Genomic DNA, 57,671 nt, shown 5'->3' with positions numbered 1-57,671 from the left:
AAGCTCCGCTGCCCACGCTCCAGCTGTAACAATCACTTTCTCCCCCTTTAATTCCTGGTTATTCACTAAAGCACCTGTTATCTTCCTGTCTTCATAAAGTAAGCTCGCACTTCCTGAGTAAAGCTTTGCACCATTATTCTTAGCCGCATTCAGCAGCGCATTGCAGAGTGCTCTTCCGTCTACCCGGGCTGCACCCTCTACAAAGAGCGCTTCATAGTCATCAGAGAGTTCAGGAAAAAATTTTTTTACTTCCCGTATGTGCATAGACTTAATTTCCCCAATCTCTGGAGCGTCTTCCCTTTTTTGCATTGCGCGTTTTTCAGTTTTAATAAGCTTTTCCTGGTCCTTATATAAACTAATCGCTCCTACCTTCTGATAACCCGTTGTCACTTCTCCATCCTCTTCTAGCATAGGTATCAAGGTTTCATAGTATTTCGCTCCATTTTTAACAAGGTCGTACCACGCTCTATTCCTCCTTTGAGAAAGCCATGGACAAACGATTCCTGCAGCAGCATCTGTTGCCTGTCCTTTATCTTTTCTGTCAATGATTAAAACATTTTGTCCTTTTTTAGTTAAGTGATAAGCAGCAGAAGCTCCCAAAATTCCTCCGCCTATAATAATGATTCGACTCATAATTTAACACCAATCCCTCTATTTACTCATGAGTTTATTCTATCTAATAACTGTACGCACCTCAAATATGTGATCGTTTGTTCGGGAAGGTAGATTAAATTGTAGATTTCTGTTACCATTAAGTAGAAGTATTAAGGAGGGATGCGTTATGACAACTCAAGTTCATAACTACGTCTATGGAATAGAAGCTGCTGCCTCCATCCTAGGGTTACCTGAAAATTTAGTTCAAGATCAAATGAATAATCATGAAATTTTTTCAAATCGAGTTGACTCACAGGTTGCGTTTAATCGCTCAGAACTTTTTAATAAAAGGTATCAGTCCATTAATGAACAAATTAGAAATTTAACGATTAAGTATAAGTCCATTCCTGTTTTTGATGACAAGCTGACTCTTGCCAATGGAATTCAGCGGACGGATATTGCAGAAATTCTTGCAGAACTGGAGCGTTCAGTTCTCACTCGCGAATTACAAGGAAATCAGGAAGTCAGAATACGTCATAAAAACAAAGACATAAATATCACTTGTAACATCAGGTATTACAATGATAATTTAAAAGTTATTTTTTTCAGATAAGACACTTCAGCCGTTCACTCCATTTGAGTGAACGGCTTTTTAGTTTACAGCCATATTTTGTGTCCTGCTCACATAGATTACTATTACCTGTCTGTGAAAGGATGATGCACTAATGGACCTGCCTGTAACAATTAAAACGAAATCACTCATCATTCCTGCATTAAATATAAATATTATGTATCCAGAAGTAACTGAACTATATAATCCAGCAATTCAAATGTATATAAACGTTAAAATTGTAGAAACGCTAAATCGAATGCTGCTTGATTTAGGTTATCACGACCCAAACTTGAAAGAAATGCAAGGATATTATGAAATTAAAACGAATGAACGCAGAATTCTCAGTTTATCATTAATTGTTTATTCCTATACCGGCGGTGCACATGGGTTGACACTCATTAAGTCGCTGACTTTTAATGCAGATACAGGAAAAATGTACATGCTGTATGAATTGTTTAAGCCGGACGCTCCATTTGTTGGAAGATTATCTGCGATCATCAGTCAGAAAATTGGAGAGTGGAAAATACCGCTAATTGGCGACTTCACATCCATTCGAAGGGATCAGGATTTTTATCTAGCGGATCATAGTCTGGTGATTTATTTCCAGCAATACGAAATTTCTCCTTATGTTGCCGGTTTTCCATATTTCCCGATTCCAATATGGGATATTCAAGACTTGATCGCAGAAACTGGTCCACTGAATACGCTTCTTCCATTCACTTAAATCAATAAGAGCTTCCGCTGCGATATATGTCTGTTACTACTTACTTAATTCATATTTCATCTACATTAAAAACGAACCTGGGACAAATGTCTGTCCCAGGCTCGTTGACCGGCTCACTTCGTTTCAGGCGGACGTTTTCCGCTTTATGTCGCAACCTATTTCACTTATGGTTTCAATACTACCTTTACACATTCATCTTCGTGATCGTTAAAGATTTTATACGCTTCACTTGCTTGATCAAGACTCATTTTATGAGACACAATCTCTGTTGGATCGAATTCTCCAGCCTTAATCATGTCAAATAATTTAGGCATATAATGTATGACAGGAGCTTGACCCATCTTGAGTTCAACATTTCGTTCGAAAATATTACCTAATGGGAAACCATTATACTTTGAACCATACACACCTGTTAATTGGATGGTACCGAATTTACGGACAGCATCGATGCCGATATCAATGGCACTTAATGTTCCACCCTGTAGTTTAAGCTTTTGTCCAATTTCTTCAGGAAGAGATTTTTTACCGTCCATTCCGACACAGTCTATTACTGCATCCACTCCACCATTGGTAATTTCTTTAATATGAAGACCCATTTCATTGAACTCTTCGAAATTAAAGATTTCTACGTTATTCATTTTCTTTGCACGTTCCAATCGGTATGGTAAATTATCCACTGCGATTACACGTTTTGCGCCTTTCATCCAGGCGAATTTCTGAGCCATTAAGCCAATCGGGCCGCAACCAAGGACAGCTACTGTATCCCCTTTCTTTACGCCCGCATTTTCAATACTCCAGTAAGCAGTCGGTAGTACGTCAGACATAAACAGCAATGCTTCATCTTCCAACTCCACCGAATCCGGAATAACAAGCGGCATAAAGTTGCCAAACGGAACACGCAGATATTCAGCCTGCCCGCCAGGATGGTTACCATAACGTTCAGTAAATCCAAAATAGCCTCCTGTATCGATTTCAGGATTTGGATTTGAATTGTCACATTGACTTTCTAAATCATGCTGACAATAGAAACACTGTCCGCAGGAAATATTAAATGGAATAACTACACGATCACCTTTTTTTACTTTCGTAACTTCCGGTCCCACTTCTTCTACAATTCCCATTGGTTCGTGACCTACTACGTAGTCCTTATGTGTAGGCAATGCGCCTTGATAAATATGTAGATCTGATCCACATATGGCCGTAGAGGTAATTCTGACAATGATATCATCATTTTTTTGAAGTTTTGCATCCGGGACTTCCTTCACCTGCATATCTTTTATACCCTGAAAAGTAACACCCTTCATAATAAAACCTCCATTTGAATGTTATTGTACTATTTACTATCTACCCGGATAAAAAGTTAATACTCTGATCATAAAGTCCTTTTTTACATTATTAGATACTATTGCCATTCTATTCTTATTTTACTAAACCTTACTGAGATAAAGCAGTTCTCGTTTTAGTGTTTCATTAAAGGGCTTTTATCATGTATTAGATTCCAGCAAAAAAAAAACACACCCCTGTGGAGTGTGTTTTTCTGATTTAATGATCTGAGAGGGATTCGAACCCCCGACCCCGTCCCTGTCAAGGACGTATTCTCCCGCTGAACTATCAGATCACGTACAAGTATACTCATTCATGAAAAGAGAAAATTCGAAAATGTTTTAAAGCTTTTTTTAAGACATGTCCAATTTTATGATACATTTCTCTATTCGTCAATATAATTTTAAATATTATATTGAATATGCTACTCAGCGACTCGTTTTTAATTTTTACGGTGGTCAAATAATATAGGAGGATAAGTAAAAAGTAAGAACTTGGAAGGAGTGTGATATCGCACTCTTTCCAAGTCCTATAGTGATTTTTACAGTATAAGCGTTAAGCTTGAACGGTCTGCACTTTTTTAGGATCATTCCGTTTCCAAATAAACTGCAGAACAAGTAAGGCAACGAAGAGAACTGCTCCTAAAATGTCTGAAAGACCTTCAGGATAAACCAGCATTAAACCTGCTGCTGCAGCCAAAATACGTTCGATTGAATGTACAGGACGATACCAGTAACCAATCACAGCTGCACCTATAGCTGTCATTCCTGCTAGTGCGGTTATGACCGATATAGTAATCTCCATTGGATTAGTATCAATGAGTAAAAGCTGTGGTGAAAGAACAAACATATATGGAATAATAAATGCACCTATTGCTAATTTTGCTGCATTTACTCCGGTTCGTATCGGTTCTCCTCCTGATACGCCTGCCGCTGCAAAGGCAGCCAGCGCAACAGGCGGCGTGATGTCCGCTACTATCCCAAAATAAAAGACAAATAAGTGAGCCGCTAACGGCGGAACATCAAGCAAAATCAATGCAGGCGCCGCAATTGTTGCTGTAATGACATAGTTGGCGGTTGTTGGTGAACCCATCCCAAGAATAATCGCTGCAATCATCGTAAAGAAAAGCGTAAGCAGCAAAATTCCGCCCGATAAATCTACAAGTCCGTTAGCCAATTTCAAACCAAGGCCTGTTCTTGTTACGACTCCAACAATGAGGCCCGCACAAGCTGTTGCCACTGCAACAGATAAGGCTGTCCTTGCACCATCTGCAAGTCCTTCGATGAACTTTCTGATATTAATTCTTGTGTCTTTTCTAATCAAACTGACCAGAATTGTGATCAAGATTGAATATAATGCAGCTCTAATAATAGAGTTTCCGTCCAATAATAAAAACACAACTGCGAAGATCGGTGTAAGCAAATAAATCTTTTTCAATACGACAGATTTCTTCGGGATGTCTTTATCCGGAAGTCCGGTGAGCCCAAGTCTTTTTGCTTCAAAATGTGTAATAATCCAGATTCCAGAAAAATAAAGCAAAGCAGGGATCGTTGCCGCTTTCGCAATTTCCCAGTAAGTAACGCCCCCAATGAATTCAACCATAAGAAAAGCGGCTGCTCCCATAATCGGAGGCATGAGCTGTCCACCTGTTGAGGCAGCTGCTTCTACTCCACCTGCAAATTCTTTGCGATAGCCAAGACGTTTCATCATAGGGATCGTGAATGATCCTGAAGTAACAACGTTCGCTACTGAGCTTCCGCTTATTGTCCCCTGCAAGGCGCTAGAAAATATGGCTACTTTGGCAGGTCCTCCGATTCGTTTGCCGGCAAAGGCCACCGCCAGATCATTAAAATACTGACCTATTCCTGTCTTTACCAAGAAAGCTCCGAACAGCAGGAATAAAAAGATGAAGGTTGCTGAAACGTATAATGGCGTACCAAATATTCCTTCAGAAGAAATAAACATTGTATTGACTAGGTTTTCCAAGTCCAGTCCCCTGTGACGCAAAAATCCAGGCATGGACCTTCCGAAATAGGCATAAGCCAGGAATAATGATGCAATTATTGTAATCGGCAGTCCCACTGCTCTCCTTGTTGCCTCTAATACCAAAAGAATGGCGATTAATCCCGTCCAGAAATCCATGGGCGTGATACTTCCGATCGTATTTACGATTCGGTCTTCATTCAATGGATAGTAGCTTCCCACCCATACTGACAACAGGGCTAGGACTGCATCGTACCATGGCAGATTATTTTTTTTCTTACCCGCCTTTTTTATTGCTGGAAAAAGAAGAAAAACTAAGGTAAGGGCAAAACCAAGATGGATTGACAATAATGTCTGTCTTGGAATTGATTGCGTAATCGCTGCATAAATCTGAAATACAGAAAACGCTACCAGACCGATAAACACAACCCAGTTCATAATTCCTTTATACTGCCTGGTTCTTGCTTCAGGATCATATTTAGCTAAAAGTTCTTTTTGTTCTTCTTCTGTTAACTGCTTATTTTGCTCTGTTTTTTGTTCTTTATTTTTATCCATTCATTTTCACTCCTCTCAGCAACTGGAACATTGTTAGGTCTTTGACTTCTAAATTGATCAAAGAACCTGGTGCAATAAAGTCGTGCATCTTATATGTGCTTCCCTCTGTCTTTATTTTGTGGCTGATTACCACCTGGCTTGTCCTTAAATTAATGGACGGAAATACACGGTTCATATTTTTAATGAAATATTTACCATCTTTTTCTACAAAAATCTCACCATCAAACATCGCATTTGAAGGCATTCCAATTGCCATATCTTCATATTGAAGTTCCGTCTGCTGAATTTGATGATCAGGTAATACGGTGTATGTATCAATAACGGTGGATTGATGGATCGAATGGGTATATTCGAGTTGAAAGGTCTGGTCCTCCTTTATAGGAAGGTAGGCTAAAATCTCGCGGGAACGAAGATCCTGAAAGGTCAGTGCTTTTTTAACGGGTATAAAGATGGCGATTAATAAAAACAGTATAAGTGCTAAACAGAAGATAAGCCATAATATTTTTTGTTTTACGGTTTTTTTTTCCGCAGCCATAGAAAATCATCTCCATAACAATTAACAAACAGGTCCAAAAAGGACCTGTTTGCCAATGTATCCTGCTGTTATTCTGCTTCTACACCCTGTTCATCAAAGTAGCGCTGTGCGCCGGGATGAACTTCTATGCCAATACCGTCAAGAGCGGTATCCACAGTAATAAATTCACCTTTTGGATGAGTGATTTGGTCCGTGTTTTCAAAAATACCTTTCGTGATATCGTACACCAGATCATCAGATAGATCTGCTGAGATAGCAAGCATTGCCTGAACAGCGACTGTAGGTACAGCTGAAGTCAGACTATACGTACCTTCAGGCACTTCATCTTCAGAATAAAAAGAATAAGCTTCCATCAATTCCTGGGCTTTTTCCTGCTCGATTGGAACAATCACCACATCTACTTGTGCAGCCAGTCCTTCTACTGCACCAGTCGGTGTTCCTCCTGTAATAAATGCTGCATCAATAGAGCCATCTTGAATCCCGGTAGTTGAGTCATCAAAAGAAAGGTTTTGAATATCCATATCTTCAAAGCTCATCTCATGGATTTCAAGAATTTGTTCTGCATTCAATCGTGTTCCAGAACCTGACTCACCAACTGACACAGTCTTGCCTGCCAGATCTTCAACAGATTCAATTCCTGAATCTGCAGTCGTTACGATTTGAATCGTTTCTGGATATAGAGTTGCTAACCCTCTGATTTTCTCAATAGGAGCGTCAAACATCTGTGTACCTTCTACGGCATAAGAGGCAATATCAGTTTGTACGAAAGCAATTTCTACTTCGTTATTGTTGATCATTGCCATATTCTCAGCTGACGCGTTAGATGTTACTGCATCCGTATCAATTCCAGTTTCATCTTTAATCATGTTTGCAAAAGTGCCGCCAAGCGGGTAATATGTACCGCCTGTTCCGCCTGTAGCCAGACCGAGGATGTCCGGTTCGCTTTCACCCTCTCCTCCGCCTTCTTCACTGTCTTCTCCTCCACATGCAGCTAAAATCATCGATACTGCAAGCAACATTACCATAAATAAATAATACTTACTCTTTTTCAATATAGTGCCCCCCTTATAAAGTTACATTAATACGTATACTATTTTATCACGAAATGTTACTTTTTTGTCAAACTGATTAAAAGGGGGATTGAAAAACACTTAGTAAAACACTATAAAATCAATCATTAGAGCAAATAATTAAGTCATGTAACAATCTTAATAATCCTGGAATGCTGTTCATGTCTCAGCCCATTATTGTATGGATAGTGTATGATGTATTACTATTCATCTTCAATTACCCTTCGAACTTCCGGTGAAAGGTTTTCTTCCAAGTCTCTTAAGCGGTGGGCAAGTCTTGAAGATGCATTTGCTGCTATGCTAGCAATCATATCATCAAGAAACGTGTGCACGCCGCCTGTGACTTTCGTATCAAGCTTTGCAATAATGCCGATTTTGTTTTTATCTAAATGCCCAAATGTAGTAACTGCAATACTCCCATACCCCAAAGATGCCCCAAGAGCAATCGTTTCATCTACGCCAAAAAGTCCTTCATCCGCTTCAACGATGGATTGAAGAGGCTCTGACAACTTTTTCTGTTCAGCGAGCTTATCTAGTTCCACTCCAACGAGCAGCGCATGCTGTATTTCCCTTTTCAACAATACTTTTTCCACGCTGTCCTCGCACTCCTCAATCGTCAGTTTACTGTTATATGGACCTTGCATCTGCATCACAATTTCGGCTATATCAGAAATCTTAACACCACGCTCCGTCAAGCAATCCTTAGCTGCTTTTGTAACTACATAAGAATGAACTCTTTCTAATGACATTGGTTTTCCTCCTAGTAAAATGCTTCATATATATAAATGGGAATGATATGATACAATTTATGTGCAAACGCTTTAAACTTTACTGATTGTGAAACGGAGGAACAGACATGGCAGGTACAGGATCCATAAAGGAACACACTTTATACAGTGAAGCTCTAAAAGAAGAGATGACACTGCTTATTTATTTCCCATCAAACTATTCTCCGCTCTATAAGTATACGGTATTAATCGCCCAGGATGGCAAGGATTATTTTCAGCTTGGAAGACTGCCCAGACTCGCTGATCAGCTCCTGGAGCAGGAAGAAATAGAAAATCTAATTATTGTAGGCGTTCCTTATAAAGATGTAGAAGACCGTTCACGAAAATACCATCCAAACGGTGAGCAGCATGAGGCTTACATTCGTTTCTTAGCCCGAGAGCTTGTGCCTTACATAGACAGAGAATTTCCAACCTATCAAATGGGAATGGGGAGAGCGTTAATTGGCGATTCACTTGCAGGTACTGTGTCATTTAAAGCTGCATTGCAATATCCCCATACTTTTGGCCGCGTCATTATGCAGTCGCCTTTAGTGAATGATCAGGTGATTCAGGCAGCTCATTCATTTAAGGATGTACATTTAATTAATGTATATCATATTATAGGCACGGAGGAAACAACTGTGAAAACAACTCGGGGGTCAGAAGAAGATTTTTTAACTCCGAACAGAGAGCTTCATAACGTAATGGTACAACAAGGCTTCTCGGTTTTCTATGATGAATTTAATGGCGGTCATACTTGGAAATTCTGGCAGCCCGACTTAAGCAGAGTTATGAAGATGATGTTTAAAAAGACGTCTTATTAATATTTAGGCTTCTTTTAAAAGTTTTGATATAATCAAGGTGTAAACAATATTCATCAGAAGAGATCAGAGGAGGCATGAGTGATGACAAAATTTGGTATCGCGATTTTTCCATCAAAAAAACTGCAAGATTTGGCGAATTCTTATCGCAAAAGGTATGACCCGCATTATTCATTAATTCCGCCCCATATAACCGTAAAAAATGCATTCGAGGCTACCGATGAAGAAATCGCAGCTATATCCTCTAAACTAAAACAGGTTGGAGAAAAAACAAAACCCTTTACTTTGCGGGCGTATAAGATTAGTTCTTTTCAACCCGTAAATAATGTAATTTATATGAAAGTGGACACTACACCTGAGCTTCTTGCACTACACGAAGCCCTTCATACAGAGGATCTGGGGGGTGCACCGGAGCTTTCTTTTGTGCCTCATATTACAGTTGCACAAAAGCTGTCTGATGATGAACACTCGGATGTATATGGCTCGCTGCGCATGGCGGGAATTAATTTCGAAGAAACCGTCGACCGCTTCCATCTTCTATATCAATTAGAAAATGGCTCTTGGACAGTATATGAGACGTTTCGTCTCGGGAGTGAAAAATAATATGCTTCAAATTGTCCATGTTTCTACTGATAAAGAAAAAGAGGATGCGTTATTTGTTAGAAAACAGGTCTTCGTAGATGAACAACAGGTTCCAATTGAAGATGAAATTGATCACTATGATCCTGAAAGTGATCATTTTGTCTTATATGAACAAAATAGTCCAGTAGGTGCTGGCAGATTTAGATTGGTCGAAGAATCAGGTAAAATTGAGAGAATATGCGTTCTATCTTCTCATCGCGGAACTGGTGCAGGAGCAGCGATTATGCAGGGAATCGAAGCATTTGCTGAGAATAAAGGAATCCAAACATTGAGGCTGAATGCTCAAAGTCATGCACTGTCATTTTATGAAAAGCTTGGTTACCATATTACTTCTGATGAATTTTTAGATGCAGGAATTCCTCATAAATCCATGGTAAAAAAAATAAAACAAACCTGACGAAATTGCGTCAGGTTTGTTTTATTTTAAACAGACTCATTAAAAAGTCTACCCTTGCCTGTATATTTTGGAATTAAGTGCAAAGTAACAAAGGAACTGTCTGATGTATTTGATTTGTTTACATTATCTTCGTTTACAGCCCGGAAGCTATATTGATCTTTTTCTTTTGTCGGCTGTCCTTCTAGTTCTTCGCTCGATGTCCGGTAGGGACTAATTTTTTGTACAGGGGTTAAATAAAATGGATCGTACCCTTTTATTGCATCACGTTCAGCGTATTGCTGGTACTGGTAGTTATTTACAGGTGCAATATATCCCATTAATATCCTTCCCCTCTGTGTTTAATCAGTTCCTTATCCTTACCCAAATTAAAAAAATGTTAAACACATTGGTGGAAGTCAACTAGTTTAAACCCTTATTTTCCGTCTTTTTTATTCATCATATCTGAGATTGTGTTGAAATCAATTGATTTCCCTTTGGCCGTAATGGTCTCTACAATCCTGTCTTCAAGGTCTTTTGTAATGGGTTTGTTGGCTACTGCTGATACCTGTTTGATTAGATTACGCACCGTTTTTTCATCTTTAAAATCTGCGCTTTGAAATGATTGGGCCAATGAAAAGACGTTATCCATACTGACACCTGTTTTTTGTTCGATACGTTTAAAAAATGCATCGTTCAATGTATTCCCCTCCTCTGTCATCTTTAACATTATATGTACAAGAATCCTAAATGGTTCTTTCATTAAGAAGATTTGAATCCTCAGCTGACTGGAGTATTTGCTTTATAAGTTGGCGCAAGCACAAAAAAAGAGCCGAAAGAAATCAGTTATGACTGATTTTCTAACAAGCTCTTTTATGAGTTAATTTTTAATGATAATTAGTTAAATTTATCATTTAGCAGAAACTTGCACCAACAATAATTAACAGGATAAAGAGGACTACAATTAAAACGAATGTAGAGTAGCCGCCACCTTGACCGTAACCACAACCTCCGTAGCCACCGCCATAACCGCCGTAACCAAACATGAACTTCACCTCCCCCTTTCCTTCTTTCATATACTATGAAAAAAAATCATTCGAGGAGTGGGCACACGGTCATCCTTTCGGTTTAAATAACAATGCTCCGATAAATCCAAATATAATTGCAGCGGAAATACCTGCTGAGGTAACTTGAAACATCCCCGTCAAGACCCCAACAATTCCATGCTTCTCTGCTTCCTGCATCGCACCATGCATCAGCGCATTTCCAAACGATGTGATCGGAATGGTTGCGCCTGCCCCGGCAAAATCGATTAATGGCTCATATAAACCAAAAGCATCCATTACAGCACCGCTTACAACCAGCGTACTTAATGTATGAGCTGGTGTAAGCTTTCCGACATCCATAAGCAGCTGTCCGATGACGCAGATCGAACCGCCAACAACAAAAGCCCAAAAAAAGAACGGCCACATGACAATTTTCTCTCCTTTAGTTAACTTGATAATTACTGGGACTGCTTAACTCCACTGCATGAGCGATACACGGAATGGACTCTCCCTGTTGAAACGTCAGTGGTGACAGAAGAGCTCCTGTTGCTACTGCAAGCATCTTTTTTATAGAGCCTTTTTGAAGTTCATTTAAAAAATGACTGTAAAAAAGCATGGCTGAGCAGGCTGGTCCGCTTGCACCCGCCTGTATACCAGGGTTTTCCACATAAAAAAGTTTTCCGCAATCTAAAAATTGTCCTTCCTTAAACGTCCACCCTTTTTCTTTTAATAAGTCCTCAGTGATGGAATGGCCAATCCATGCCAAGTCTCCAGTCACGATGAGATCAAAGTCATCAGGCGTTTGATTGGTCTGGGTCAGGTGGCGGTGAATCACATCAGCTGCAGCCGGGGCCATCGCTGCACCCATATTATAAGGGTCTTTCATTCCTTCATCTGCCACTTTTCCGATTGTCGCTTTTTCAATGAAGGCATAGGGTGAAGATTGGGCTGTATATTTTTCTATCAGAGCAACACCTGCACCTGTAACTGTCCATTGAGCTGTTGGCGGTTTTTGACCCCCATATTCTGTCGGGTAGCGAAATTGCTTTTCAACAGCTGCATTATGGCTCGATGCACCTGTAATGATTTTGCCGCTGTATCCTCCATCTACAAGTACAGCCGAAAGGGCCAGCCCCTCCATTGACGTAGCACAGGCACTAAATAATCCGAGGTACGGTACGGATAAAGTTCTTGCGGCAAGACTGGTTGGTGTAAGCTGATTAATTAAATCTCCCATCAAGAGAGCATCGATTTCATGGGGCTCAATTGCCGCTTTTTTCATAAGAATTTCAATTGCTTCTTCAATTAAAAGGCGGTTTGCTTTTTCAAAACTTTCCTGTTCCATCCATAAACTATCCATACATTGATCAAACTCAGAGGAGTAGGGGCTCTTCTTCTCAAACGGCCCCCCCACTACCCCGGAAAACATAATGGCGGGTTTGTTTTTAAAAAACCAGGTTTTAGTATCCATCAATTTACCACCCCAAAATAACTCAGAAGCGTTTTTATAGTGGCAAGTACAAAGGCTGCAAATACTCCGAAAATAATTACAGACCCGGCAAGCTTAAACATATTGCCACCGACACCTAAAACAAACCCCTCTGTTTTATGTTCAATTGCAGCACTAATTACCGCATTCCCAAATCCTGTTACCGGAACTGCACTTCCTGCACCTGCAAACTGGCCGAGACGATCGTAAACCCCGAAACCTGTTAAAAACATTGCGAAAAAGATCATCGTCGCAACAGAAGGATTGCCGGCTGTTTGTTCAGTAAAGGAGAAGAATGTAATATAGAAGACTGTGACCGCTTGTCCAATTATACAAATGCACCCTCCAACTAGAAACGCCTTTATGCAATTTATGAGTACAGGCCGCTTGCGATCATGTGCGTTAACGAGACTTTGATAGGATTTTTCACTAGCTGTTTGTTTTGCCATAGATACCCCGCCTTTTACGTCAAATCATTTTTCAACGTAATAATTTTATCTAATTTTTTTTGAGCTTCTTCTATAGAAAGAGAACCATCTTCCCATGATTGAAAAAGATTATACGATTCCAGAAATATTTTATAATCACTTGAAACGTCTACTTCCTGATCTGGAAATTCTTCTTCTGTCCACTTTTTAATTTTTTTCTCAATCTTTTTCATATGAAACCGGTTCATATGATGAACTTTATAACTGACCAGAATTTTATCTTCTCCTGCAATGATAATGGTGTCGTACAGTTCTTCTGACTTTTGAAGCTTTTCATTGATAATGTGCACTTTTTCTTCGTGGGTGTCATGAATTATTAATTCACTTGGTCCTACTTTTTCGAACATTGCACAGCCGCCCAAAAGCATCATTAGCGGAAATGTGTAGATCCATTTTTTCATTATGCGATCCCTCATTTAGTTTCAGATGTACATCTTCAGCTATTAGTTTGTATCAGTTTTTATTTTTCATGCCTTTTTTTCTAAAACAGGCGAATGACTAAACCATACAGTTCAGGTTTGAATACCTTATATAGAATCCAATGTAAAGGAGGAGAAATAATGAGCTGTTGTGGAAAGAAAGATAATGTGAGTGGGTTTGAAGGCTGCGTATGCGAGGTGGTACGCGCAATAAAAGATATCCAGGACAATGTTGTAGAAGAATGTCAACCTTGTCTAACAAGCTGCTTCCTTGAGCCGCTTGGCGATTTAACAAGTCCATCACGCAGAAGACCTGCAGATACACGGGTTTTCGTTCTTAAAACGAAAGATGGTACTCCGTTCCACGCTTTTTACCGTGATGAAGACAGATACGATCATGATTGTATCTCAATTTACTTCCGTATTGAAAGCATTTTTGACAATTGCTGTGCAACACTTCGTGTCCTTGAGCCGAAAGACAAAGACGGTCATGAAGTTGATTTGCTTTCAGATTGCGGATCTAAAATTAATCTTAAGAAGCTTTGCAAAGTTTACAACTTTGAATCAACGGATAGCTGTATTACAGTAGATCTTAACTGCTTCTGTGCTGTTCAATGTATTAAAGATGTATTTCTTGGACTTTGCGACTAAGGATGAAGTGACCCCCCTGATCAACTAGCTTATGACTATAGGGAATGAACAAAGCTTCCACGCAGTTTTACAACCATTCTTCTACATGAAGAGTCATGGTAATTCTGCTCAAATCTTTTGCGTCCTTAGATCTTTCTCCCAAAGAAATAACACAGCCGCTCTGCGTAAAAAGCAGAGCGGCTTTTTTTATAGTATTTAACGGTAGAAAAGAAAAAAACCGGCAGACTTTTCCTAACTCGAAAGGATGAATTTACTTAAAAAGGAAAATTTTCTATAGCCTAGTTAATGTAGATATTTTTCAGTTCATCTTTTTTTCGTGTAATGAGTTCGCCATCCTTCGCTGCAATCGTGACTTTTTCTTCTGCGCATTCATTTAAAACGCCTTTGACACGTGTCTTGTCTTCGAATTCAAATAAACAAATGAACGGTGCTCTTTTCCCAATAAACGGCTTCAGGTAATCTAATCTTTCCGATACGTTCATTTCCTTAAACGGTTTTAATGGTTTAAAACGTTCAGCTACTGTGGGTCTGGATAGCACTTCGTCTGCTTTTTCTAATTCTGTATGCTTGCTAACTGGCGCTTTTTCACTTTTTTCATCATCATATACATATCCCAGCGGTTTTGCTTTTATTTTCTTTTTTGCTGTCAATTCTTTATTGTCCTCTTTTTTGTCATCTTTATCCCTGGTTCTGGTGGTTTGATACACCTGCTGCATCACCGGTTTGGAGCTTTTGAACGATGGTTGATCAATGTATAGTAAGGGGTTGTGTGCTTTTCTTTCTTCTTTATTACTCATAATAATCCCCTTTCTCAAACTTAGTCTCTTTTCATTGTATGAGAAAATGAAGGATTCATGATTTAAAATAAAAAAAAGAGAATCCCTATTTCGATTCTCTTTCCTCCTGAAATATAATTATCCTACAATATGGTAGCCTGAGTCGACATGAAGATTTTCACCAGTGATTCCTCTTGAGTAGTCACTAAACAAAAATGCAGCTGTATCTCCTACTTCTTCTGGTGTTGTGTTTCTGCGAAGAGGTGCTTTTTCTTCAATTTCTTTTAAAATAGAATTAAAATCGCCGATTCCTTTTGCCGACAGAGTACGGATTGGACCGGCAGAAATTGAGTTGACACGAATGCCGTCTTTTCCAAGGTCACCTGCTAGGTATCTCACACTGGCTTCTAATGAAGCTTTGGCTACACCCATTACATTATAATTTTGAAGAATGCGTTCTCCGCCCAGGTAAGTGAGGGTAATAATGCTACCGCCCTCTGTCATAATTTTACGGGCTTCTTTTGCTACTGCTGTAAGTGAATAAGAGCTGATGTTATGTGCGAGCAGAAAATTATCTCTAGTTGTTGACAAATACTCTCCTTGCAGATCTTCTTTTTCAGCAAATGCGATGCAATGAGCTACGCCATGAATCGTTCCTGCTTTTTGCTGGATGGTTTCAAAACAGTTTTTGATCTCATCGTCGTTCGTCACGTCACAAGGAAGAATATGCGGGTGGTCACCTTCTAAAGATTCAGCCAGCTCTCTTACTGTTTTTTCGAAGCGTTCACCTGCATATGTAAAAATAATTTGCGCACCTGCTAAATCCAATGATCGAGCGATGCCCCATGCAATACTGCGCTTGTTTGCTACACCCATCACAACAAAAGTCTTTCCTTTTAATGAAAGTGACATTTTTAATTCCTCCATTTTTAGAACAAGTATTAGTACCTGATACTAATTTATCATGTTTATCCACAACAAGCAATGCAAAATAAGAGGTTGGGACAAATGTCTCAACCTCTTTAACCCGGTTCTCTTCGCTTCATGCGCACGCTTTCCGCAGGGACAGACGCTTAAGCCCTCCTCAGGCTTTGCCTTATGGGGTCTCAAGCAACCGTCATATCCTGCAGGAGTCGCCACCTTCCGCTTCGTTTACCTCAAATTTACTATTAAAAAGAACTAATTTAAACGTCTTTCACACTTCCTTTGATTTAGACAAGGTATCCCATAAAGGCTGTTGCAATCCCAAAATAAATTAAAATAGAAAATATGTCATTGATTGTGGTAATAAATGGACCTGATGCGACAGCAGGGTCAATATTAAATTTGTGCATAATAAGCGGAACCAATGAGCCTGCGAGGGTCGCAACAATAAGTGAAGCAAAGATGGAAATACCCACAAGAAGTCCTAAGAATATGGAACCCTGCCAGACATAAACAATTCCTATAACTAGAATCCCGCAGGTTGTTCCTGTGATCAATCCGGTTCCTGCTTCCCGGAAAATTAATTTCCATTTGCTTTCATCTTGAATATCTCCTGTAGCAATACTTCTTATGGCAACTGCCAGTGCCTGAGTTCCTGTGTTGCCCGCCATTCCCGCAATAAGCGGTATAAAAACAGCTAATATTGCTACTTGATCAAGTGTAGCTTCAAACCTGCCAATTAAATTGGCCGTGAGCATTCCTAAAAATAATAAAGCAATGAGCCAGGGCAGTCTTTTTTTTGCTGCTCGAAAAGGAGTACGGTCTCTAGAATCCATATCTGATACCCCTGCTAACTTAGAATAATCGTCAGAGGCTTCTTCATCAAGAACATCCATAATATCATCGACTGTTATAATTCCGAGTAAATGGTTTTGAAAATCCACAACTGGAAGAGCCAAAAAATCGTAGTCTTTCATCGTTCTTGCTACTTCTTCCTGATCCTCTCCAACTGAAACAGAAACGACTCTGTCAGACATGATGTCCTTAATCAGCATATCTTCTTCTGCTGTAATAAGATCTCTTAGGGAAACGACTCCAGATAGTTGTTTTTCGTTATTAATAACGAAGGTATAGTAAATCGTTTCGGCACTTGGCGCTTTGGATCTAAGAATTGCCATAGCTGAACGAACGGTCGAATGTTCAGGTATAGAAACAAATTCGGTGGTCATAATAGATCCTGCCGTATATTCTTCATAATGCAATAAATCTTTTATTTCCTGTGCTGAGGCATCGTCCATTATTGTTAAATAACTTGCCACTTGTTCTTTGTTTAATTCATTTAATACATCTACTGCATCATCTGTGTACATATTAGCCAGCATGTCTGCAGCATATTGAGGGACCATTTCTGATAAAATGGGCTCATAGTCTTCATCATCAGCATCCAGGTTTTCAAATATATCCGCCATTTCCTGCGGTGATAAGCATTCATAAATTCTCTCGCGAAGCTCCACACTCAAACGAAGATAAAATCTTGCTTGGTCATAGGGGTGTAAGTTAAAATATTCTTCCCTGAATAATTCAAGCTCGTGATTGATGAGAGTTCGAACGAGCAGCTCTTCGATAGTTTTTGCTTGATCTTTTTCATTGATGGTTTCAGCCATTGCGTTCACACTCCCTTCCCGGAGATTTAAATCAACATTATACTAGCAGATTCTAAGATGCCTGTCTCTACTTAATTACAGTAACCACCAAATACATATTAAAAACAGGAGGATCTATATGAAGATTGATGTTATAGGGGATATTCATGGTTGTCGTGCAGAATGGATTGACCTGACAAAAAAGCTTGGTTACAGCTGGGCATCCGGCATACCCATACATCCTGGCGGCAGGAAGCTTGGGTTTGTTGGAGATTTAACCGATCGAGGTCCGGATTCTTTAGGTGTAATCCAAGACGTCTATACTCTAATTAAAGAAGACCAAGCATACTACGTCCCTGGCAATCACTGCAATAAGCTTTACCGTTACCTTAAAGGAAACAATGTAAAGATTATTCACGGACTTGAAACTACAGTCGCTGAAATAAAAGCACTGCCACCTCAAAAACAGCGCTTAATTACTGCCCAATTTAAAGAACTGTATGAAAAATCTCCACTTTATCATGTACTTGATGATGCCGGACTCGTCATTGCACACGCAGGAATCAGACATGATGACATAGGGAAGATGAGTAAACGGATAGAATCTTTCGTATTTTACGGAGACGTAACGGGCGAGACAACTGAAAAAGGGCTGCCTGTTCGAAAGGACTGGGCGAAGGAATACAAAGGAGATTCATTTATCGTATATGGCCACACTCCGGTTCATGAAGCAAGGTTCAAAAATAACTCTGTTAATATTGATACGGGGGCGGTTTTTGGCAATCAACTGACAGCCATACGCTATCCCGAAATGGAAATTGTGTCTCTCCCATCGTCTATGCCATACAATAAGGAAAAATTTAGAGATATGGATTTCCTTTAAACCGTTTAATGCGGCTCCTTGCAAAAAGAACAAAGTGCAAAATAAAGAATGTCTACAGCTAAATGTTTTTCTGCAGACATTCCTCTTTGCCTTTTAATTGAGTTTTAATGAGAGTCTTTACCGTTAAGTACTAAAGCGAATGCGGTCCAATAGAGAACGGATATCTGCAGGCGGCTCTGCTTTAAAACTCATTTCTTTTTTTGTAAGAGGATGAATAAAAGTCAGTTCTCTCGAATGCAGTGCCTGCCTTTGAATGACATCTCTTTTTCCTCCATATAGATCGTCTCCAACAATTGGGTGACCCAAATGATTTAAATGTACCCTTATCTGATGTGTTCTTCCTGTCTGTAATTTTAATTCCACTGCACTGTAAAAATTATTTTGATCAATTAAGCGATAATCTGTCACAGCCTGCTGTCCATCCTGTCTTACTTCTCTTTCAATGATACTTGTGCTTTTTCTGCCGATCGGCGCACATACCCTTCCAACTGGCGGGTTAATTTCCCCATGTATGATGGCCAAATAAGATCTGCTGACCTTGTTTTGCTTCTGAAGCTTTCCGATCAAATGGTGAGCGTGCGCATGTTTGGCAATTAGCATGAGGCCCGATGTATCACGGTCAAGTCTGGTAGCGATATGAACTGCTCCGGGATACTGCCTGCTATCATACATTCCTGCAACGGCATTGGCGATGCTTCCTGACATCTGCTCTCTTGATGGGATGCTGTTCATATAGGGCGGCTTGTTTATAATCAAAACATCATCATCTTCATATACCACGTCTAGTTTAATCAATTCAGGCAATAAAGTTTGGCTCCTGTTTTCAACAGGAAATTGCACTTCTACTCTATCCCCGCTTTTTATGAGCGTACGAACTGTAGATTCTACTCCATTTATTTTTATCGTACCTCCATTATATTTAATGTCGGTTAACGATCTTTTGGATATTTCTTTTATTTTAAGGAATTCTCTAAGAAGGATTGATTCATTTTCATCCACAACCCACTGTAATCTGACTCGCTTATCCATTTTTACTCCAATCCTTACCCATCAATAAATGAATCATGAACTCTTTTCCAAAAAGGAAAAGGCCGAAAGCGTGCAAATCGGATCTTCTCATCTGCCACCCGGTATTGAATCGATTTAACATCTTTATGTACAAGTGTAAGATGGTCAATTGTAATAAGAAAATCGGAGCGATTCACCGGCTTTAGCATACATGTGTGATGAGCCGGCATGATTAAAGGAGAACCTACTGTTCGAAACACCCGATTATTAATGGATGCCATTTCTGCCAGTTGAATGGAGGGCAAAGAAGGGTGAATAATCGCTCCTCCTAACGCTTTGTTGTAAGCAGTGCTGCCTGATGGAGTGGATAAACAAAGACCATCTCCCCTGAAGATTTCAAAATGCTGTCCCCGGATTTCAACATCCATGACAAGGGTCCCATCAACACTCTTTACTGTAGATTCATTCAATGCCAGATATCTTGTTTCCCTGCCTCCGCTTTTATAACGGATTATGGCTTCAATTAATGGATATTCAATAATTTGATATGGCGTTTTAGCGATCGCAATGACCAGTTTCTCAATTTCATCCGGCACCCAGTCGGCGTAAAAACCTAAATGACCTGTATGTACACCTACAAAAGCTGTTTTCGATAAACGTGAACTATAGCGGTGAAAAGCATAAAGAAGCGTTCCGTCACCACCTACCGATATGACAATCTCCGGCTCTTCTTCATCCCATTCCATATTAAAATCTTTTAAATATGACTTCATCTTGTGCATAAGTGCATTCGATTTCGCATCGCCTTTTGAGGTTATTGCAAATTTCACTACAGATCGCCTCCCATCAATGACTATCTCCATAATTTTTTCTCCGGCTTGATCGTTCTTTACTTTTGTCTTTCATTTGGTCTTCTTTTTTTTCCTGAAAGAATGCCTGGGCTTCCTGGATTTCTTCCCGGATTTCTGACATTTCCTCATCAAGCCTGAACGCTGCTTCAGCCGCACGCTGCAGACGATTTTGTATTTCTTTTGGAAACTGTCCCTGGTATTTATAGTTTAAGGAGTGTTCCACCGTTGCCCAGAAATTCATTGCAAGCGTCCTGATTTGTATTTCGGCCAGTATCCGCTTTTCACCCTTTATTGTTTCAACCGGATATTCAATAATAACGTGATATGAACGGTACCCGCTCTGCTTCTTATTTGAAATATAATCTTTTTCTTCTATTATAATAAAATCTTTTCGCTGTCTCAGTAATTCTACTACTTTTTCAATGTCATCCACGAACTGGCACATCATTCGCAGTCCTGCGATATCCTGCATGTCTGAGGCCAGTTTTTCCAACGGGACTGATTTTTCATTTGCTTTATCTAAAATACTTGCAATTGGTTTGACCCTGCCAGTAACAAATTCGATGGGCGAGTGAGTGTACTGCAACTGAAACTGAGTTCTCATGCCTTTTAATTTGATTTTCAACTCATCTACGGCTTGTTTATATGGTTCTAGAAAAGATTCCCAATGATTCATTCACATCACCCCATGCTTTAATGACATCCGGCACTAGTTCGATCGAGTCCCTTATCCCTTTATAAAAATAGATTCCACCTTTTCAACCATAGCATCTCCGTAATTGCTGTTTCCTTCGATATTAAGAACAAGATCATTTAACTCTTCTTCAAGCTGTTTTAACTCCATTTTATTTTCGCCAATATGAACGTTAATCTTTTGATTTTTTTTCATCGCTTCTATTAGTTCAGGCCATATAAAGTCGGGCAGATACAAATATGTATATTCACTTTTCTCTTCTGCTAGATAAACAAAGGAAAGCTCTTCAGAATCAACAATTACCTGTCCTGTTGGTTCAAGTTTGCCAATTTCATCTGTTTGTTCTCCTTTTAGGATCAATTCACTATTCATTTCAATCGCTTGATTCAGCCAAACTTTCTTTCTAATCAACTTTATTACCCCTTCCTGCCGATTATCTATCTCCATCTTATCATATTCACCTTAAATCTTGCATAATGCCATTGCAGATATCGGTAAAAGAAAGGATAATAAAGGGACAAGAAGTAAAGGAGCGAATTAACTTGTCTCAGGAATTAGAAATAGAATTTAAAAATTTACTTTCAAGAGAAGAGTATCTGCTTCTGTGCGATACATTCCATGTTTCAATTAATGACAGCAAAACTCAAAAAAATCACTATTTCGATACACATGCTTTCCACTTAAGAGCGATCCGTTCAGCTTTGCGTATCCGGGAAAAATCTAAAGGCTTCCAGCTTACACTTAAACAGCCTGTTGAAAAAGGAATTCTCGAACATCACCAGTGGATTGATTCTGATGAAACTAATCGCATGCTTAAAGATGGAGGATTGGTTGATGGCGAGATTTCGCAGCTGCTGCAAGGGCAGGAAATTCCCGTGGAACAACTTGTTTATTTTGGCACTCTTGCCACCGACCGAATTGAATTTCCTTATAAAAATGGTTTGCTGGTGTTAGATCACAGTACTTACTTGAAAAAAGAAGATTACGAACTTGAGTATGAAGCAGCAAGTTATGAAGAAGGCGCAGCCATTTTCAAAGAGTTACTTTCAGCCTATAACATTTCAGTCAAAAAAACCGATAATAAAATTGAACGTTTTTATAAAGAAAAAAACCGACAAATACAGACCTGATTGACTATTACCCTGCCGGCTGTTTTGCGAAACTCAATAACTTTACCAACTGAGCGTGGTGTGAGTTACAATCTTTTTCATAATTAGGAGGCTTACCTTTGAACATAAACGCAGTAAAAATGATGATTGATGCACAGGCATTAAAGACGTTAGGTGCATATAATCCTGAGCAGCAAAATACTCAGGAAACACCCCCTACACTCTTCAACCAAATGATTCAGGAATCTATTGCATCCATTTCTGTCAATCAACTGGGGTCAGTGTCTCACTTCCTGAAGGAAAACCAATTTCCTTCAATAGTAAAACCATCTTTAAATGAAAGTCAGCTTTTAACTGCACAAGTGACTCCCCTGCCTGAAAACGATATTTCTTCATCTGCCCCTTCGCTTAACGGAATTATTTCAGAGGCAGCGGCTAAATACAATGTGCCTGAAAAGCTGATCCGTTCCGTGATCCAGCATGAGTCAAATTTTAACCCTGAAGCAGTCAGCCACGCTGGAGCTTCCGGACTGATGCAGCTTATGCCTGGTACAGCCAAATGGCTGGGAGTTAAAAACATTTTTGATCCTAAGGAAAATGTAGAAGCTGGTTCACGCTATTTAAGAGATATGCTTGACCGCTATAACCAAAACCCGAAGCTTGCATTAGCTGCATATAATGCCGGACCGGGTAATGTAGATAAATATGATGGCATACCACCCTTTAAAGAAACTACTCAATATGTTCAAAAAGTGATGAATACATTTAACGCTTAAAAGCTAAAATTCCATTTGCGACTTTATTAATTAGGAAATTGATTTTAAATAAGGTTTGCTGAACTTAAATTTGATATTGCCTCTTCCCTAAACACCAGTCCGTTTAACCGTGCTGGTGTTTTTATCTTGAGGAACGTTCAAGGCGATATATTTGAGAAAAAAGGAACGCGTTGCTACAATGATGATACATTCAATATTTCAGATAGAAAAATAAAGGATAAAGGAGTTATTTTTTATGGTGGATCGAACTCTTACACCTTATGACGTAATCGGTGAGGAAAAACTTTCTGAACTTGTTCTTGCGTTCTATCACCAGGTTGCCAATCATCCTGACTTAAAAAGTATATTTCCTGAAGACTTTACTGAAACCATCCGTAAGCAGCAGCAGTTTTTAACTCAGTACTTGGGAGGTCCTTCAGTTTATACAGAAGAACACGGCCACCCCATGCTAAGAGCCCGTCATCTTCCACATGCCATTACAAAGAGCAGGGCAGATGCTTGGCTTTCATGTATGGAAAAAGCGATGGATGAGGTTGAGTTAAATGAGGGGATCAGAGATGGTCTTTTCCACCGGCTGACACTTACCGCCCACCATATGATTAATACTCCCGAAAAAGCAGAGGGTGATACAGATTGACTGCAAAACATTGGTCTGATGCCAACTGGCAAGAGCTTGAAAAAAAACCGCTAGAAATTTATATGTTTGTAGACCCCATATGTCCTGACTGCTGGTCATTGGAACCTATTATAAAGAAATTAATTATGGAGTATGGGTCGTACATTCGAATTAAATACGTTTTAAAGGGCAGCTTATCCGGCTTAAATAAAAGAGACCGTGCCAACGCGTCCATCCTTTCATCACAAGACAATGCCAGATCACTGAATGGAAATGCTGGACTCAATGGGCATGAATGGCACAGTACTCCTATGACGTCTCCATTTATCGCTTCCGTGGCCATTAAAGCTGCTGAACTGCAGGGGAAAAGGGCAGGCAGCCGTTTCTTGCGCACACTGCAGGAAAGATTATTTCTTAAAGAGCAGGATATCTCAGAGCTTGAAGTTCTTCAAATATGTGCAGACGAAGCTAAGCTTGATCTGGATGAGTTTTGTCAGGATATTCATTCGCCTTCCGCCTCAAAAGCTTTTCAGTGCGATATGAAAATTGCTACTGAGATGGAAGTGCAAAGTACACCTACACTGGTGTTCTTTAACGAAAATATTGAAGATGAAGGCATTAAAGTAGAAGGCGTCTATCCATACGAAGTCTATGTTCAGATTATCGAGGAAATGGTTGGAAATCCAGAAAAGAATCAGCTGCCTACCATTGATGAATTTATTGAACAATTCAAGATCGTTGCTTCCCCTGAATTAGCCATAATATATAATATTAGTGTCCAACAGGCAGAAAAAGAGCTTAAAAAGAGAATGTTTCAACAAAAGATTGAGCAAATCACAACTAAGAATGGAACGTTTTGGCGGTTCCTTTCGTAAACTATTCCATAAGAAAAGCCCTCATCAATGATGAGGGCTTTTCTTTCGAACAAAGGGGATGGGAGAAATTTTTCACGGTCAAACAAAGGGGTATATGTTTGCTTGTGATCAACTTCACACGATTATCTTATCATGTATTTACAAGTAAGACAAGCAAAATGATGGTCTAATTTAAACACCACCCGAATATAGCATTATAAAGGGGGGAAATTATGAGAAAATGGATCGGCTTACTATTGTTTATCCTGGTTGTAGCAGCTTTTATACTTCACTTATTTGCGATGCTCGAGATCTTCCCCCTCTTCCTTTCCTCCATCATATTATTCATTGTTCTTTTTTTGACAATCATATGGGCCACATCAAAAAATCGGTTTCGCGGCTTCTCTAGAACTTTTCCAAAACGCGGGAGATAAAAGACGGCAGGAATTTTAAGTCATGACTAACATATAGAAAGAATGAAATACGTTTATAGGCGGATTTTTTTGAAGTTTTTCCATCTGATTTTTGAACTCACTTCATTGAACGCCCTCCACTTACTCCCCATTTTTAGATAAAAATAAAAGGAAAATGACTATATCCTTGGATATAGTCATTTTCCTTTATTTATTTCGCCGGGAAAGAGATGGGTTCATTGAAAGTTAAGCGCCTGCTCGACTAACTGAGCTCGCCCTCCAGCCCGCATAAAGCTAATATTCTCAGTGACCTTGTCTATAGTTGAGCTAAAAGCTCTTCCATTTCATTCAGCTTTTCTTCAAACACTTTGCATGCTTCTTCAATTGGGGCTGAGGTCGTCATATCCACACCTGCTTTTTTCAGTACATCGATTGGATAATCAGAGCTTCCCGCTTTTAAAAACTTATTGATGTACTCATCAACAGCCGGCTGTCCCTTTTCCAATATAAGCTTGCTTAAAGCTGTTGCTGCACTGTAGCCGGTTGCATATTGATAAACATAATAATTGTAGTAGAAGTGAGGAATTCTAGCCCACTCCAAGCCGATTTCCTCATCGACTATAATCTCTTCACCGAAATATTTTTTATTCAATGCATAATACTCTTCTGTCAGACTATCCGCTGTAAGTGCTTCTCCGTTTTGCTCCTTTTGGTGTATCAAATGTTCAAACTCAGCAAACATGGTTTGACGGAAAACGGTTCCTCTAAAGCCTTCAAGAAAGTGATTAAGAATATATAGACGCTTCTTATTATCTTCAATCGTATTCATTAAATAATCATTTAATAAGGCTTCATTGCAGGTAGATGCAACTTCAGCTACAAAAATAGAATAGCCGCTGTATGGGTAGGGCTGATTTTCACGAGAGTAATAACTGTGAGCACTGTGGCCAAATTCGTGAGCCAATGTAAACAAATTATTTACATTATCCTGCCAGTTCATCAGTATATACGGATTCGTACCATAAGCGCCTGAAGAATAAGCCCCGCTGCGCTTTCCTTTGTTTTCTTCCACATCCACCCAGCGATTTTCAAAGCCTTCTTCAACGACTTTTCTGTACTCTTCCCCTAATGGAGCAAGTCCTTTAATCATTAACTCTTTCGCTTCCTCATATGGCACTTTCATTTTCACATCTTTAACCAGAGGAGTAAACAAATCATACATATGAAGCTCATCAAGACCTAGTACCTTTTTCCGCAGTTGAACGTAACGATGCAGAAGAGGAAGATTTTTATTAACGGTAGTGACCAGGTTCTCATAAACCTCTTCGGGAATACTGTTGGCCGAAAGGGCGGCGTGTCTTGCAGAGTCATAATGACGCACCCTGGCGGAAAAATTATCTTTTTTGACTTGCCCGCTTAATGTAGTGGAAAAAGTATTGCGGAACTTTTCGTACGTACTGTATACCGCTTTAAATGCATCTCTCCTGACACGAGGATCCTCACTTTCAAGAAAGTTAATATACCTTCCGTGAGTAACTTGTACTTCTTCCCCGTTTTCATCCTTAATTGTCGGAAACTCGAGATCGGCATTGTTTAACATACTAAATGTATTACTTGCTGTTCCCAAGACCTCTGAGGCTTGAGCTAAAATCTCTTCTTGACCTTCAGATAAAACATGCGGCCGCTGAGTATTAATTTCTTCAAGTGCATGTTTATATACTTGCAGTTCTTTTTTTTCTTCTAAGAAAAATGTGATTTTTTCTTCTGGAATTGAAAGAATTTCAGGAAGCATAAATGAAAATAAACTGCTGATCTGTGATGCAAGGTTTCCTGCTCTGTCATCAAGCCCCTGATAAAAGGAGTTAGTCGTATCCTGGTCATAGCGCATATGCGAATATGTATAGAGTCTGCCTAACCTCTCCATTATTTTATCTTGTAATTGGAGGGCATTGTACAGATGATCTGCACTTTCGCCGAGGGTGCCCTGTACTTCTTTAGCTTTTTTACCTTCTTCCTGCAACGCTTTATATTCTTTATCCCAATCCTGATCCGAGGCAAAGATATCTTCCAATTTCCAGGTCATTTCTTCCTTAACCTGACTTCGATCCTGTAACTTCTTAACTGAAGCACTGTTTGCCATTATCTAGTTCCTCCTCTAATCATTCTATACTTTCCTATTTTCTCTTTTTTATCCTATTCTTGCAACTATTCCTGACTATTTATTTAGTGACTCTAAAATAATGCCCTGATACTTCCTCCAAAATTGAGCTTTCATTTCATTCATATCAGAAACATGTTTTATCACAGCAAATGGGTGCCCTAAAGATAGTATGAACCCATTTTGATTTTTTACAATTACACCGATTTTTTCAAGCATATACAAATAATCCGTGACAACTGTTTCTAACCCATCCAATTGATACGGATGAATAAAACGCATATTCAGATGTGTACGATCGACATATTCTTTCATTTTTTTAAAAATGAAATCCACTGACAAGGGATCCGAATTAATTGTATCATTTAAGAATAAAAGATATAAATATGCCTGCCACTCAGGATCAGGCTCTTTAATAAAAACAGAATGTCTGACAGGAATGCCTACCCAAGGGGGAATTAACTGGAGGTTTACTCTCTGTTGATAAAACGTGTTCAATAGTTCATCCATGCAGCCCCTGCCATGAGCTAATCTTGTTTCCAGCCAACTGCTCCTATGGTCTTGATGTGCTTTTAAATCTTTTGAAGAATAAATGTATGGCTGAAGAGGAAAATTCGGGAACTGAATTTTTTCTAAGGAGTGAGAGAAACCAGAGAATAAAAATGTGGATTTAGTCAGGGGAAGCAGATTATTAAACGTGCGAAAAGACTGTTGTACATGATCATAGGACAGGAGATAAAACTGTTTGAGGAAGGGAGAGTAACGAATAAATTGCTGGTGGAATGCAGAAAAGGAGATTTTATTTCTTACTGGTTTGCTTAGCACATCATAAGATAGTAGCCATACTGGAACAATATCATTTACTGTGTACTCTGTTGTTCTTTTAGCGAACTGTGCAAGTGAAATTCTCGAACGCTGAAATTCAATTGCGTATTCCTTGTTAAGAAATCGAACACCGATATCCGCCCGCTGCTTAAATTTGGGGTAAATTTTTTCGATTTCTGCTTCTATTGATGACTTCCGCAGCCAATTGTAAAGTTGTAATTTTGCTTCTATATGTTCAGGTGATTCAGGCTCGCTAAATCCCCTACACACTTTAGTCGACTGATGTGAAAAATGAGGAATTTTTACATCTCCTACTTTCATTATTACTTTTTCTGAGCATTGAAGGCAAAAGTACGGACGATTTCTCAGCTTTCTTAACTCATCTTTACTGCTGCTCCCATCTAAAAATAATAATTGACCCGATTGATTTCTTGCAATTAACAAAACACCACCTCCTGCTTTATACTCATATTATACGGTATAGCCAACAAAAAAACCCTCTAAGACATTGTCCTAAAGGGCCACTAGTTATAAAAAGTATTTTCGAACATTTGTAAAGACTTTTTCGTTCATTACAACTTTCCCATACTCTTCAAGACGGTGAACAGTAAGTTGGGTTTCTACCCCATACTCCAACAAGAGGCTGAGAATATTTTCAATATCATTTTCTTCAAAGAAATCTTCTTCAAACTCAACGAATAAATAATATACATTTTCGAATGTATATAATTTTGTAATTAACTGTTCGTGGTCAAAGCGCTTAGATAATGAAATCAGATCTTCAAAATCTTTAAATTTCATTGTAAAATCAAGGATATCATCATCTTCATTATCATCCATGTCGAAATGCTCTTCTAAATATTCTTCAATTTGATCGCTTACAGAACCATCTTTTTGTTTGTCTTCCGGAATAGGCAATTCAAAGCGCTGCCCGTCTTTTGTTACCTGCGCTTTCGTTACCAGGATCTCGAGCCCTTTTTCAAGTGCCTGAACTTGTATCCATAGAGGACCTTCAATTGCAAAATCTTCCTCTTGATGCACTTCATCCATCATTTCCCAGAAGAGTTCTTCACTTTTATCTCGATTGTACCAGATTTCTTCGCGATCAAATCCTCTATCTTCAATATCGCCATAAGAAATGTAAAACTTAACTGTGTGATCATTAATGCGTTCTATTTCCATCATTTAACTCTCCCTTCCTGTATGTTGGATGAAGGGAATCCCCCCTTAATCTAGGTCTGATTCGCAACTTTTAAACGATAGGGTGATCTTTCTATATTATTGTATGATAAATAGACCTTAAAGGGAAATCATATTCAGTCCATTTATTAAAACATGATGTAAGAACCTATTGTTCCTAGAGTGTAGACTATTCAGCCGCTAAATTCAAGCAATGCGGCTAGCAATAAATACATTTAAAAATAAGGACTCGATCCCTCTTTAATGTAACTCCTTCAAATCCAGCGGCACCCGTTTTTATTACAAAATATTAGTTAAACAGAAAGAAGTCGTGAAAAAAGACTTATCCCTGTACATCCCAGGACAAGTCTTTTTTATCAGTTAACATTAATTTACCATTTTTTGAGCTTCAAGAAGCTGATACGTACGTACTTTACGTGGTAAGAAACGACGAATTTCGTCTTCATTATACCCAACCTGGAGTCTTTTTTCATCCATAATAATCGGACGTCTTAATAGACCAGGGTTTTCTTGAATTAACTCAAATAAATCTTGAAGAGGTAATGAATCTAGATCCACATCAAGTTTTTGAAAAATCTTAGATCTGGTTGAAATAATTTCATCTGTACCATCTTCCGTCATTCGAAGAACCTCTTTAATTTCTTCAATACTGAGTGGTTCAGAAAAAATATTTCTTTCCGTATATGGAATGTCATGCTCTTCTAACCAAGCCTTGGCTTTTCTACATGATGTGCAGCTAGGTGACGTGAACAAAGTTACCATGAACCATTCACACTCCCTTATATAGTAAAAGATTGTTTTAGGTAACATCTTTATTTAAAACAGCTAAATTAAAATTGTTTTAAAAAGATATTATATGTTTATTATACAGCATTTGTACAAGGATGAATAGAGTTTTAACGAAATTGTCATATTCATGACTTTAAAAGGTTATGAATAATAACATTGAGTACTAAATATACTATTCCCTACTTTGTCAAGAATAAACTAACTTTAAAAAATTTTATCAAATTGATTCTCATTTAGAGTATCTGATTGAAAATACTAAAGTCCGTCCAATACATTTCGGTCATTTTTATCATCGAGCTTTAACACATTGTCCACTGGTTCATATTTTTCACCGTAAAATTTATTGTCTTTATACGTATGAATCATTTCGTAAGTTTTTTTCATTGCATTAAATATTAATTCTTCACTTTCATGTCCGGGAGACCAATATAAAATTTCCATAGGATTAATCTCTTTTGTAGCAAGCGATCTTCTTTTATACCCTATGGAAGTCGCGTGTTCAAATCCCTCTCTTTTATAAAAACGAAGACGTTTCTCAGTATCTGTGTCCTCATAATCGACAGGTTCCACTTCAAGGATAATCGGCTTATTTTTATCTTTTAATTTCTGTATCAGCTTGTGGCCTAAGCCTTCTCCTCTTGCATCTTTTGATACAAAAAGATAATCAATGAACGTAAATGTATCCGTTTCCACATACATTAATACATGCTTTGGACCTTCGTCTTTATGGTAAATATCATTGCGGTCTTTTAAAAGAGCTTCCATATGCTCTTTCGATTTCATTTCCTGTACCGGAAAGTACTCATTTAGTTTTTCATACCAATGCATAATCATTCTCCTTTTTTAGTTTCTTGCAGAATTCAAGATGGTATAGTGTGTGAGGTTTTCAGGGGATTATGTAGATAGATTTTACTTATCTCCATGTACATACCCTTTACATATGGATCTAAACAATAAGAGCCTGGGACAAATTTGTCTCAAGCTCTTAAACCGGTTCACTTCGCTTCAGGCAGTCGTATTCATCAGGGACCGGATGGTTGAGCTCTCCTCAGGCTTTGCCTTGCGGAGTTCTCGCAACCTTCAAATCCTGCCTGAGTCGACGCCTTCCATTGTGCTCACCTCATATGAATAATATAAACTGTCTTATTTTTTTGTTCAGTAATGTCCCGAACCTCGTCGTGCCATTACTATCTCTCCTAATTATTCAGGCAAATAGTCTACACCTTCTGTATAGGTATTTCCTGCATTCCAAAGAAGAAATTCATTAATATCGTTATCATACAAAGCTTGGATTTGCGCTTGCACTTCAGCTGCACCATAAACCATGTAATTACCGGCTCCTAGGTAAGAAGCAGTGAAATCCTGAATCCATGGTCTTGAAATTGGACGTTCATCCAATTCGGCAAGCTTTTCATTTTCTACTTTTGAATACTCATTAATAAGATTATATGGCTCAAGATCCGGCTTATCAATTCCAAAATAAGGAGTCCAGTGACTTGGATAAATCATTGAAGAAATAACGTCCACATGCTCAGAAATACGATTAAAGTTCTGCCCAATTCCAGGTGCTTCTTCAAGGGTTGCTGCATAACCAAAAATATCCACCGAAACGTCCACATCATATGGCTTTAATTGCTCTGATGCATATTCAACAAAATCAGATACAGCATCCACGCGGTAATTGATTCCATCTTCAGAGTTTTTAGCGTATTCACCAAGGTCATACTCTAATGAATCATCGCGTGTTTCAAACCCCTCAGGAAATCGGACATAGTCAAATTGAATTTCCTTGAATCCCATTTTAGCTGCCTCAATCGCTATCTGCACATTATAATCCCAAACTTCTTTCAAAAATGGGTTTACGAAAGATTCTCCTCTTCCATTTGCCCAGACCGCGCCGTTTTCCTTAAAGGAAAGCTCAGGTCTTTTTTCTGCTAATACACTATCCTTAAAAACAACTACTCTGGCAATTGGATAGATTTCATTCTCTTCCAGAACTTCCAGCATTTCTCTCGGATCTTTTATGTACGTGTTTCCAATATCAGAAAATGGTGAACCATCTTCCGGCTTGTACGTAAGATTCCCAAAGTCATCTTTAATATCGATTACCATGGCATTTAGATCCGTGGTATTCATCAGATCTACTAACGTGTTAAATCTTTCTCCTCCTGCGGAATGACCGGTTACATAAATACCTCTTACTGCGTCAGGGTATTCAAATGATAGACCTGAATCATAAACAAATCTCGGCATGGAATCGGGAAATTCCTTTATGGTCTGTACTAACTCCCGGTGATGATGCTCTGAGCCTTTCGCACTTTCCTCTGCCTGAACTGAGCTTATAAATGCCGGAGTCAGTAAAGCTACTACACCAACTGATGCAACTACGTGTTTCAGTGTCACTATGTATCTCTCCCACTAATTCTGATTTCCGTACAACATATGTACTTCTTTATTCTAACAAGTTATGGAATCAATTGAAATGCAGAATGGACTATTTATTTAAAATTCTTGTTAGCCGACACAATTCATCCAATTTGATTATCCGTTTGTCAGCTCTGCTCCTATAATCTTTTGCTTGCTTCTTCATGAAAACATGCTATATAATTATGGCTAACTAAACATTTGGCAATGAAGAAGAGTAGTAAAAGCGCATCGTGTTTTAGAGAGCCTGTAAGTGGTGGAAACAGGTACACATAACGCTTTGAATGGACTTCCGAGCTCCTCGGTGAACAGGATAAGTAGCTAATGGCGTTTGCTCTGCGTTAAAGAGCGGTTTAGTAGTAAACCATAAAGCGGCCGGCCTGTATCTGCAAAGCCGGCAATCAAGGGTGGCACCGCGGAAACGTACCATTCGTCCCTTCTAGAATAGGAATGAATGGTTTTTTTGTGCTTATTTTTAATCATTTAAGGAGGATTTTAATGAAAACGATATTTTCTGGTATTCAACCAAGCGGAACGATCACCCTGGGTAATTATATCGGGGCCATGATGCAGTTCGTTGAGTTACAAAAAGAATATAATTGCTATTTCTGTATTGTTGATCAGCATGCGATTACTTCCCCGCAGGATCGTCTTGCGCTTCGCAAGAATACAAAGAGCCTGGCAGCAATGTATGCAGCAGTTGGCATAGATCCCGCCCATTCAACCCTGTTTATCCAATCAGAAGTACATGCGCACGCTCAGGCGGGCTGGATGCTTCAGTGCATAGCTTATATTGGAGAACTTGAACGCATGACTCAATTTAAGGATAAATCAGCAGGCAAAGAAGGAGTTTCAGCTGGTCTTCTAACCTATCCGCCATTGATGGCTGCAGATATTCTTCTTTACCAAACCGATCTGGTGCCAGTAGGAGAAGATCAAAAACAGCACCTGGAATTGACACGTGATCTTGCAGAAAGATTTAATAAACGATTTAATGATATTTTTACGATTCCTGAAGTTAGAATTCCAAAAGTCGGGGCACGGATTATGTCTCTTCAAGATCCCCTAAAAAAAATGAGCAAATCTGATCCAAATCAAAAATCCTATATTTCAATGCTTGATGAACCGGGACAAATAATTAAAAAGATTAAAAGTGCAGTGACAGACTCAGAAGGAATCGTCCGCTATGACAAAACAAAGAAACCAGGAGTCTCAAATCTTCTTTCCATTTATTCGATCTTGTCTGGAAATTCAGTGGATCAAATTGAAGCAATGTACGACGGCAAAGGCTACGGAGATTTTAAAAGTGATCTTGCAAACGTTGTTGTTGAACACATTAAGCCTATTCAGGATCGATATCATTCGCTTATTGACTCAAAAGAGCTCGATGATATATTAGATGAAGGAGCAGTCAGAGCGAATCAGGTCGCAAGCAAAATGGTGAGTAAAATGGAAAAAGCAATGGGGCTCGGCAGAAAAAGATAACTCCTCTGCGCCTGATTTTCTTGCTACTAATTATACAAACATAGCATAAAAATAATTTAGCCGGCCTGTTCAAACAGCCGGCTTTTTCCGTTTGGTTGCAGAAAGTTGAATTAATAGCGCACCCAGAGGAATTCCATACGTTTCAGTGTGCTTGAGCATGAATAAGATATATTCGCCCACAGTAAATCCTGAAGGAATTAGGTTTAAAAAGACAGCACCATGAATGGTTCCTAAACACAACATGAAAAACCCTGCTATATAGACAGAAAACCTGATCATCAACTCACCTCTGCTCTCCTTCTTCCTACTGTATGAATCATATAAAAAAATTTGCACATAAAAACGAGAAGCTCCCTACTGGAAGCTTCTCGTTTTGTTATAGTTAAAATTGGTTTGTAGCTTTTGAACTGTTGACCATTTCGTTAAATTCTTTTTCAGAGCATAAAACAAAATGTCCTGGAGTTATTTCTCTCATTTTAACTTCGTCATTTTCTCCGTAGCTATGGTCATCAGGATCATATGCTACCCTTACACGACTCCGTTCATGTTCAGGATCTGGAAACGGGATGGACGAGAGCAACGATTTTGTATAAGGATGAAGAGGGTTTCTGTATAATTCATCACTTGTCGTAAGTTCAACCAGGCGGCCGTAGTACATAACACCAATACGGTCACTAATATATTTGACCATCGAAAGGTCATGTGCAATAAAAAGGAATGTTAATCCTTTTTCACGCTGAAGTTTTTTCAGTAAATTTACTACTTGTGCCTGAATGGATACATCCAAGGCAGAGATAGGTTCATCGGCGATGATGAACTCAGGATCTACAGCCAGTGCACGGGCAATCCCAATCCTCTGACGCTGACCTCCTGAAAATTCATGTGGATAACGTCCTGCATGGTCTCTATTTAAACCTACTGTTTCTAATAGATCAAAAACCATTTTAGAACGTTCTTCCTTTGTTTTGGCCAAACCATGAAGATCTATTCCTTCAGCAATGATATCATTGACTTTCATTCGAGGGTTAAGAGATGCGTATGGATCCTGAAAAATCATTTGCATCGTTCTGTTAAATTCTAATGTTTTTGATTTATTTTTTGTATCGTGAACATTTTCACCCTTATAAAGAACTTCACCATCCGTTGCATTATAAAGCCGGATGATCGTACGTCCGGTAGTAGATTTTCCACAGCCGGACTCACCCACTAACCCTAATGTTTCACCTTTATAAATATCAAAGCTGATATCATTTACCGCACGCACTTCATTTTTCTTACCCTTATTGAAATATAGTTTTAAATTTTTGATTTCCAGTAATTTTTCACTCATTAGAACACATCTCCTTCCGTATGATTGTTACCACGGAATTTATGTTGACGTTTTTGCACAGCCAGCGGCGGCTCTACTTCAGGCGCATCCGGATGCAGCAGCCAGGTAGCAGCGTAATGCGTATCTGAGACCTTAAACATAGGCGGTTCTTCTTCAAGATCTATTGTCATAGCATACCGGTTACGTAAAGCAAATGCATCCCCTTTTGGCGGATTTAGAAGGTCTGGCGGAGAACCAGGAATCACAAATAATTCGTCGTCATCAGCATCAATACTAGGCATAGAACTAATTAATCCCCATGTGTAAGGATGCTGAGGATTATAAAAAATTTCATCCACTGTGCCAACTTCAACAATTTTCCCACCATACATTACAGCTACACGATCCGCCACATTTGCCACCACACCTAGATCATGAGTGATAAAAATAATAGACGTATCGATTTTTTTCTGTAAATTCTTCATTAAGTCCAAAATTTGAGCCTGAATGGTCACATCTAGTGCAGTGGTAGGTTCATCTGCAATAAGGACTTTTGGATTGCAGGCTAAAGCTACAGCAATTACGATACGCTGTCGCTGTCCCCCGGAAAACTGGTGAGGATACTGATGAATTCTTGTTTCTGGCTGCGGAAGACCTACCAGTTTAAGAAGCTCAAGCGCACGATCCATTGCCTGTTTTCTGGAAAAACTTTGATGTTTAATAAGTGGTTCTGCTATCTGTTTTCCGATCTTCATTGTGGGATTCAGAGAGGTCATGGGATCCTGGAATATCATTGAAATATCCTTCCCTCTGACTTTTTCCATTTCTTTATCGGATAGCTCTACTAAATTTTTCCCATCAAATAGAATTTCACTGCCTTGTTTAATTTCAGAATTGGATTTAGGAAGAAGCTGCATGATCGATTTTGTTGTTACGGACTTACCGGAACCAGATTCACCGACGATCGCAAGTGTCTCCCCTTTTTTTAAGTCAAAATTAACTCCTCGTATCGCTTTTACTTCTCCAGCGTACGTGTTAAATGAAATATTTAAGTTTTTAACTTGTAAAATACTTTCCATCGTTTTCACCAGCCTTTTAGTCTCTCATTTTCGGATCAAATGCATCTCGTAATCCATCTGCGAGCAGATTAAATGTAATCATTAATAAACTTATAACCACAGCAGGAACGAGCAGCATATACGGATAAAGGAGTATCACTTTAAATCCATCTTCAATTAAAGTGCCCAGTGATGCATCCGGCGGCTGAAGTCCCAAACCAATGAAACTTAGAAATGCTTCAAAGAAAATCGCATTCGGTATCGTAAACATCGTGTTAATTATTATTACCCCTACTAGATTAGGCAATAAATGTTTGTATATAATTCTGAAGTCTCTTGCACCAAGTGTTTTAGATGCGAGCGCAAATTCCTGATTTTTTAACTTTAATACCTGACCCCGGACTACCCTTGCCATAGTTACCCAGCCCGTGATCGCTAATGCAAGTGTGATGGATAATATACCAGGCTCTAAAACTAAGATTAACAGGATTACGATAACAAGGTTTGGTATACCGGATAATATTTCAATTATACGCTGCATTATATTATCTACGCGTCCTCCGAAATAACCGGAAATTGCTCCATAAGATACACCGATTACCATATCAATCGCAGTTGCTAGAAAAGCAATCAATAAAGAAATCCGTACACCTTCCCAAAGACGTGTAAAAAGGTCACGCCCCAAACTGTCTGTTCCAAACCAATAGGATTCTTCAATCTGACGGTCTTCATATGGCGTAAGTGTTACACCATTTCGATTTGTTAATGTCCCGTCAAACGGAAGCCAGCTTACATCTGATATGGCCTCAATTTTAGGAGGTAAATTTGAATGAGCAACGTTCTGACCTGTTGGATGCCCGCTTAAATATGGACCAATCAGCGCCATAATGAATAAAAGAGTCAGTATAACTAAACTCACAATAGCTGCTTTATTTTTCCGAACCCGTAGCCATGCATCCTGCCAAAAACTGAGGCTTGGTTTTTCAATCTTCTCAGCTAATGATTCATCATATTGAGCTTTTTGAAACATTTCTTTAGGAAACTTTTTGTTTGAATTATTCACCATCAGTTTTCACCTCCTGATAGTCGGATCCGCGGATCAATTATACTGTATAAAACATCTACTACCAGCACGATAAAAATGAACAAAGCAGCAAATAAAATGGTTGTACCCATGATGACCGGGTAGTCAAGCACATTAATTGACGTAACAAATTGCTCTCCAAGTCCTGGTATTGCGAAAATCTTTTCAACCACTAAAGACCCCGTCATTAAACTGACTGCGAGTGGACCAAGCACTGTTACAACTGGAATGAGAGCATTTCTTAATGCATGTTTGAATGCAACTTCAAAAGAAGAGGCTCCTTTAGCCCGAGCAAGAACAATGTAGTCAGAGCTTAATACTTCAATCATTTCTGTTCTCATAAATCTCGCTGCAATGGAAATCGGGAAAATCGAAAGTGCAATCGTTGGTAAAATGGAGTATTCCCAGCCCCTCCAAAATGCTACAGGAAGCCACCCTAATTTAACAGCGATAAAATACTGCAAAAGCGCTGCAAATACGAATGAAGGAATTGATTTACCAAGAACAGCTATAAGCGTTGAACCTGAATCAATCCATGTGTTTTGTTTTAATGCACCAATAACACCTAGAAAAATTCCAAAGATCGTTCCGAATATCATGGCTTGTAAACCAAGCATTGCAGAAGGACCAATTCTTCCGGAGATTAAATCTGTTACTGGTGTGTTGCTAAATTGAAAAGAAATTCCTAAATCTCCTTGAATAACATTTGCCATATACCTGAAATACTGTATAGGCAAAGGCTGGTCGAGTCCATATTTAGCTTCCATGATAGCCCGCTGCGATTCTGACAGTTTAGCAGCTGCGGCAAATGGCGAACCCGGAATCAGCTTCATCAAGAAAAAAGTGATTGAAATAATAATGAACAGAGTAAGCAGCATAAACAGGATACGCTGTAAAAGATATTTCCCCACTTGGGACACCTCCATTAAAAAATTTAAACAATTCGACATCTTCTGACATCTCTTATACAGAGTAAAAGAGAGTATATGCAATATACTCTCTTTTAACTCTTTAAAGTTAGCAAATCTAAAACTATTTAGTTTACTTACTCACCAATTGAGATTGGGAAAAAGCTGTACTCAGGTCCAACAAAATGATAAGTGAAGTCACTAACTTTTTCATTTACAAGAATATTAGCTTGACGCTGATAGATTGGGATAATCGCAGCTTCATCTTCAAGAAGTACTTTCTCCGCTTGTTGCAATGCTTCAAAACGCTTGCCTGGCTCGTTAGCGAAAGTAGACTCAGCATCTTTCAGAAGCTTGTCATACTCTTCACTTGAGAATGCCATGTGGTTATTACCGCCATCAGTGATCCATAGATCCGAGAATGAAATAGGATCAAGATAGTCAGGTCCCCAACCAGCAAACTGAAGGTCATAATCAAGGCTTTCGTCACGCTCTAAACGAACGCTGAATGGAACACTTTCAAGATTAATAGTCAAACCTTCAAGATTTGTTTCAAGCTGTTCTGCAATATACTCATCTGTAAGTTTCGCTGTATCAGTGTCTCCACCAAGGTAGCGTAGTTCTACAGTGTCTGTACCAAGCTCTTCTAGTCCAGTTGCCCAGAATTCCTTCGCAGCTTCAAGATCATACTCAAGCATGTCTCCGTTTGCTTCACGGAAATCTGCATCTGTATCAGGATGTGTTACAAATTCTTTTGGCACAGCATAGTTAGCTGGGATTGATCCATTATTTAAGATGTTATCAGTTAAAGCCTGCTTGTCTATAGACATCGCAAGTGCTTTACGGATGTTTACATTTTGCAGTGCTTCATTTGTCTGGTTCATTTTCACCCAGAAAATTGTCGGCTCTAACCATGTTACTAGATTAGGATCGCCTTCATATTGTGGAACAAGTGCTGATGAAAGTTTACTTGTAATGTCCACTTCACCTGACTCATATGAGTTAACAGCTGTTTGTGGATCTTTTACTTCATTAAAAGTAACTTTTTCTAGAGATACATTTTCAGCATCCCAGTACTCTTCATTTTTAGCGTAAGTCCATTCTCCATCTGTGCTTCCATCCCAGTTATCAAGAACGAAAGGACCGTTGTAAAGCAATGTCGCTGCATTTGTAGCGAAATCTTCGCCTTGTTCTTCAACGAACGCTTGATTTTGAGGATAGAATGTTGGGAATGCCATTAGAGATGTAAAATATGAAATAGGTTTTTCAAGTGTAACTTCTAATGTTTTTTCATCAACTGCAACTGCTCCAAGTTCACTTGGATCAGCTCCGTCGTTGAATACTGCAGAAGCACCGGCGATTTTGCCTTCCATTAAGTATGGACCGTAGCTTGAACCGCTTTCCGGATCAAGTGCACGCTGCCAAGCAAAGACAAAGTCTTCTGCTGTTACAGGCTCTCCATTTGACCATACTGCGTCTTCTTTAATAGTAAAGGTATAAACCGTACCATCTTCGTTTACTTCAGGTTCTCCATCAGCAAGTGCTGGAACAGCTTCCTGATCTGCATTTAAGCGGAAAAGACCTTCCATAACATTGTTCATTGTTGTGAAACTGATTGTATCTGATGCAAGCATTGTGTCCATTGCAGGAATGGCAGATGTTTCAATTACACGAAGCTCTTGTGGTGCATCTGATTCAGTCTCTTCTGCTGCATTGTCGTCGCCTGAAGCGTCGCCAGCAGACTCGTCAGCATCTTCTCCCCCAAAACATGCTGTCAAGAACACGCTGAGTGCAAGCATAAGTACTAAAAGAAGTGAATACTTTTTCATTCTTTCGTGACCTCCCTTAAATTATCAGAAAATAGTTACAAGGTTAATTATACTTTTTTTTTTATATTTGTACATACGTTTTGTAAAAAAAGTTAAGATTTTTTTAATTTTAATACTGTTTTACTATATTAATAAGGTGTTTTAACGGTTTTGTAATGATTTTAATGTTTAAATTGATATTGGTGAAGATTCAGTAATTAATTTTATTTGTATACTTTAATATCAACGATTAAAATAAAACAGGAGTAAGTATCTTAAGGAGTGTTTGCAATTGAAGAAAATGTTTCTGGTCTCAATGATCATTGGCTACGGCCTAAGCTTGTTTATAATCCTTCTTTACTACAGGGAAGTTAGTCTCCTCTCCTTTATCAATGCTACTTTTTTTGTAGGCGGAGCCTATTTGTTTTTTTCACTTACGGTGTATATTCTAAGCACAGGGTTTTTTGACATCGTATCAAACAGCTTTAGAAGAGTGTTTTCATTTTCAAAGCCAATGAATAAAGAAGAGGCTGAAGAAATGAGAAGTCTTTCAGAGGCTATATCCATCGTCCAGGTTAAGCCTATATTACAAAGCGGCATAGTAATAGTGGGAAGTATGGGAATCGCATTAATAATTTACTATCTTTAAATAGTTTCTAACTAATATTAGCATTGTTTGTTGCAAATACTTAATTACAATTATATCCATTTTAACCGATTAAAGCGGCGCAGTTATGCAAGGGTGAGGCTTTTGAACAGTCGTTCAATGATCTATTATGAAATTATTTTCAAATTTATGTAAAAAAATAACTAAAAAAATCACTGTCCATGAGGACAGTGATTTTTTATTACCGATTTGATTTAGGATTAAATGCGTCCTTTAAACCCTCACCAATGAAGTTAATGGATAAGATCGTGATCGTCAAAATAATTGCAGGCGGCATCCAAATCCATGGCTTATCTCTCAGCACATCGGCTTCCTGTGAAGCTGAAAGCATATTTCCCCAACTTGGAATTGACTGCGGTACTCCAAAGCCTAAAAACCCCAGAGCGGATTCTGCTACGATTAATGTCGCAAATGTTACAGTAGCTTGTACGATAATGGTTGAAAGGACATTTGGAAGCAAGTGTTTCATGATTACTTTCGATGGTTTGCATCCTATTGATATGGCAGCCAGAATATACTCATTTTCTTTTTCAGCAAGAATTTTACTTCTCACGATTCTGGCCACTCCGCCCCAGCTGAGCAGGCTAATTACACCAATTAATACCCATAAACCATTTACAATTCCGAATAATATGGTATTTAACACTATTACAAACACTAAGAAAGGAAAATTAAGTACAAAATCAGTAAACCTCATTAACAATCCGTCTACAAATCCCCCATAAAAACCTGCGATCGAACCGACTATTGTACCAAACAAGATTACTAAAAATGTACAGGTTACACCTACCAGCAGTGATATTCTTCCGCCGTACAGCAATCTAGTAAAAACATCCCGGCCTGACTTGTCTGTTCCTAACACATGTTCTCCGCCTGGCTCAAGCGACATCTGGCTTATGTTTACCTTTGTGATATCTTGAGTTGTGATATAGGGTGCTAGAACTGATATTATAATGACACTCAACAAGAAAAAGCTACTAACCATTGCTAGCTTATTGCGAAGAAATTTTCGTCTGGCTATCGCAAAAGGAGACATATTAATGGGTTTTTCCTGTCGGTTCATTTCATTTGCTGTTACATTCACCATTGGTAGTCCTCCTTCATTAATCTAGACGAATTCTTGGATCAACAACACCATACAAAATGTCGGCAATTAAATTTCCGACCAATGTTAATAAAGATAACAGCATCGTGATCGCCATCATAGTTGGGTAATCATTTGTGGTTACAGAGTTAAGAAACAGCTGCCCTATACCTGGATAGGTAAAAATGGTCTCTGTAATAATGGCTCCACTAATAATGGTGGCTATATCAAATCCAAGAAAAGTGATTAATGGAATAATGGAGTTACGCAAAATATGAACGTTATAGATCTTGGAAGTGGCAGTCCCTTTGGCACGTGCCGTACGTACAAAGTCTTTGCGACTATTTTCTATAATATCATTACGCAAAAATTGCGTATAGCTTGCAGTAGCCAATGCCCCAAGGACAATTGCAGGCATAATCACGTGGTGAATTCTGCTCAGCCAATAATCAAGGGTGCCTTCTTGAAGTCCAACTTCAACTGATCCTGCATAAGGAGTCCACCCTAAGTTAAAGGAGAAAATATAGATCGCAAACACACCCGCAATAAAGGATGGAATGGCCAAACCGAGGTAATTTAATCCTCCAATAACATGATCTCCAATTGTATAAGGTTTTCGACCTGCAAAAATCCCCATTGAGAAAGCTAGGATGTAAGTAATTAATAGTGATGATACCCCTAAGAAAACCGTATTCGGTATTCTTTCCATTATCAAATCAGATACTGGCATTTTATATCGTGTTGATTTTCCAAAATCACCTTGTACAAACCCTTTGACCCAATCAAAGTATTGAACAGGAAGCGGATCATTATAACCAAGTTTCTCACGCATTTCTGCTATGTACTCTGGATTTGTATTGTTTGGATCAATTTCTCCAGAGAGAGAATCTCCCGGCATCGCTTTCGCCAGGAGAAACACTACAATGGAGATAAGGAGAAGCATTGGAATCATACCGATTATACGTCGAATTGTATACTTTAGCATAAGTATTCTCCTTATCTAACATAAACTGCTGATTATTCTTTTACAGACCACTCGTAAGGAAGGTTTGGTCCTGATACATCATAAGTAACATTTTCAACACGGCTGCTAAGTGCTGCAATTTCCTGAAGTTCAGCAATGAAGATCATTGGAATATCTTCAGAAATAAGCTGCTGCCATTCTTTATAAATTTCTGCACGAGCTTCTTCATCGTCACCTACAACTTCAATATTAAGTGCATCTGCAAGAAGCTTGTCTGATTCTTCATTTTTGTAACGTGGGTAGTTCCAGATCTGATCTGATCCCCAAAGTCCTGTTGGATCCGGATCAGCACCAGTAGACCATCCGCCAAAGAATGTCTCAATCGCAGGATCATCTTTTTCTACCATATCGTAATAAAGATTTACTTCTGTCATTTCAACTTCTGCCTGAATTCCAACTTCCTGCCAGTACTGAACAATAGCCTGTGCACGCGTTTCAAAAGTCGGGTTCGTTGTTTGATAGTGAGAGAACTTCGCAACAAACTCATCACCATTTGGATCTTCTACAAAACCGTCACCATTTACATCTTCATAGCCTGCTTCTGCAAGAAGTTCTTTTGCTTTTTCAGGATCATACGCATAAGTAGAAAGATCTGCTGAATCAGCTGCAATCCAGTGACTTGATGGTACTGGACCATCTACAGGAGATCCATAACCGAAGAAGAATGCATCAATCCATTCCTGACGGTTTATCGCATGAGCCATTGCTTTACGAAGATTTGGATCAGCGTATTTCTCTTTGTCTTCTGTAATTTCATTTGTTTCAGAGTTAAATGTTCCTAGTTTAAATCCAACATAGTAATAAGAAAGACCAGGATATGTAACTAGTTCTACATTATCCAATGCTTCCACTTCTTCACCATTTACAGGTGCAAGTGAAATCATATCGATATCTCCCTGTCCAAGGGCTCCAACAACAGTTGAGCTGTCAAGAACACGGATATTAATTCCGTCAAGTTTAGGCTCGCCTCTCCAGTAATCTTCAAATTTCACAAGTTCAATTGATTCTCCAGGAACGATGTTTTCTACTTTGAAAGCACCTAGTCCAACTGGATTTTGACGAACTTGCTCTGAAGCTGACATATCTGCTACTTCAATTCCTTCGAACTGAGCACGTGACATTGGGTAAGACCATACATTTACGAGATTATTGACACGCGCTTCGTCAAATGTGATTTCAAGCGTGTACTCATCGATAACGTTTAGACCTGAAATGCTGTCTGCTTCGCCTTCGCGGAATGCAGGTGCGCCTTCAATTGTCTGAACGTTGGCATAGCGTGATCCGTCGTAGTCAGGGTGAGCGATCGTTTCAAGTGCGAACACCCAGTCTTCTACTGTTAGTTCAACACCATCGTGCCACATAACGCCTTGTTCAAACTTGAACGTGAATACTTTGTTATCTTCCGTTTCCCATGAAGCAATCCCCGGCTCAGGCTGAAGATTTTCATCGTATGTGAATAATGCTTCATCAAAAAGGTCAATTACATCTGCATCTGTTACAATTCCGTAAAACGCTGGATTGAATAGTCCCTCAGGAGCTGATTCGAATCCATAAGTCAATGTACCGCCTGAAGCGCCTTCTTCAGACCCTTCTTCGCCATCCGTTGTTTCCCCGCCTGTTTCATTTTCGTTTTCTGATGAACTGTCAGAGCTGCACGCTGCCAAAAAAGCAGATAGGATCAATAGCATAATCATCAATAATTGTAATGGCTTCTTTTTCATTCTGTTCCCCCCAAATTGTTTTCAAGTTTAATAGAGAATACACGCTACGTGGTGACCAGGTTTCACCTCCTTTAAAGCAGGCTTGATTTTCGAGCACTCTTCTTTTGCCATCGGGCATCTGGTGTGAAACGGACAGCCGCTTGGCGGATTCTGAGGGCTTGGCACGTCACCCTGAAGAACAATCCGATTCTTCCTTTTTTTCGGATCTGTTTCCGGAATAGCAGAAATTAAGGCTTGAGTGTACGGATGCAAAGGTTCTGCATACAAACTTTCATTTGTCGCAATTTCGACCAGATTCCCGAGATACATTACTCCGATTCTGTCACTCATATGTTTAACAACACTTAAATCGTGAGCAATAAATAAGTAGGTAAGATCAAATTCCCCTTGAAGTTCCTTTAAAAGATTAAGTACCTGAGATTGTACAGATACATCGAGAGCAGAAACTGGTTCATCTGCAATAATCAGCTTTGGTTTTAACGCAAGTGCCCTTGCGATGCCAATTCGCTGTCTTTGACCGCCGGAAAACTCATGACCATACTTATGATAAGCCTCCGGAGGCAGTCCCACTCTTGAAAGAAGGTCAAGCACTTCTTCCTTTAATTCCTTTTTACTCATTTTCTTAAAATTCTTAAGCGGTTCAGAAACGATATCACCCACGCTTTGAGTTGGGTTCAGAGATGCATAAGGATCCTGAAAAACCATTTGAAAATCCTGGCGTGCTCTCCGCAGTTCTGATCCACTTATATTTGTAATGTCTTTGCCTCCAAAAAGGATTTTTCCATCTGTAGGCTTTAACAGCCGAAGGATCGTTCTTCCAGTAGTTGATTTACCGCACCCGGACTCACCTACTAAACCAAGTGTTTCTCCCTTCTTGATTTGAAAAGACAAATCATCTACAGCTTTTACATGAGCAATCGTACGCTTTAAAAACCCGCCTTTAACAGGGTAATAGGTTTTTAAGTTTTGTATATCCAGTAAGGTTTCTTTATCCGTCCCTTTTTTCTGAATTGACCCTTTTTTTGTCTCTATCTTGTTCATCTTCCACCGACCCTTTCCAAAGGTTTGCTGTTTTCATAAAGCAAACACGCTACCTCATGATCAACATCATCTTCGAGAAGCTCCGGTGTCACCGTAATGCATTCCGGCATGGCTTTCGGGCATCGATTAGCGAATCGGCAGCCCACCTGTGGCATATCTTTAATAGATGGCACCAGCCCTTCAATTGTATCGAGTACTTCTTTTCTCTCATCCATTTTTGGAATGGCTCCCATTAATAGCTGGGTATATGGATGCTTTGGTTCTTCAAAAAGTTTAACGACATCTGTGCGTTCCACAATTTTTCCTGCATACATGACAATAACTTCATCACAGATTTCTGAGACGACGCCTAAATCATGTGTGATCATAATAATGGACATATTATTAACTTTCTGTATGTCTTTTAGAAGTTCAAGTATCTGTGCCTGAACGGTTACATCGAGTGCAGTTGTAGGTTCATCTGCTATTAATAGCTTTGGCTGACAGGCAATAGCCATGGAGATCATAACTCTTTGCCGCATTCCGCCGGATAACTGGTGAGGATATTCATCAACTATTTTTTCGGGACGTGGAATCCCTACGCTTTTAAGAAGGGCAATACTTTTTTGCCTGGCTTCTTTTTTATTTATATTTTCGTGATTTAACAGCACTTCGTTTAGTTGATAGCCGATTGTGAAAACCGGGTTTAAGGCTGTCATTGGCTCCTGGAAAATCATCGAGATATCTTTCCCTCGGATTTTATTCATTTCCCGTTCTGAAAGCTTGTTGATATTTTTGCCATCAAATGTAATTTCACCACCGCGAACCTTTCCAATTCCCTGCGGCAGTAGCTGCATTATGGACAAGGACATGACACTTTTACCACAGCCTGACTCACCGACTATTCCGACAATTTTGCTCCGATCGACTTTGAAAGAAACTTTTTCAACAGCATTGTAGTAATCTTTGCCGATTTTAAAGCCTGTTTGAAGGTCTTTCACTTCAAGAAGTGGTGTTTCGTTTTGTCCTGATAATTGTCTAGCCATCTAAACACCTCTAATAATTTCTTATTTTCAATCAATTTATATTATTTGTATAAAATACTATTACAAATAGATTACATTTTCAACTTATTTTTGCTAATTTTCTAATAATTATTTTAAAATTTAATTCAAAACCCTTGATATTGCTGGTTTTCCAACTCTTAAAAAAAAATAAAAAAAATATAATTCTATTAATCTTTAACATTTACACAGGCATATTGCCTTTTCAAATTGCATATATTTATTAGATTGTATTATATTACGATAGGTTGAATGAATATACAATATAATATTATCAATTAACCATAAGGAATTGAACATTTACTTTCGGAAGTTTATATTAGTATCTTTTAATTTAAAATTAGCGTAAGGAATTTTATCCATGAAAAAGAGCTTGAGACAATTGTCTCAAGCTCTCACCTCATACGAATGATATATTATGCTTTATTAAAATATTTTTAGATATGTCTCATTTTCTTTTTGCTATTCATCGTAAGATTTAAAAACAATCGTGGCATTATGTCCGCCAAAGCCGAGTGAATTGCTCATTGCTGCTTTAATATCAGCTTTCCTTGAAACATTAGCTACATAATCCAAATCACATTCTGGATCCGGATTTTCTAGATTAATGGTTGGTGGAAGAATCTTATCCTTAAGAGCAAGGACAGTGAAAATTGCCTCCACTCCTCCTGCGGCACCCAGTAAATGGCCAGTCATGGATTTAGTAGAACTGACCGCAAGTTGTTTTGCATGATCCGAAAAGACTTCTTTAATAGCCATTGTTTCATATTTATCGTTATATGGAGTGCTTGTACCGTGTGCATTTATATAGCCTACTTCACCAGGTTTGATCCCTGCATCATCGAGTGCCTGCTGCATAGCACGAACACCGCCTTCTCCTCCTGGTGCCGGGGCTGTAATATGGTACGCGTCCCCTGTAGAACCGTATCCTACAATTTCAGCATAAATGGGTGCATTGCGAGCAAGGGCATGCTCCAGTTCTTCAAGTACTAAAATCCCTGCTCCTTCACCCATCACAAATCCATCCCGTTCTTTATCAAATGGACGGCTTGCTTTTGAAACGTCTTTATTTAATGTCAGGGCAGTATTTGCAATAAAACCTGCCATTGCCATTTGGGAAATAGGTGCTTCAGATCCGCCAGTAATCATTGCATCTGCATCTCCGCGTTGAATCACTTTAAATGCATCTCCAATGGAGTTTGTCCCGCTCGCACAAGCAGTTACCGTACATGAATTCATCCCTTTTGCACCTAGAGCTATGGAAACCTGCCCGGCTGCCATATCAGGAATCATCATTGGAACGAAAAATGGACTAACTCTTCGATAGCCTCTGTTAAGAAACGTTTCAAATTGCTTTTCAAATGTTTCCATTCCGCCTATCCCTGATCCAATCCACACTCCGATTCGGTTTGCATTTGTTTCATTGATCTCTAAATTGGCATCTTTAACGGCCATCTGTGATGATACAACGGCATAATGAGTAAACCGGTCCATTTTCCGTGCATCTTTTTTCTCCATATAGTCTTCAATGTTAAAATCTTTTAATTCACCCACTGCTGTAGCAGGAAAATCATCTTTATTTAATCTTGTTAGCTCACCGATTCCGGATTGACCATTTTTAATATTATTCCATGAGGTTTCTACGTTGTTTCCAACAGGCGAAACCATCCCCAGACCAGTCACAACCACACGACGTTTAGACATTCTTTGTCAGCTCCTCAATCAATCTTTGTAATTTATTTTTTATAACATGATTGTATTATTTTCCCCAGCGGATCGCAATTGCTCCCCAGGTTAAACCTCCGCCAAACCCGACCATTACAAGTAGATCATTCTCTTTTATCTTCCCATTTTCCAGATCTTCTACAAGAGAGATCGGAATCGATGCTGCTGATGTATTTCCGTATTTATGGACCGTTTTTGACATTTTTTCGATCGGAAGCTCTAGTCGCTGCCTGGCAGCTTCCATAATCCGTATATTTGCCTGATGCGGAATTAAATAGTCGACGTCTTCTTTAGCCAAACCTGCCTTTTCTAAAACATTTATACAGGACTCGCCCATTTGCCGAACCGCAAATTTAAATACTTCTCTCCCATTCATTACAAGACCGTCTGCGCCCTGGTATAAATGATCTCCACCAGAACCGTCTGAACCAAGCTCGAAGGAAAGAATTCCTTTGTCTCCTTCTACAGGCCCAAGAACCATTGCACCGGCGCCATCACCGAATAGAACGGCTGTATTTCGGTCGTCCCAATTTGTGATTTTCGTTAATTTTTCAACCCCTACTACCAAGACGTGCTTATAATCCCCATTTTCAATAAATTGCTTAGCTGTAATCATTCCGTACATAAAGCCGGCACATGCGGCTGATACATCCATTGCGGCAGCTTTTTTTGCTCCAAGTTTGTCCTGGAGCATGCAAGCTACTGTTGGAAATGGCTGATCTGGTGTCACCGTTGCCACTAAAATCATATCTAGATCCTCAGCTTTTACATTCGCATGATCAAGCGCTTTAACAGCAGCACCATAAGCCATATCGGAAGTATCCACATCGTCGCCTGCATATCTTCTTTCTTCTATTCCTGTTCTGGTTCGTATCCATTCATCTGATGTATCCATCTTTTTCTCAAGGTCAAAATTAGTTACAACATGATCAGGTATATATCTGCCAATTCCCCAAGCCCCTGCACGCATAATCATTCCTTCTTTCTATTGGATTCATTCGTTAATCCAGTGTCTATTATCTATTATTATGACTTGGTCCTAATAATATATCAGTTTATACATTTTTTCAAGAACCCGGTTTCTGTATCTTTATAATAGTCATTCTCTTCTTAGCAGAACAGTGCAAAATAAAGGCCAGCTGCAAAGACTGACCAGCCCCTTATTATTCACAGGACTGGACAAATTGCAGCTGGCTTTTTTTCGTTTATTTACTTTGATTAGCTTCGTTTTTACCTAATTCATAAGCATCATTCATTGCTTTCGCGAATAATCCCATAAAAGGCTGTAAAGATGCTACTGAAACCTCAATCCCTGCCTGTTCCATTCTTTCTTTCGCTTCTGGAAGATACTTCATTGCAATCTGCATAAATTCCATTGTTTTATCATTGGACATTTTATTCACTCCTTATGAATGGTCTTGACCGTTTTTTCTTTAATGCCACATTTATTTTATCGCAAAAGAAAGAATTATTCCATTCCTGCCCTTATAATGTCCTTATTCACGAGATTGTCATTTATTTTATTGTGTATTATGGTACTATTAAGAGAAGGCTTATTTTAAATGAAAGCGATACATATTGATGAAATGAGGTGACGTTAATGTCATACCTATGGACCTTTATATGGACATTTCTTTTAATCCACATGGCAACATACGTAGTAAGTTCAATGAATGGAGCAGCGTATGAATTTGTAACAGCGACAATTCTTGCTGTTATTACGACCGCTGCACTATTTGTGATTGGAACGATTATTCCAAAGCCTCATACTGAGCAGCATTAATAAAAAAGATCCCCCTCGAGGGATCTTTTTTTACTGAATTTTTATCTTGTCATTTTCAAGCACTAATCTGACTTTTTGATGGGGCTCGATTGTTCCTTTAATTAATTCTTTTGCCAGCAGTGTTTCAATTTCTTTTTGAATATACCGCTTTAATGGACGAGCTCCAAATAAAGCATCATATGCACTGTTAGCAATATATGCAGCTACATCTTCTGATACATTCAGCTCGATATGCTGCTCTTGAAGGCGCCTGCTTACTTCTTGTACCATCTTTTTCACGATGCCAATCATATGCTCAGTGCCCAATGGATTAAAAAGGACAATATCATCAATTCGATTGAGCAGCTCCGGTCTAAAGTGCTTTCTTAACTCACCCAGCACTTTCTTTTTTACCCCTTCATCTTCATTTGGAGATTTTTCTGTCATATAAACGGACCCTATATTGGAAGTCATAATGATAATCGTATTTCTAAAATCAACGGTCCTTCCTTTTGAATCCGTTATTCTTCCTTCATCCAGCATTTGCAGTAAGATATTAAACACCTCGGGATGCGCCTTCTCAATTTCATCCAATAAGATGACTGAGTAAGGCTTTCTTCTTACAGCTTCAGTCAGCTGACCGCCTTCTTCATACCCCACATACCCTGGAGGTGCACCGATTAACCGGGATACAGCATGCTTTTCCATGTATTCAGACATATCTATTCTGATCATATGATGCTCACTATCAAACAAGGTTTGTGCCAACGTTTTAGCTAGTTCAGTTTTCCCCACCCCTGTTGGACCCATAAATATAAATGATCCAATCGGTCTATTAGGGTCTTTAATCCCTGCTCTTGCCCTCAATACTGCTTCCGTTACAGATAAAACTGCCTCTTTCTGACCGATCACACGCTCAGTTAAAATCTCTTCAAGCCGCAGAAGTTTTTGTCTTTCCCCTTCCATAAGCCGGTCTACAGGAATACCAGTCCATCTCGCAACGATATCGGCAATTTCTTCTTCTGTTACTTCTTCCCTTAATAACCTGTCATTCTTTTCTTGACTGGACACTTTTTCCTCTAAGACTAAAAGCTCTTTTTCAGCACTAGGAATTTTCCCATGCTTAAGTTCTGCTGCAAGTGATAAGTTATACTCACCTTCTGCCTCATCCAATTCCCTTCTAAGCTTTTCTAATTCTTCCCGTTTTTGCTGGATAATAAGCAGGGATTGCTTTTCTGCCTCCCATTTAGAGCGCATGGCGTCACTTTGCTCTTTCAAGTTAGCCAGCTCTTCCCTCAGGATCTTCAGCCTCTCATTGCTCACTTTGTCGTTTTCTTTTGATAAAGCAGCTTCTTCTATTTCAAGCTGCATCACACGTCTTGTGGATTCGTCCAGCTCTGAAGGCATTGAATCAATTTCTGTACGGATCATCGCACATGCCTCATCCATTAAATCAATAGCTTTGTCAGGAAGAAAACGATCTGTAATGTACCTGTTTGAAAGAGCAACCGCAGACACAAGAGCGCGGTCATGAATATTCACTCCATGATGAATCTCAAATCGTTCTTTCAATCCGCGAAGAATGGAAATGGAATCTTCTTCGTTCGGCTCCTGTACCAGCACTTGCTGAAAACGCCGTTCAAGAGCAGGGTCTTTTTCAATGTATTGGCGGTGTTCATTTAATGTTGTTGCCCCAATGCAATGAATCTCTCCTCTTGCAAGCATGGGCTTCAGCATATTCCCGGCATCCATTGCCCCTTCTGTTTTTCCAGCTCCAACGATGGTGTGAAGTTCATCGATAAATAAAAGAATTCTTCCCTCACTATTTTTAACTTCGGCTAAAACAGCTTTTAGCCTCTCTTCAAATTCTCCCCTGAATTTAGCTCCTGCTACCAGGGCACTCATATCAAGCTCAAATACGGTTTTATCCTTCAGCCCCTCTGGTACATCCTTTCGAACGATTCGTTGAGCCAAACCTTCTACAATTGCGGTTTTCCCAACACCTGGTTCACCTATAAGCACAGGGTTATTTTTCGTTTTGCGTGATAAAATCCGGATCACATGACGTATTTCAGCATCCCGGCCAATCACGGGATCCATTTTTCCTTTACGGACTTCTTCTACAAGATCTCTTCCGTATTTTGATAGTGCCTGATATGTTGTTTCAGGATTTTGAGATGTCACTCTTCTTCCTCCTCTAATGGCAACTATTGCTTCTTTTACAATTTCGTACGTTATGTTTTGAGCTGATAAAAAGATTACGGTTGAATTAGAGCTAAGTTTCATTAAAGAAAGAATAAGATGCTCTACTGCTATAAAGTCATCGTTAAAAGATAACTGCTCTTCTTCAGCTTTGTTGAACCAGGTGATGACTTCATTCGATAAGTGCTTGCCCAGTTGGTTAATGTCACCGTTTACGGTTGGAAACGAAAGCACTTTTTCATTTATTCGCTTTAATAAGTTTTCAGGTGAGGCGCCTGCTTTTAAAAAAACAGGTGCTAAAAGCCCATCAGAATCCGACAGCATAGATAAGAGGATATGTTCCACTTCTATAGTAGAGTGGCGGAATTGTATTGCTTTTTCTTTTGCCTGAACAAGGGCATCCTGAACTTTGAACGTTAGTTTTTCACTTTTCATCTTTTCACCTCTTTGACCTTTATTGACCTTTGATTGTATCGTATCACTCTATTCATAAAATTGTAAAGAAAATTGCCTTTACTTGGATTTGTTTAGATGGTTAAATGAACAAGAGTGTTTTTCAGGAACGAACTTAAATGGAGGTCATTATGGAATTAGAACAGGTTTATGTACTATTAAAATATTTATTTTTAGGGTTATTTCAAGGGTTCACTGAGCCCATTCCTATATCATCAAGCGGACACTTACTGCTTGCTCAGCATTTTTTAGGTGTTGAATTAGAGGGTGGAGAAGGCGGAGCATTTACGTTTGAACTGCTGGTTAATTCAGCTTCTCTTATAGCCGTACTGCTGATTTATAAAGAAGATATCATGCGATTGACAGTAAGAGGACTAGGCTACATAAAAACGAAGGATCCTGCAGATAAAAAAGAGTTTGATTTTATCATCTATCTGCTTATCGGGACGATCCCAGCAGGTGTTATCGGAGTTTTGCTTGGTGATTATATTGCAGAAGCAAGTGTGTCGATTGTAGCAGGAACACTGATGATTACAGGTATTGCGCTGTTTATGATCCGCAACCTTCGCGGAAACCGCGGAGAAGGCGGCATGACAGTAAAAGATGCGATCATCATCGGTCTTGCACAAGCCGTTGCGTTAATCCCTGGTATAAGCCGCAGCGGTGCGACAATCGTCGCTGCAATGGCAAGGGGGATTCATCAGGAAACAGCATTACGCTATTCCTTTTTACTCTTTATCCCTGTCAGTCTAGGCGGTATGATTTTAAGTGTTTCTGACCTTTTAAGCAATGACGCATTTGCTGATCTATGGATCCCTTATCTGCTTGCATTTGCAGGTTCGCTTGTCGCTTCGTATTTTTCTTTAAAATGGTTTATGAATATTATGGCTAAAGGAAACCTGATTTATTTTGCCGTGTACTGCATAGTGGTTGGACCCATTATTTTTCTTGTCCTTTTCCTGCAGTAATAACAAAAGGAGGATGCGCACAACGCGCATCCTCCTTTATATTGACTGCATCACGTAATGCCTAATGCAATCTTCGCATAACGTGACATATTGTCTTTGCTCCATGCAGGAGTCCAGACGATGTTGACATCGACTTCCCCAACTTCGGGTATGTCAGCCAGCGCAGCTTTAACCTGATCAACAATGACAGGTGCCAACGGACAACCCATAGAAGTAAGTGTCATTTTAACTTCCGTCTTCCCCTCTTCTTCCTGCATAACATCATATACTAAACCAAGGTTTACAATATCAATGCCAAGCTCCGGGTCAATGACTTCTTCCAAAGCACCCATCACGCTGTCTTTAAGATCTTGATCCATATCTCTCACTCCTCATGCGTTTATGATCTACTCTTATCATAGCAGACTCTTTCACTTAGTGAAAATATTTCGTTTAAAGGCGGCGTTGAAACCATTTTGTAGTTTCAAGCAATGCCTTTCGCGAAACCTTATGCCCTGCTTGTTCCTCCGATATAAATCGAAGATCATCAGGATTATCTTTATAAGATGGATAAATCGTTTTAAAAAATGCATACGTAGGTTCAAAAGGGACGACTGTGTCCTGTTTACCATGCCAGAACAGTAAAGGACGCCTGTTTACTTTCTCAGGATTAAGACTCAAATCATAACTGGTCAGCACACTCAACTGCTCTTCAATTTCTTCATCTGTCATAGGCAGCGTTAAGCCATTTCTTTTAAATTGATTTAATTGGGCTTTAGCAAAACCAACATACGTTGGTGAACCCATGAGACTTACAGCCGTTTTGACCCAATCATATTGTGTTAATGCGCCAAGTGTAATGATGCCGCCCATTGAAGAGCCTGCAAGTCCGATCCGCCCATCAGAGACAAGACCTTTATCTGTGTAATAATCCTTTAAAACCTGAAGCTCATCTATTGTTTGGATCACCATATGCCAAAAACGGGTACTTAACACCATATCATCAAGTCCCTCCTGACGTTCACCATGCAATGATACATCGGGCAGCAAAACCCGGTAGCCTTTTTCTGCGAGTAAGTAAGCAAAGTGCAGATTATGCTCTTTCGCGCTTGTAAATCCATGTATAAAGATAATGGTCGGCAGCGGAGAAGACAATTCCGTCTGCTTAGCTACATGCAATAAGGGAATGTCATTCACCATGTCTTTTTGTATTAAAATCATATAAAATTGTTCCTCCCACTGTTTCAATGTACTCATTTTATCCTATCATGACAGCCATTATATGACATGTATTTTGCCCAATCGGATTTTCTCATTCGAAATCCTTTCAATAAGTGATACACTATTTTGGGCAAGCTATAGATTAATCACTAATCACTATGTTGTTAAAGGAGCACGACCGAAATGGAAAAACACCTGATCGTTTTAGACCTTGACGGAACATTGCTTACAGATGACAAGACGATATCTGAAAAAACAAAAAGAACTTTATTCAAAGCAAAAGAACAGGGCCATGAAATTATGATTGCTACAGGCCGGCCTTATAGAGCAAGCGAATCCTACTACAAAGAACTTGAACTGACTTCTCCTATCGTAAATTTTAATGGCGCATTTGTTCACCATCCATTAAATGAAGAATGGGGTTTTCATCACGATCCAATGGATTTAAATGTCGTAAAAGAGATTGTGGAAGCCTGTCAGGATTTCAACTACCACAATATTATTGCAGAAATTCTGGATGATGTTTATCTGCATTATCATGATGAAAAACTGCTTGATATTTTTGGGTTCGGCAATCCCTCTATACAAACCGGTGACCTTAGGACCTATCTTCCAGACAGCCCTACAAGCCTTCTGATTCATGCTGATGAAAAGCATGTTCAGGACATTCGCAGCCATTTAAGTCATGTTCATGCGGAAGTGATCGATCACCGCAGATGGGGAGCTCCATGGCATGTGATAGAAATCGTTAAAAAAGGCTTGAATAAAGCAGTAGGAATAAAAAAAGTGTCTGATTCACTGCAGATTCCTAAAAGTAGAATTATTGCTTTTGGAGATGAGGACAATGATTTAGAGATGCTTGAATACGCAGGCACCGGAGTTGCGATGGAAAATGGCATTAACTCCGTTCAAAACATCGCAAATGAAATGACTGCCTCTAACAATAATGACGGCATCGCTTTATTTTTACAGCAAAAGCTGAATCTGGCATAATCCATAATAGCGCTTATAAATCGCTTTTTAATAGCATCTAGAAAAATGGATCAGCATAAGATCGTTTCTATCAAATCAAATTAGGAACCCTTTCACGAATGTGTGTCTCATTCGCAAAAGGGTTCCTTTTTTATTGCTTAGGATTAATTTTACTCTTCTTTCCTGAAAAACCCGAAAACACCGGCAGTCTGCAAAACATTGGTAAACGCATGTGGATCCACTTTGTGGATAATCCGTTCGAGTTCAAAAAGTTCATAGCGGGTGATAACAATGATCAGCATTTCCTTATGTTCATCTGTGAATGCACCTCTTGCCGGCACAATCGTAATCCCTCTGACTAATTTATCATGTATGGCCTGTTTAACTTCACTTGTTTTCTTTGTAACGATCATAGCCGTCAGCTTTTCATGCCGTGTATGAATGGCATCAATCATCCGGGTTGAAACATAAAGGGTAACAAGGGTGTAAAGCCCCTCTTCCCAGCCAAAGATCATACTTGCCGCCAAAATAATTCCTGCATTCATAGTAAAAAAGTAAATGCCCACTGGTTTATCATTTAACCGGGACAAAATCATCGCAATGATATCCATACCTCCTGTAGACGCTCCCCATTTAAGGGTAAACCCTACACCAGTTCCTGCGATAACTCCTCCAAATACAGCATTTAACAAGATATCTGGCGAGACCTCCACGACTGGTATAATCGACAGAAAGATTGTTGTAAACGCTACTGAAACCAAGCTGTAGATCGTGAACATCTTCCCGACTCTCAGCCACCCCAAAATGATTGCTGGAATATTTAAGAGTAAGAGTAAAATTCCTGTTGAGATAAAAAAGGGTGTAAAGTCGGCTAAAATATTTGATATAAGCTGCGCAAGTCCAGTAAACCCGCTTGCGAATACATTTGCAGGAATAAGAAACAGATTTAATGACACAGCATTTAATGCAGCACCTATGATGACAATCATTATTTTTCTTATTTCCAGCCAAAGTGTTTCATTTGATACTTTTGACAGTTTAAAGGATTCCTTTGAATTCTCCAATCTGTTCCCTCCTTTTTATATTCTTTTATACACATAACCTAATTTATATCATCCTACACCTATCATTGTAAAATGAAGCCGGTATCGATAAACTATAGCTATAAACAGTAAAAGGATGATGAATATGAGTTTACAAATATTTGCTGATAGCGCATCGGATCTCCCTTTGGATTATTTCAAGGATAATAATGTTACTTTGCTTCCTCTTCGCGTACATATTGGGGAAGAGGAATACGATGATTTAGTAACGATTAGTTCAAAACAAGTATTTGATGAAATCCGCAATGGCAAACACCCTAAGACCTCACAGGCGAGCCCGAAATATATGGAGGAAGTATTTGCTGAGCTGGCACAATCAGGAAATCAGGGACTATATATCGCATTTTCTTCAGAACTGTCCGGTACATATCAGACTGCCGTTATGGTCAGAGAGCAAATGAAAGAAGAATATCCTGCATTTGATTTGGTTATTATAGACTCTAAGTCTGCCTCTCTCGGCTATGGCTTATGCGTGCAGCGAGCAGTGGAATTAGCCGGTCAAGGTATGTCTCGTGACGAAATTGTTAATGAAACAGAATTCTACTGTCAGCACATGGAACACCTCTTCACTGTTGAAGATCTGGATTACCTTGCAAAAGGCGGCCGTGTAACAAAAGCTTCTGCATTTATAGGCGGTTTATTAAATATTAAACCTTTGCTTCATGTTGAAGGCGGAAAACTTGTTCCACTTGAAAAACTAAGAGGCAAAAAGAAGCTATTAAAACGGATTATAGAAGTAATGAAAGAAAGAGGAGCAGGATTAGATCAGCAAGTAATCGGCATCAGTCACGGCGATGATGAAGCACTGGCAGAAGAAATGAAAGCCATGATCAAGGAGGAATTTGGCTCAAATTCCTTTTATATTGGAATAATCGGTTCTGTTGTAGGGGCACATGCAGGCCCGGGTACACTTGCGATCTTCTTTTTAAATAAATTGCCAGATTCCATTTCAGAATAGGGAGGAAAATATGAAAAAGAAGATCGTTGTGATCGGTGGTGTTGCAGGAGGAGCAACCTT

62 protein-coding genes, 1 tRNA gene and 1 other annotated feature (2 of these 64 cut by a window edge) are annotated in these 57,671 nt (G+C 39.2%); of the genes, 18 read left to right on the top strand and 45 right to left on the bottom strand.

The annotated features are described in order from the left end of the window. On the bottom strand, positions 1–633 hold the 5' portion of the coding sequence (locus KR50_RS07710) for an NAD(P)/FAD-dependent oxidoreductase (protein ID WP_041057008.1). The gene continues 489 nt to the left of window position 1, outside the view; 633 of the gene's 1,122 nt are visible here — the first part of the coding sequence; the start codon lies at positions 631–633; its stop codon lies off the left edge, out of view. Between the two features lie 148 nt (positions 634–781). Here KR50_RS07710 and KR50_RS07705 point away from each other — a divergent pair, with 148 nt between their 5' ends. Next, a complete protein-coding gene (locus KR50_RS07705; RefSeq protein ID WP_041057005.1) occupies positions 782–1,207 on the top strand; it encodes a hypothetical protein in 426 nt (141 codons plus the stop codon). A gap of 112 nt (positions 1,208–1,319) precedes the next feature. Further along, positions 1,320–1,931: a DUF3298 and DUF4163 domain-containing protein gene (locus KR50_RS07700; protein WP_041057001.1), complete on the top strand. Its 612-nt coding sequence runs from the start codon at positions 1,320–1,322 to the stop codon at positions 1,929–1,931. Between the two features lie 164 nt (positions 1,932–2,095). On the opposite strand, the gene KR50_RS07695 is transcribed toward KR50_RS07700, so the two are convergent. The 6 genes from KR50_RS07695 to KR50_RS07670 all read right to left on the bottom strand — a co-directional run bounded on the left by KR50_RS07695 (position 2,096) and on the right by KR50_RS07670 (position 8,146). Further along, complete coding sequence (locus KR50_RS07695; protein WP_041056998.1) at positions 2,096–3,235, bottom strand: zinc-dependent alcohol dehydrogenase; 1,140 nt, start codon at positions 3,233–3,235, stop codon at positions 2,096–2,098. Positions 3,236–3,477: 242 nt separating this feature from the next. Beyond that, positions 3,478–3,549 (bottom strand) — tRNA-Val (locus tag KR50_RS07690). A gap of 260 nt (positions 3,550–3,809) precedes the next feature. Beyond that, entirely contained in the window at positions 3,810–5,792 is a 1,983-nt protein-coding gene (locus KR50_RS07685) for a TRAP transporter permease (RefSeq protein ID WP_041056997.1), read from the bottom strand. Further along, positions 5,785–6,327 (bottom strand): DUF1850 domain-containing protein, encoded by a 543-nt coding sequence (locus KR50_RS07680; protein ID WP_041056994.1) that lies wholly within the window; start codon positions 6,325–6,327, stop codon positions 5,785–5,787. The genes KR50_RS07685 and KR50_RS07680 overlap by 8 nt, the downstream gene beginning before the upstream one ends. A 68-nt stretch (positions 6,328–6,395) precedes the next feature. Continuing rightward, on the bottom strand, positions 6,396–7,379 hold the full coding sequence (locus KR50_RS07675) for a TAXI family TRAP transporter solute-binding subunit (protein WP_041056990.1): 984 nt from the start codon (positions 7,377–7,379) through the stop codon (positions 6,396–6,398). 221 nt (positions 7,380–7,600) lie between these two features. Beyond that, positions 7,601–8,146: a phosphatidylglycerophosphatase A family protein gene (locus tag KR50_RS07670; protein WP_041056987.1), complete on the bottom strand. Its 546-nt coding sequence runs from the start codon at positions 8,144–8,146 to the stop codon at positions 7,601–7,603. A 107-nt stretch (positions 8,147–8,253) separates the two neighbouring features. Here KR50_RS07670 and KR50_RS07665 point away from each other — a divergent pair, with 107 nt between their 5' ends. From KR50_RS07665 to KR50_RS07655, 3 genes are all read left to right on the top strand, one after another. Continuing rightward, entirely contained in the window at positions 8,254–8,988 is a 735-nt protein-coding gene (locus KR50_RS07665; RefSeq protein WP_041056984.1) for an alpha/beta hydrolase, read from the top strand. Between the two features lie 81 nt (positions 8,989–9,069). Beyond that, positions 9,070–9,588 carry a YjcG family protein gene (locus tag KR50_RS07660; protein WP_041056981.1) on the top strand — a complete coding sequence of 173 codons (519 nt, stop codon included), beginning with the start codon at positions 9,070–9,072 and terminating at the stop codon, positions 9,586–9,588. 1 nt (position 9,589) lies between these two features. Further along, a complete protein-coding gene (locus KR50_RS07655) occupies positions 9,590–10,024 on the top strand; it encodes a GNAT family N-acetyltransferase (RefSeq protein WP_041056978.1) in 435 nt (144 codons plus the stop codon). 26 nt (positions 10,025–10,050) lie between these two features. Here the strand turns inward: KR50_RS07655 and KR50_RS07650 are convergent, their stop codons facing one another. From KR50_RS07650 to KR50_RS07625, 7 genes are all read right to left on the bottom strand, one after another. Next, positions 10,051–10,341, bottom strand: coding sequence for a hypothetical protein (locus KR50_RS07650; RefSeq protein ID WP_041056975.1), 291 nt, complete (start codon positions 10,339–10,341; stop codon positions 10,051–10,053). A 95-nt stretch (positions 10,342–10,436) separates the two neighbouring features. Further along, positions 10,437–10,700, bottom strand: coding sequence for a stage VI sporulation protein F (locus KR50_RS07645; RefSeq protein ID WP_041056972.1), 264 nt, complete (start codon positions 10,698–10,700; stop codon positions 10,437–10,439). 214 nt (positions 10,701–10,914) lie between these two features. Further along, positions 10,915–11,046: a YjcZ family sporulation protein gene (locus tag KR50_RS18235; RefSeq protein WP_084215526.1), complete on the bottom strand. Its 132-nt coding sequence runs from the start codon at positions 11,044–11,046 to the stop codon at positions 10,915–10,917. A 69-nt stretch (positions 11,047–11,115) separates the two neighbouring features. Beyond that, positions 11,116–11,472, bottom strand: a complete 357-nt coding sequence (spoVAE, locus tag KR50_RS07640; RefSeq protein WP_041056969.1) for a stage V sporulation protein AE — start codon at positions 11,470–11,472, stop codon at positions 11,116–11,118. A 16-nt stretch (positions 11,473–11,488) separates the two neighbouring features. Next, positions 11,489–12,517 (bottom strand): stage V sporulation protein AD, encoded by a 1,029-nt coding sequence (gene spoVAD / locus KR50_RS07635; protein WP_041056966.1) that lies wholly within the window; start codon positions 12,515–12,517, stop codon positions 11,489–11,491. Then, positions 12,517–12,984, bottom strand: coding sequence for a stage V sporulation protein AC (spoVAC, locus tag KR50_RS07630; RefSeq protein ID WP_041056963.1), 468 nt, complete (start codon positions 12,982–12,984; stop codon positions 12,517–12,519). Before spoVAC ends, spoVAD begins: the two co-directional genes overlap by 1 nt. A 14-nt stretch (positions 12,985–12,998) precedes the next feature. Beyond that, a complete protein-coding gene (locus tag KR50_RS07625; protein WP_041056960.1) occupies positions 12,999–13,424 on the bottom strand; it encodes a hypothetical protein in 426 nt (141 codons plus the stop codon). A 159-nt stretch (positions 13,425–13,583) separates the two neighbouring features. Here KR50_RS07625 and KR50_RS07620 point away from each other — a divergent pair, with 159 nt between their 5' ends. After that, positions 13,584–14,093, top strand: coding sequence for a CotY/CotZ family spore coat protein (locus KR50_RS07620; protein WP_041056958.1), 510 nt, complete (start codon positions 13,584–13,586; stop codon positions 14,091–14,093). Positions 14,094–14,371: 278 nt separating this feature from the next. On the opposite strand, the gene KR50_RS07615 is transcribed toward KR50_RS07620, so the two are convergent. From KR50_RS07615 to mgtE, 3 genes are all read right to left on the bottom strand, one after another. After that, a complete protein-coding gene (locus KR50_RS07615; protein ID WP_041056956.1) occupies positions 14,372–14,890 on the bottom strand; it encodes a CotO family spore coat protein in 519 nt (172 codons plus the stop codon). Positions 14,891–15,007: 117 nt separating this feature from the next. Then, on the bottom strand, positions 15,008–15,781 hold the full coding sequence (gene fabI / locus KR50_RS07610; RefSeq protein ID WP_041056953.1) for an enoyl-ACP reductase FabI: 774 nt from the start codon (positions 15,779–15,781) through the stop codon (positions 15,008–15,010). A 299-nt stretch (positions 15,782–16,080) separates the two neighbouring features. Then, positions 16,081–17,457 (bottom strand): magnesium transporter, encoded by a 1,377-nt coding sequence (gene mgtE / locus KR50_RS07605; protein WP_041056950.1) that lies wholly within the window; start codon positions 17,455–17,457, stop codon positions 16,081–16,083. Positions 17,458–17,575: 118 nt separating this feature from the next. Between mgtE and prpE the strand changes: the two genes are divergently transcribed. Next, entirely contained in the window at positions 17,576–18,319 is a 744-nt protein-coding gene (gene prpE / locus KR50_RS07600; protein WP_041056947.1) for a bis(5'-nucleosyl)-tetraphosphatase PrpE, read from the top strand. Between the two features lie 123 nt (positions 18,320–18,442). Here the strand turns inward: prpE and KR50_RS07595 are convergent, their stop codons facing one another. Genes KR50_RS07595 through KR50_RS07580 form a run of 4 tightly spaced genes read right to left on the bottom strand, consistent with a single transcriptional unit; the run spans position 18,443 to position 21,283 of the window. Beyond that, complete coding sequence (locus KR50_RS07595) at positions 18,443–19,348, bottom strand: RluA family pseudouridine synthase (RefSeq protein WP_041056944.1); 906 nt, start codon at positions 19,346–19,348, stop codon at positions 18,443–18,445. Between the two features lie 14 nt (positions 19,349–19,362). Further along, positions 19,363–20,157 carry an NAD kinase gene (locus tag KR50_RS07590; protein ID WP_041056941.1) on the bottom strand — a complete coding sequence of 265 codons (795 nt, stop codon included), beginning with the start codon at positions 20,155–20,157 and terminating at the stop codon, positions 19,363–19,365. A gap of 16 nt (positions 20,158–20,173) precedes the next feature. Beyond that, positions 20,174–20,854: a GTP pyrophosphokinase gene (locus KR50_RS07585; protein ID WP_041056938.1), complete on the bottom strand. Its 681-nt coding sequence runs from the start codon at positions 20,852–20,854 to the stop codon at positions 20,174–20,176. Between the two features lie 51 nt (positions 20,855–20,905). Further along, the gene (locus tag KR50_RS07580) at positions 20,906–21,283 is read right to left on the bottom strand and encodes a UPF0738 family protein (RefSeq protein WP_156969488.1); all 378 of its coding nucleotides are present in this window, start codon (positions 21,281–21,283) and stop codon (positions 20,906–20,908) included. A gap of 131 nt (positions 21,284–21,414) precedes the next feature. On the opposite strand from KR50_RS07580, the gene KR50_RS07575 reads away from it, so the two are divergent. The 4 genes from KR50_RS07575 (at position 21,415) to KR50_RS07560 (ending at position 24,248) form a co-directional block, all read left to right on the top strand. Then, entirely contained in the window at positions 21,415–22,002 is a 588-nt protein-coding gene (locus tag KR50_RS07575; protein ID WP_041056934.1) for a CYTH domain-containing protein, read from the top strand. Between the two features lie 98 nt (positions 22,003–22,100). Further along, the gene (locus KR50_RS18810) at positions 22,101–22,757 is read left to right on the top strand and encodes a lytic transglycosylase domain-containing protein (protein WP_041056931.1); all 657 of its coding nucleotides are present in this window, start codon (positions 22,101–22,103) and stop codon (positions 22,755–22,757) included. 235 nt (positions 22,758–22,992) lie between these two features. After that, positions 22,993–23,394: a globin domain-containing protein gene (locus tag KR50_RS07565; protein WP_041056928.1), complete on the top strand. Its 402-nt coding sequence runs from the start codon at positions 22,993–22,995 to the stop codon at positions 23,392–23,394. Beyond that, complete coding sequence (locus tag KR50_RS07560; RefSeq protein WP_041056925.1) at positions 23,391–24,248, top strand: ClpXP adapter SpxH family protein; 858 nt, start codon at positions 23,391–23,393, stop codon at positions 24,246–24,248. The genes KR50_RS07565 and KR50_RS07560 overlap by 4 nt, the downstream gene beginning before the upstream one ends. Positions 24,249–24,956: 708 nt before the next feature. On the opposite strand, the gene pepF is transcribed toward KR50_RS07560, so the two are convergent. From pepF to KR50_RS07525, 6 genes are all read right to left on the bottom strand, one after another. Further along, positions 24,957–26,780 carry an oligoendopeptidase F gene (gene pepF, locus KR50_RS07550; protein ID WP_041056919.1) on the bottom strand — a complete coding sequence of 608 codons (1,824 nt, stop codon included), beginning with the start codon at positions 26,778–26,780 and terminating at the stop codon, positions 24,957–24,959. Between the two features lie 75 nt (positions 26,781–26,855). After that, the gene (locus KR50_RS07545; protein WP_041056916.1) at positions 26,856–28,067 is read right to left on the bottom strand and encodes a competence protein CoiA; all 1,212 of its coding nucleotides are present in this window, start codon (positions 28,065–28,067) and stop codon (positions 26,856–26,858) included. Between the two features lie 84 nt (positions 28,068–28,151). Then, positions 28,152–28,805 (bottom strand): adaptor protein MecA, encoded by a 654-nt coding sequence (gene mecA, locus KR50_RS07540; protein ID WP_041056914.1) that lies wholly within the window; start codon positions 28,803–28,805, stop codon positions 28,152–28,154. 384 nt (positions 28,806–29,189) lie between these two features. Beyond that, complete coding sequence (gene spxA / locus KR50_RS07535; RefSeq protein WP_041056911.1) at positions 29,190–29,585, bottom strand: transcriptional regulator SpxA; 396 nt, start codon at positions 29,583–29,585, stop codon at positions 29,190–29,192. Between the two features lie 282 nt (positions 29,586–29,867). Further along, positions 29,868–30,440 carry a GNAT family N-acetyltransferase gene (locus KR50_RS07530; RefSeq protein WP_041056909.1) on the bottom strand — a complete coding sequence of 191 codons (573 nt, stop codon included), beginning with the start codon at positions 30,438–30,440 and terminating at the stop codon, positions 29,868–29,870. A 372-nt stretch (positions 30,441–30,812) separates the two neighbouring features. Continuing rightward, a complete protein-coding gene (locus KR50_RS07525; protein WP_041058122.1) occupies positions 30,813–32,009 on the bottom strand; it encodes a putative glycoside hydrolase in 1,197 nt (398 codons plus the stop codon). A gap of 225 nt (positions 32,010–32,234) precedes the next feature. Continuing rightward, positions 32,235–32,477, top strand: a binding site (T-box leader). Between the two features lie 57 nt (positions 32,478–32,534). Here KR50_RS07525 and trpS point away from each other — a divergent pair. Beyond that, a complete protein-coding gene (gene trpS / locus KR50_RS07520; RefSeq protein WP_041056906.1) occupies positions 32,535–33,521 on the top strand; it encodes a tryptophan--tRNA ligase in 987 nt (328 codons plus the stop codon). A 69-nt stretch (positions 33,522–33,590) separates the two neighbouring features. On the opposite strand, the gene KR50_RS18470 is transcribed toward trpS, so the two are convergent. The 6 genes from KR50_RS18470 to KR50_RS07495 form a co-directional block, all read right to left on the bottom strand. Then, positions 33,591–33,764: a hypothetical protein gene (locus KR50_RS18470; protein ID WP_156969487.1), complete on the bottom strand. Its 174-nt coding sequence runs from the start codon at positions 33,762–33,764 to the stop codon at positions 33,591–33,593. Positions 33,765–33,903: 139 nt separating this feature from the next. Further along, positions 33,904–34,851 carry an ABC transporter ATP-binding protein gene (locus tag KR50_RS07515; protein ID WP_041056903.1) on the bottom strand — a complete coding sequence of 316 codons (948 nt, stop codon included), beginning with the start codon at positions 34,849–34,851 and terminating at the stop codon, positions 33,904–33,906. Then, entirely contained in the window at positions 34,851–35,909 is a 1,059-nt protein-coding gene (locus tag KR50_RS07510) for an ABC transporter ATP-binding protein (protein ID WP_041056901.1), read from the bottom strand. Before KR50_RS07510 ends, KR50_RS07515 begins: the two co-directional genes overlap by 1 nt. 16 nt (positions 35,910–35,925) lie before the next feature. Next, positions 35,926–36,951 carry an oligopeptide ABC transporter permease gene (gene opp3C / locus KR50_RS07505; RefSeq protein WP_269746070.1) on the bottom strand — a complete coding sequence of 342 codons (1,026 nt, stop codon included), beginning with the start codon at positions 36,949–36,951 and terminating at the stop codon, positions 35,926–35,928. Between the two features lie 2 nt (positions 36,952–36,953). After that, positions 36,954–37,883: an oligopeptide ABC transporter permease gene (gene opp3b / locus KR50_RS07500; protein ID WP_041056898.1), complete on the bottom strand. Its 930-nt coding sequence runs from the start codon at positions 37,881–37,883 to the stop codon at positions 36,954–36,956. A 134-nt stretch (positions 37,884–38,017) separates the two neighbouring features. Continuing rightward, positions 38,018–39,709 carry a peptide ABC transporter substrate-binding protein gene (locus tag KR50_RS07495; protein ID WP_041056895.1) on the bottom strand — a complete coding sequence of 564 codons (1,692 nt, stop codon included), beginning with the start codon at positions 39,707–39,709 and terminating at the stop codon, positions 38,018–38,020. A gap of 280 nt (positions 39,710–39,989) precedes the next feature. On the opposite strand from KR50_RS07495, the gene KR50_RS07490 reads away from it, so the two are divergent. Next, positions 39,990–40,337: a DUF3899 domain-containing protein gene (locus KR50_RS07490; protein ID WP_232304266.1), complete on the top strand. Its 348-nt coding sequence runs from the start codon at positions 39,990–39,992 to the stop codon at positions 40,335–40,337. Positions 40,338–40,536: 199 nt separating this feature from the next. Here the strand turns inward: KR50_RS07490 and opp4C are convergent, their stop codons facing one another. The 8 genes from opp4C to KR50_RS07450 all read right to left on the bottom strand — a co-directional run bounded on the left by opp4C (position 40,537) and on the right by KR50_RS07450 (position 49,387). Further along, positions 40,537–41,442, bottom strand: coding sequence for an oligopeptide ABC transporter permease (opp4C, locus tag KR50_RS07485; RefSeq protein WP_041056892.1), 906 nt, complete (start codon positions 41,440–41,442; stop codon positions 40,537–40,539). A 16-nt stretch (positions 41,443–41,458) separates the two neighbouring features. Next, positions 41,459–42,424 (bottom strand): oligopeptide ABC transporter permease, encoded by a 966-nt coding sequence (gene opp4B / locus KR50_RS07480; RefSeq protein ID WP_041056889.1) that lies wholly within the window; start codon positions 42,422–42,424, stop codon positions 41,459–41,461. 32 nt (positions 42,425–42,456) lie between these two features. Then, the gene (opp4A, locus tag KR50_RS07475; protein ID WP_041056886.1) at positions 42,457–44,184 is read right to left on the bottom strand and encodes an oligopeptide ABC transporter substrate-binding protein; all 1,728 of its coding nucleotides are present in this window, start codon (positions 44,182–44,184) and stop codon (positions 42,457–42,459) included. 27 nt (positions 44,185–44,211) lie between these two features. Continuing rightward, positions 44,212–45,225, bottom strand: a complete 1,014-nt coding sequence (locus KR50_RS07470; protein ID WP_052476884.1) for an ABC transporter ATP-binding protein — start codon at positions 45,223–45,225, stop codon at positions 44,212–44,214. Next, positions 45,222–46,250, bottom strand: a complete 1,029-nt coding sequence (locus KR50_RS07465; protein WP_041056881.1) for an ABC transporter ATP-binding protein — start codon at positions 46,248–46,250, stop codon at positions 45,222–45,224. The genes KR50_RS07470 and KR50_RS07465 overlap by 4 nt, the downstream gene beginning before the upstream one ends. A gap of 480 nt (positions 46,251–46,730) precedes the next feature. Then, a complete protein-coding gene (gene fabF, locus KR50_RS07460; RefSeq protein ID WP_041056879.1) occupies positions 46,731–47,972 on the bottom strand; it encodes a beta-ketoacyl-ACP synthase II in 1,242 nt (413 codons plus the stop codon). Between the two features lie 55 nt (positions 47,973–48,027). After that, positions 48,028–48,963, bottom strand: a complete 936-nt coding sequence (locus tag KR50_RS07455) for a beta-ketoacyl-ACP synthase III (RefSeq protein ID WP_041056877.1) — start codon at positions 48,961–48,963, stop codon at positions 48,028–48,030. Positions 48,964–49,198: 235 nt separating this feature from the next. Beyond that, complete coding sequence (locus KR50_RS07450; RefSeq protein WP_041056875.1) at positions 49,199–49,387, bottom strand: ComZ family protein; 189 nt, start codon at positions 49,385–49,387, stop codon at positions 49,199–49,201. A gap of 206 nt (positions 49,388–49,593) precedes the next feature. Between KR50_RS07450 and KR50_RS07445 the strand changes: the two genes are divergently transcribed. Beyond that, positions 49,594–49,776, top strand: coding sequence for a YjzD family protein (locus KR50_RS07445; RefSeq protein ID WP_041056873.1), 183 nt, complete (start codon positions 49,594–49,596; stop codon positions 49,774–49,776). A 30-nt stretch (positions 49,777–49,806) separates the two neighbouring features. On the opposite strand, the gene clpB is transcribed toward KR50_RS07445, so the two are convergent. After that, on the bottom strand, positions 49,807–52,392 hold the full coding sequence (gene clpB, locus KR50_RS07440) for an ATP-dependent chaperone ClpB (RefSeq protein WP_041056870.1): 2,586 nt from the start codon (positions 52,390–52,392) through the stop codon (positions 49,807–49,809). Between the two features lie 149 nt (positions 52,393–52,541). Here clpB and KR50_RS07435 point away from each other — a divergent pair, with 149 nt between their 5' ends. Continuing rightward, positions 52,542–53,378, top strand: coding sequence for an undecaprenyl-diphosphate phosphatase (locus KR50_RS07435; RefSeq protein ID WP_041056867.1), 837 nt, complete (start codon positions 52,542–52,544; stop codon positions 53,376–53,378). Between the two features lie 50 nt (positions 53,379–53,428). On the opposite strand, the gene KR50_RS07430 is transcribed toward KR50_RS07435, so the two are convergent. Together KR50_RS07430 and KR50_RS07425 are read right to left on the bottom strand one after the other, a co-directional pair. Further along, positions 53,429–53,737, bottom strand: coding sequence for a metal-sulfur cluster assembly factor (locus KR50_RS07430; protein WP_041056865.1), 309 nt, complete (start codon positions 53,735–53,737; stop codon positions 53,429–53,431). 73 nt (positions 53,738–53,810) lie between these two features. Then, positions 53,811–54,578, bottom strand: coding sequence for an alpha/beta fold hydrolase (locus KR50_RS07425; protein WP_041056863.1), 768 nt, complete (start codon positions 54,576–54,578; stop codon positions 53,811–53,813). A 183-nt stretch (positions 54,579–54,761) separates the two neighbouring features. Here KR50_RS07425 and KR50_RS07420 point away from each other — a divergent pair, with 183 nt between their 5' ends. Next, positions 54,762–55,571 (top strand): Cof-type HAD-IIB family hydrolase, encoded by an 810-nt coding sequence (locus KR50_RS07420; protein WP_041056861.1) that lies wholly within the window; start codon positions 54,762–54,764, stop codon positions 55,569–55,571. 149 nt (positions 55,572–55,720) lie between these two features. Here KR50_RS07420 and KR50_RS07415 read toward each other — a convergent pair whose 3' ends face one another. Beyond that, positions 55,721–56,539, bottom strand: a complete 819-nt coding sequence (locus KR50_RS07415) for a YitT family protein (RefSeq protein WP_041058116.1) — start codon at positions 56,537–56,539, stop codon at positions 55,721–55,723. A gap of 199 nt (positions 56,540–56,738) precedes the next feature. On the opposite strand from KR50_RS07415, the gene KR50_RS07410 reads away from it, so the two are divergent. Further along, entirely contained in the window at positions 56,739–57,611 is an 873-nt protein-coding gene (locus KR50_RS07410) for a DegV family protein (RefSeq protein WP_041056859.1), read from the top strand. Between the two features lie 10 nt (positions 57,612–57,621). Further along, positions 57,622–57,671 carry the 5' portion of a CoA-disulfide reductase gene (locus KR50_RS07405; protein WP_041056857.1) on the top strand. It continues 1,312 nt past the right edge of the window, so only the first 50 of its 1,362 coding nucleotides appear in the window; it begins with the start codon at positions 57,622–57,624; its stop codon lies off the right edge, out of view.

Source organism: Jeotgalibacillus campisalis, assembly GCF_000829515.1.
GTDB classification, from domain to species: Bacteria; Bacillota; Bacilli; order Bacillales; family Jeotgalibacillaceae; genus Jeotgalibacillus; species Jeotgalibacillus campisalis.
Note: the sequence above shows the minus strand (reverse complement) of the source record. Positions and strands in the feature narration are given on the sequence as shown.

What these genes read in the sequence shown, in the direction of transcription:
- KR50_RS07410 (WP_041056859.1), top strand. Translation starts at nt 56,739, where the DNA reads ATGAGTTTACAAATATTTGCTGATAGCGCATCGGATCTCCCTTTGGAT.
- KR50_RS07430 (WP_041056865.1), bottom strand. Translation starts at nt 53,737, where the DNA reads ATGGATCAAGATCTTAAAGACAGCGTGATGGGTGCTTTGGAAGAAGTC.
- spxA (WP_041056911.1), bottom strand. Translation starts at nt 29,585, where the DNA reads ATGGTAACTTTGTTCACGTCACCTAGCTGCACATCATGTAGAAAAGCC.
- prpE (WP_041056947.1), top strand. Translation starts at nt 17,576, where the DNA reads ATGAAGATTGATGTTATAGGGGATATTCATGGTTGTCGTGCAGAATGG.
- KR50_RS07445 (WP_041056873.1), top strand. Translation starts at nt 49,594, where the DNA reads ATGTCATACCTATGGACCTTTATATGGACATTTCTTTTAATCCACATG.
- trpS (WP_041056906.1), top strand. Translation starts at nt 32,535, where the DNA reads ATGAAAACGATATTTTCTGGTATTCAACCAAGCGGAACGATCACCCTG.
- KR50_RS07680 (WP_041056994.1), bottom strand. Translation starts at nt 6,327, where the DNA reads ATGGCTGCGGAAAAAAAAACCGTAAAACAAAAAATATTATGGCTTATC.
- opp4A (WP_041056886.1), bottom strand. Translation starts at nt 44,184, where the DNA reads ATGAAAAAGAAGCCATTACAATTATTGATGATTATGCTATTGATCCTA.
- KR50_RS07455 (WP_041056877.1), bottom strand. Translation starts at nt 48,963, where the DNA reads ATGCGTGCAGGGGCTTGGGGAATTGGCAGATATATACCTGATCATGTT.
- fabF (WP_041056879.1), bottom strand. Translation starts at nt 47,972, where the DNA reads ATGTCTAAACGTCGTGTGGTTGTGACTGGTCTGGGGATGGTTTCGCCT.
- KR50_RS18470 (WP_156969487.1), bottom strand. Translation starts at nt 33,764, where the DNA reads ATGTTGTGTTTAGGAACCATTCATGGTGCTGTCTTTTTAAACCTAATT.
- KR50_RS07415 (WP_041058116.1), bottom strand. Translation starts at nt 56,539, where the DNA reads ATGATTGTCATCATAGGTGCTGCATTAAATGCTGTGTCATTAAATCTG.
- KR50_RS07490 (WP_232304266.1), top strand. Translation starts at nt 39,990, where the DNA reads ATGTTTCTGGTCTCAATGATCATTGGCTACGGCCTAAGCTTGTTTATA.
- KR50_RS07685 (WP_041056997.1), bottom strand. Translation starts at nt 5,792, where the DNA reads ATGGATAAAAATAAAGAACAAAAAACAGAGCAAAATAAGCAGTTAACA.
- opp4C (WP_041056892.1), bottom strand. Translation starts at nt 41,442, where the DNA reads ATGGTGAATGTAACAGCAAATGAAATGAACCGACAGGAAAAACCCATT.
- KR50_RS07625 (WP_041056960.1), bottom strand. Translation starts at nt 13,424, where the DNA reads ATGAAAAAATGGATCTACACATTTCCGCTAATGATGCTTTTGGGCGGC.
- KR50_RS07565 (WP_041056928.1), top strand. Translation starts at nt 22,993, where the DNA reads ATGGTGGATCGAACTCTTACACCTTATGACGTAATCGGTGAGGAAAAA.
- KR50_RS07595 (WP_041056944.1), bottom strand. Translation starts at nt 19,348, where the DNA reads ATGGATAAGCGAGTCAGATTACAGTGGGTTGTGGATGAAAATGAATCA.
- KR50_RS07655 (WP_041056978.1), top strand. Translation starts at nt 9,590, where the DNA reads ATGCTTCAAATTGTCCATGTTTCTACTGATAAAGAAAAAGAGGATGCG.
- KR50_RS07585 (WP_041056938.1), bottom strand. Translation starts at nt 20,854, where the DNA reads ATGAATCATTGGGAATCTTTTCTAGAACCATATAAACAAGCCGTAGAT.
- opp4B (WP_041056889.1), bottom strand. Translation starts at nt 42,424, where the DNA reads ATGCTAAAGTATACAATTCGACGTATAATCGGTATGATTCCAATGCTT.
- KR50_RS07425 (WP_041056863.1), bottom strand. Translation starts at nt 54,578, where the DNA reads ATGATTTTAATACAAAAAGACATGGTGAATGACATTCCCTTATTGCAT.
- clpB (WP_041056870.1), bottom strand. Translation starts at nt 52,392, where the DNA reads ATGAAAAGTGAAAAACTAACGTTCAAAGTTCAGGATGCCCTTGTTCAG.
- KR50_RS07465 (WP_041056881.1), bottom strand. Translation starts at nt 46,250, where the DNA reads ATGGCTAGACAATTATCAGGACAAAACGAAACACCACTTCTTGAAGTG.
- KR50_RS07705 (WP_041057005.1), top strand. Translation starts at nt 782, where the DNA reads ATGACAACTCAAGTTCATAACTACGTCTATGGAATAGAAGCTGCTGCC.
- KR50_RS07665 (WP_041056984.1), top strand. Translation starts at nt 8,254, where the DNA reads ATGGCAGGTACAGGATCCATAAAGGAACACACTTTATACAGTGAAGCT.
- KR50_RS07700 (WP_041057001.1), top strand. Translation starts at nt 1,320, where the DNA reads ATGGACCTGCCTGTAACAATTAAAACGAAATCACTCATCATTCCTGCA.
- spoVAD (WP_041056966.1), bottom strand. Translation starts at nt 12,517, where the DNA reads ATGGATACTAAAACCTGGTTTTTTAAAAACAAACCCGCCATTATGTTT.
- pepF (WP_041056919.1), bottom strand. Translation starts at nt 26,780, where the DNA reads ATGGCAAACAGTGCTTCAGTTAAGAAGTTACAGGATCGAAGTCAGGTT.
- KR50_RS07650 (WP_041056975.1), bottom strand. Translation starts at nt 10,341, where the DNA reads ATGGGATATATTGCACCTGTAAATAACTACCAGTACCAGCAATACGCT.
- KR50_RS07530 (WP_041056909.1), bottom strand. Translation starts at nt 30,440, where the DNA reads ATGCATTGGTATGAAAAACTAAATGAGTACTTTCCGGTACAGGAAATG.
- spoVAE (WP_041056969.1), bottom strand. Translation starts at nt 11,472, where the DNA reads ATGTGGCCGTTCTTTTTTTGGGCTTTTGTTGTTGGCGGTTCGATCTGC.
- KR50_RS07620 (WP_041056958.1), top strand. Translation starts at nt 13,584, where the DNA reads ATGAGCTGTTGTGGAAAGAAAGATAATGTGAGTGGGTTTGAAGGCTGC.
- mecA (WP_041056914.1), bottom strand. Translation starts at nt 28,805, where the DNA reads ATGGAAATAGAACGCATTAATGATCACACAGTTAAGTTTTACATTTCT.
- fabI (WP_041056953.1), bottom strand. Translation starts at nt 15,781, where the DNA reads ATGTCACTTTCATTAAAAGGAAAGACTTTTGTTGTGATGGGTGTAGCA.
- KR50_RS07435 (WP_041056867.1), top strand. Translation starts at nt 52,542, where the DNA reads ATGGAATTAGAACAGGTTTATGTACTATTAAAATATTTATTTTTAGGG.
- KR50_RS07470 (WP_052476884.1), bottom strand. Translation starts at nt 45,225, where the DNA reads ATGAACAAGATAGAGACAAAAAAAGGGTCAATTCAGAAAAAAGGGACG.
- KR50_RS07670 (WP_041056987.1), bottom strand. Translation starts at nt 8,146, where the DNA reads ATGTCATTAGAAAGAGTTCATTCTTATGTAGTTACAAAAGCAGCTAAG.
- KR50_RS07420 (WP_041056861.1), top strand. Translation starts at nt 54,762, where the DNA reads ATGGAAAAACACCTGATCGTTTTAGACCTTGACGGAACATTGCTTACA.
- KR50_RS18235 (WP_084215526.1), bottom strand. Translation starts at nt 11,046, where the DNA reads ATGTTTGGTTACGGCGGTTATGGCGGTGGCTACGGAGGTTGTGGTTAC.
- KR50_RS07695 (WP_041056998.1), bottom strand. Translation starts at nt 3,235, where the DNA reads ATGAAGGGTGTTACTTTTCAGGGTATAAAAGATATGCAGGTGAAGGAA.
- KR50_RS07615 (WP_041056956.1), bottom strand. Translation starts at nt 14,890, where the DNA reads ATGAGTAATAAAGAAGAAAGAAAAGCACACAACCCCTTACTATACATT.
- KR50_RS07495 (WP_041056895.1), bottom strand. Translation starts at nt 39,709, where the DNA reads ATGAAAAAGTATTCACTTCTTTTAGTACTTATGCTTGCACTCAGCGTG.
- spoVAC (WP_041056963.1), bottom strand. Translation starts at nt 12,984, where the DNA reads ATGGCAAAACAAACAGCTAGTGAAAAATCCTATCAAAGTCTCGTTAAC.
- KR50_RS07660 (WP_041056981.1), top strand. Translation starts at nt 9,070, where the DNA reads ATGACAAAATTTGGTATCGCGATTTTTCCATCAAAAAAACTGCAAGAT.
- KR50_RS07515 (WP_041056903.1), bottom strand. Translation starts at nt 34,851, where the DNA reads ATGAGTGAAAAATTACTGGAAATCAAAAATTTAAAACTATATTTCAAT.
- KR50_RS07510 (WP_041056901.1), bottom strand. Translation starts at nt 35,909, where the DNA reads ATGGAAAGTATTTTACAAGTTAAAAACTTAAATATTTCATTTAACACG.
- KR50_RS07450 (WP_041056875.1), bottom strand. Translation starts at nt 49,387, where the DNA reads ATGTCCAATGATAAAACAATGGAATTTATGCAGATTGCAATGAAGTAT.
- mgtE (WP_041056950.1), bottom strand. Translation starts at nt 17,457, where the DNA reads ATGGCTGAAACCATCAATGAAAAAGATCAAGCAAAAACTATCGAAGAG.